A 57,671-nucleotide genomic window follows, 5' to 3' on the forward strand; every position below is an offset into this window, starting at 1 on the left:
GCCGCAGCAAGGTCATCAACGGTGTCCGCAAGGCCTGCCAGGGCCGCCCCGTCACCGAAGACGATCTCGCCATGCTGGCGCAGGAAGTCGAAGAGGCGATCCGGGCTTCGGGCGCCGCCGAAATCGAAGCCCACGAAGTCGGCCTCGCCATCCTGGAGCCGCTGCAGCGCCTGGACCAGGTGGCCTACCTGCGCTTCGCGAGCGTCTACCAGGCCTTCGAATCGCTGGAAGATTTCGAGTCTGCCATCGCGCTGCTCCGGCACGAAGCCGAATCCAAGGGCCTCGAAGGCAAGAGCCCGCAAAAGAGCCCACTCTAGGGCCAGCCAAGTTCCGGTGGTGGCAACGGAGGGGAAGCCGCGGCCACCACCGGCTCCACTGGCTACTTGGCCAGTTTGTGAGTGAGCGCCACCTCGATCGCCGCGCCGACGATGCCGGCGTCGTTCTTCAGTTCCGCCGGAACGATCGGCGTGCGTAGCGACATGTGCGGCAGGAACTCGTCGGCCCGCTTGGAGATGCCGCCGCCCACGATGAACAGCTCGGGGGAGAACAGGAACTCGACGTGGGAGAAGTAGCGCTGCAGCAGCACGCTGTACTCGGACCAGCTCAGGCCATCCCGCTCGCGGGCGACAGCGGAAGCCTTGCTTTCCGCGTCGAAGCCGTCGATTTCCAGGTGGCCGAGTTCGGCGTTGGGCACCAGCTTGCCGTTGAAGATGAAGGCCGAGCCGATGCCGGTGCCGAGCGTGATCACCAGGACCGTGCCGTGGACGCCCTTCCCGGCGCCGTAGCGCGCCTCGGCCAGGCCGGCAGCGTCGGCGTCGTTGATGACCTCCACGGGGCGGCCCAGCCGCGCGGTGAGCAGCGCATCGATGTCCAGGTTCAGCCAGGAGTGGTCGACGTTCGCGGTTGAATGGACGACACCGTGCTGGATGATCCCCGGGAACGTCACCCCCACCGGCGAATCCGCAGCCGGGGCGTCGGGACGCTTGGACAGCTCGGCAACCACCTCGGCCACGACGTCGGCAACCGCCTCGGGTGTGGACGGCTGCGGGGTGGGGACGCGGAGCCGGTCACCGGTCAGTTTGCCCTTCTTCAGGTCAACGATCCCGCCTTTGATGCCGGTGCCTCCAATGTCGACACCGATCAGCGGGGCGTTCTTCTTCGACTTCTCGTCCTTCTTGGCCAAGGGAGTTCCGTTCGTGGCAGGGGCGCCGGGGGGCGCTTCGGGCGGTAAAAGCGGGATCAGGGGAGCGTCAGGACTTCGGCGCCGGTGTCCGTCACCAGCAGGGTGTGCTCAAACTGCGCGGTCCGCTTGCGGTCCCGCGTCACGACCGTCCAGTCGTCGTCCCACATGTCCCAGTCGACGGTGCCCAGGGTCAGCATCGGTTCGATCGTGAAGACCATGCCGGGCTCGATCACAGTGTTATAGGCGGGGGCCGCGTCGTAGTGCGGGATGATCAGGCCGGTATGGAAGGCCTCGCCGACGCCGTGCCCGGTGAAGTCGCGGACCACGCCGTAGCCGAAGCGCTTGGCGTAGGACTCGATGGTCCGGCCGATCACGTTGATTTCGCGGCCCGGCGCCACCGCCCGGACCGCCCGGCGCAGCGACTCCGCGGTGCGTTCCACCAACAGCCGCGATTCCTCGTCGACGTCGCCCACCAGGAAGGTGAAGTTGGTGTCACCGTGCACGCCGCCGATATAGGCCGTGATGTCGATGTTCAGGATGTCGCCGTCCCGGACCACGGTGCTGTCCGGGATGCCGTGGCAGATCACTTCATTGAGCGAGGAGCACAGGGACTTGGGAAAACCGCGGTAGCCCAGAGTGGACGGGTAGGCCTTGTGGTCGAGCAGGAACTCGTGCCCCACCTTGTCCAGCTGGTCCGTGGTCACGCCGGGCACGATGTGTTTGCCCACCTCGACGATCGCCTGGGCGGCGATCCGGGACGCCGTGCGGATCTTCTCGATGGTCTCCGCGGACTTGATCTCCGACCCGGTGAACTTCGCAGGGGCCGGCCGGCCGACGTACTCCGGACGCGGAATGGACGCCGGGACGGCAAGCTGCGGGCTCACCGATCCCTGGATCAAGGTGCCGATGGGTGCAGTCGAGGTGGGAGAAGGCATACATTGATTCTATAAGCCCCCGGGCAGCCACCGGGAAAACAGGGCAGCCGGCCCGGCGGGCGGACGCCGCAGCGGCACGAGCGGAAGGAGCGCCAATGACCGAGTACTGGTACAACGTCAACACCCACGAGATCGAGGAAGACGCGATGTCGGACTGGAGCCAGCTGATCGGCCCCTACAAGACCCGGGAGGAAGCTGAACACGCCCTCGACAAGGTCAGGGCCCGCAACGAGGCCTGGGACAAGGGCGAGGACGACTGAGCAGCGACCGCAACGCCAGGGCCCTGTCCAAGGGGTCTCCCGTCGGCGAGAATGATCCTACAAACATTCCTGACCGGGCCCACCGGCAGCGCTAGGAGGCACAAGATGGCCGAGCTCACCCCGGAGTATGCAGGACTGTGGCGGTTCGACCCGGCCCACACCCGGATCGGCTTCTCCACCCGGCACGCCATGGTCACCAAGGTCCGCGGCGCCTTCAACGACTTCGAGGGCACCATCACCGTGGACCCGGACAACCCGGAACGCACGAAAGTCGAACTTCGGGTCAAGGTGGCCAGCATCGACACCCGCAATGCCGACCGCGACCAGCACCTGCGCACCAACGACTTCTTCGACGCCCCGCAGTTCCCCGAGATCACGTTTGCCAGCACCCGGGTGGACCAGGTCGACCAGGGGCACTTCATCGTCAGCGGCGAGGTGACCATCCGGGGCGTAACCAAGGAAATCTCGATACCGATCGACTTCATCGGCGTCGAACGGGACCCGATGGGCAACCTGCGGGCGGGCTTCGAGGGCTCCCGCCGCATCGACCGCCAGGATTTCGGGCTCAAGTGGAACACAGCCCTAGATTCCGGCGGTGTGCTGGTTTCGGACAAGATAACGCTGGAATTCGAGGTCTCCGCGATCAAGGACGACGGCGCCGCTCCCGCCGCCGGCTGAGCACGCGCGCCCGTGCCCTGTCCTAGTAGGAATGCTCCGGGCCGGGGAACTGGCCGGTGCGCACGTCCTCGCGATAGGCTTTCGCGGCGTCGGTCAGGATGGTCCGCAGGTCCGCGTACTGTTTGACGAACTTCGCCATCTTCCCGCCGCGCAGCCCGGCCATGTCCTGCCAGACCAGCACCTGCCCGGTCGTGCCGTTGCCGGCGCCGATCCCGATCGTGGGGACCTCGACGGCGGCGTCCACGGCGGCAGCCGCTGCCGCCGGAACCATTTCCATCAGCACGCAAAACGCCCCGGCTTCGGTCAGCGCCACGGCGTCGTCGATAAGCCCCTGCGCGTCGTCACCGCGGCCCTGGACGCGGTAGCCGCCGAGGGAGTGCTCGCTCTGCGGGGTGAAGCCGATGTGGGCCATGACCGGGATACCGGCCTGCACCATCGCCCGGACGGTGTCGGCGTAGAACCGGCCGCCTTCCATCTTCACCGCGTGGGCGAGACCCTCCTTGAGGAAGCGCACGCCGGTGGCGACCGCCTGCTCGGCCGAAACCTCGTAGCTGCCGAAGGGCAGGTCGGCCACTACCAGGGCGCGCCGCGCGGAGCGGGCGACGGCCCGGCACAACGGAATCAGCTCATCGACGGTGACGGGCAGGCTGGTTTCGTTGCCGAAGACGTTATTGGACGCCGAGTCACCGATCAGCAGCACCTCGATGCCGGCCTGGTCGAAGATCTCGGCACTGTACTGGTCATAGGCCGTGAGCATGGCGAAGTGTTCGCCGTTGCGCTTCGCCTCGCGCAGGTGGTGCGTGCGGATCCGGGCCGCGGGCTTGGCGGCCGCTGCCGGCACGGCCGGGGACGGGCCGGCACCGTAGGGTGCGGCGAGCTCTGCGGACATGCGGGATTCTGGGCTATCACTGGGGGCCATGCCACGAGCGTACTGGCAGATCCGGCGTCCCAGCCACCACGGCGGCGCATGGCGCTGAAAACCCGTCACAAAGCGGGGCGGCGGGGCTGGCTGGCGGCGCACCGCCCGGCAGCCACGGGATGCCGGGGAGCCGCAGCCGCGGTGCCGGGACGCCCGTCCAGCAATCGCCGGGAATGCTTAGTAGAGTGATTCGTGAGCAGCCGCGTGACGGCCCCGGCGCGGAGCCGGGCCAGGTCCGGGGCACGGATCCCACCCGGAAAGAGGCAGCACCATGGACCGCCAGCAAGAGTTTGTCCTGCGGACGATCGAAGAGCGCGACGTGCGCTTCGTGCGCCTCTGGTTCACCGACGTCGTGGGGTCCCTCAAGTCCGTGGCCCTGGCACCGGCGGAAGTCGAGGGCGCTTTCGAAGAGGGCCTGGGCTTCGACGGCTCCGCCATTGAAGGGCTGGCCCGCGTTTTCGAATCCGACATGCTGGCGCAGCCGGACCCGGCCACCTTCCAGATCCTGCCCTGGCGCGGCGAGACGGAAGCGACGTCCCGGATGTTCTGCGACATCCTGACCCCCGACGGCGAACCTTCCGCCGCGGACCCGCGCAACGTCCTCAAACGCAACCTGGCCCGGGCCGCGGACCTCGGCTTCACCTGCTACACGCACCCGGAGATCGAGTTCTACCTGCTCAAGTCCCAGGAGCCCGGCCCGGACGGTGCGCCCGTTCCGGTGGACGAGGGCGGCTACTTCGACCACGTGCCGGGCGGGGTGGCGCAGGACTTCCGCCGCACGGCCGTGACCATGCTGGAATCCGTGGGCATCTCGGTGGAGTTCAGCCACCACGAGGCCGGCCCGGGCCAGAACGAGATCGACCTGCGCTACGCCGACGCCCTGCAGACCGCGGACAACATCATGACCTTCCGCACCGTGATCAAAGAGGTCGCGCTGCAGCAGGGAACGTACGCGACGTTCATGCCCAAGCCGTTCACGGCGCACCCGGGCTCCGGCATGCACACCCACTTTTCCTTGTTCGAGGGGGACACCAACGCCTTCTATGAGGCCGGCGCGGAGTTCCAGCTCTCCGAAACGGCCCGGCAGTTCATCGCCGGGATCCTCAAGCACGCCCCCGAATTCACCGCCGTGACCAACCAGTTCGTGAACTCGTACAAGCGGCTCTGGGGCGGGGGAGAGGCGCCCAGCTACCTGAGCTGGGGGCACAACAACCGCTCGGCCCTGGTCCGGGTGCCGCTGTACAAGCCCGGCAAGGGCCAGTCGGCGCGGATCGAATACCGCGGCATCGACTCCGCCGCCAACCCCTACCTCGCGTACGCGGTCCTGCTCGGAGCCGGGCTGAAGGGCATCGAGGAGGGCTACCAGCTGCCGGCCGCGGCCGAGGACGACATCTGGTCGCTGAGCTCGGCCGAACGGCGGGCGATGGGCCACGATCCGCTGCCGGCCAGCCTGCACGACGCGATCCGGACCATGGAGGAGTCCGAGCTCATGCCGCAGATCCTTGGCGAGCAGGTCTTCGAGCATTTCCTGCGCAACAAGCGCGCCGAATGGCAGGACTACCGCCTGCAGGTGACGCCCTACGAGCTGCGTCGCAACCTGGCCATCCTCTAAGGCGGCCCCGGTGAGCCTGGCGCGGCGCCTGATCGCCGCCGGTTTCAATGACCTGGACAAGAGCGAGCGGTTCCTGGCCGCCCCCGAACTGGCGGACCTGGACCAGGACGCACTGTTTGCCGGCCTGCAGCTGGCGGCCAGCCCGGACACGGCCCTGCAGTCACTGGTAAGGCTGATCGAGAAGCATCCGGACCTGCGCGCGCTGGCGGCGGACCCGGACCGCAGCGAGCCGCTCTACCGGGTGCTGGGTGCCTCCGAAGCGCTCGGCGAGTTCCTGCTCCGGCACCCCGAACACCTGACGGCCTTCGACGCCCCGGTGAGCCCCGAACCGCTGCCCGCCGACGCCGGCGAGCTGCGCGGCCGGCTGCTCCGGGCCGTCCACGCCGATCCCAAAGCCGCCCGCCCGGTCGCCGGCCTGTCCGGCCAGGACGCGTACGTGGCGCTGCGCACCGCATACCGGCGCGGCCTGGTGGAGCTGGCGATCAAGGATCTCTGCGCCGCCGACCCGCTGGACTTCATGCCCGCCGTCGGGGCCGAGCTGGCGGACCTGGCGGGTGCCGCGATCGAGGCGGGCCTGGCCGTGTCCCGGGCCGAAGCGGCGGCACAATTCGGTGCCGCTGACGTTGCCGGCGTCGGGCTGGCCGTGATCGGCATGGGCAAATGCGGGGCGCGGGAACTGAACTACATCTCCGACGTCGACGTCATCTACGTCATCGACGCAGGCACCATGGAGGACTCCCGGGCCAACAGCATCGGCACCGCGCTGGCGGCCGGGATTTCGCGTGCCGTCATGTCGACGTGCCGGGAGCCGGGTCTCTGGGAGGTCGACGCCAATCTGCGCCCGGAGGGAAAATCCGGGCCGCTGGTCCGCACCCTGGCCTCGCACGAAAGCTACTACGCGCGCTGGGCCGAGAGCTGGGAATTCCAGGCACTGTTGAAGGCCCGCGCCATCGCCGGCGACACGGACCTCGGTGCCCGCTACGAGGCTGCGGTTGCGCCGCTGATCTGGTCCTCCGCGGGCCGGGACGGATTCGTCGAGTCGGTCCGCTCGATGCGCCGCCGGGTCACCGAGCATATCCCGGCAGAGGAGGAGCAGCGGCAGATCAAACTGGGCCGCGGGGGCCTGCGCGACGTGGAATTCACCGTGCAGCTGCTCCAGCTGGTGCACGGCAAGTCGGATGAGACGCTGCGTTGCCGGGACACCACCTCGGCCATCGCGGCGCTCTCCGCCGGCGGCTACATCGGACGCGCCGACGCCCGGGAATTCGACCGCGACTACCGCTACCTCCGCCTGCTCGAGCACCGCATCCAGCTTTTCCAGCTGCGCCGCACCCACCTCATGCCGGTCAAGGAAGCGTCCCTGCGATCCCTCGCGAAGGCCGTGCTCGGTCCGTTCTCGATGGAACGCCCGCACCCGGACGCCCTGCTCGCGGCCTGGCGGAAGACCAAACGGTCCGTCCGGGAGCTGCACGAACGGATCTTCTACCGGCCACTGCTGAACACCGCGGCCGCGCTCAGCAGTGAGGACGCCCGGCTCACGCCCGAAGCCGCAGAGGGCCGGCTCGCCGCCCTCGGATACCTCGACCCGCCCGGCGCCATGCGGCACATCGAAGCCCTGACCGGCGGGGTCAGCCGCCGCGCGGCACTGCAGCGGCAGCTGCTGCCGATCCTGCTCGGCTGGCTCGCCGACGGCGTGGACCCCGACGGCGGCCTGCTCGCCTTCCGCCGGGTCAGCGAAGCCCTGGGCACCACGCACTGGTACCTCGGCCTCCTGCGGGACTCCACCGCGGCGGCCGAACGGCTCTGCCACGTGCTCTCCAATTCGCGGCTCATCGCCGACCTGCTGGAGGTTTCCCCCGAATCGGTGGCCTGGCTCGGCTCGGACAAGGACCTCGTGCCGCTCAGCTACGAGGCACAGTGGCAGGAGATTACGTCCAAGATGTCCCGGCACGCGGATCCGGAGAACGCCATGCGGCTGATCCGGCTGATCCGGCGGCGGGAGATCCTGCGGATCGCGATCGCCGACAGTGCCGGGCTGCTCGACCAGGACCAGGTCGGGACCGCGCTGGCCGACGCCGACCGGGCCGCCATGCTGGGCGCGCTCCGGGTGGCCGAAACGGTGGTCACGGCCCGGGAGCCGCTCAAGACCCACGTGCTGGTGGTGGCGATGGGGCGCCAGGGCGGACGGGAGATCGGCTACGGATCCGACGCCGACGTCATCTATGTCCACCGCGCGCTGCCCGGCGTTCCGCCGGAGGAAGCACAGCAGCAGGCGGGACGGATCGTCGGCAAGCTTTCCAGCCTGCTGACGCAGCCGCTGAGGCCGGCGATCCTCGCCGAGCGGGTGCTGGCGGTCGATGCGGATCTGCGCCCCGAAGGCAAGAACGGGCCGATGGTGCGGTCGCTGGAATCCTACGCCGAGTACTACCGCCGCTGGTCCCTGGTCTGGGAAGCCCAGGCGCTGCTCCGGGCCCGGCCCATGGCCGGAGACGACCAGCTCGCCGCCGACTTCATGGCCTTGATCGACCCGATCCGCTACCCGGACTCACTCTCCGATCACGACCTGCGGGAAGTCAGACGGATCAAGGCCCGGGTGGAAGCCGAGCGGCTGCCCCGCGGCGCGGACCCGGCTCGGCACCTGAAGCTGGGCCGCGGCGGATTGAGCGACGTCGAGTGGCTCGCGCAGCTGCTGCAGTTACGCCACGCGGGCCGGCACCCGGAGCTGCGGACCACCTCCACGGTGCAGGCCCTCGAAGCGGCCGCCGGACTGGAGCTGCTGGAAGCCGGCGAGGTGGTGCTGCTGCTGCGTGCCTGGCGGCTGGCGAGCCGGATCCGCTCGGCCAACGTGATCTGGACCGGGCGGCCCTCCGACCTGCTGCCGTCCTCCCGGCGGGACCTCGAAGCCGTGGCCCGCTGGTGCGGCTACGGGCACGGGAACGCCGCCGCGCTCGAGGAGGATTACCTCCGGCTCAGCCGCCGGGCGCGCGCCGTTTTCGACCGCGTCTTCTACGGTCAGTAGGCGCCAGGGGAGGCCCGCGCAGGTGCCAGGGCTCAAATGCGGGTAATCTCTAGGGGTACTTTGCCGGTCCCAAGGACCGGCTGCCAACTTACCTAGGGGTTGTTTAAACTTGCCCAGACTCCAGCAGACCGGGGCCGCCAGGCCGCGGAGGGCCACGCTCATCGGAGCGTTGCTGGCTTTTGCCGCCATGCTCCTCGGTGCCGTGGGCGCCGCCGCCGCGCCTCCTCCGGCGCCCGCGGCCGTTGCCGCCCCGAACGCCGCCGCTCCGACGGCCCTGGCCGGAAAGACGTTCGTCATCGGCACGGACACCACCTTCGCCCCGTTCGAGTTCCGGGACGCCGGCGGTGAGCTGACCGGCATCGACATGGACCTCATCCGCGAGATCGCGAAGAAGCAGGGGTTCGCCGTCGAGATCAAGTCCCTCGGCTTCAACGCGGCCCTGCAGGCGCTGTCCTCCAACCAGGTGGACGGGGTGATCGCCGGGATGTCCATCACCGAGCCCCGCAAGCAGATCTACGACTTCTCCGACCCCTACTTCGAGTCCGGTGTCCAAATGGCCGTGGCCAAGGGCAACTCGGACATCAAGGGCTACGAGGACCTCAAAGGCAAGACGGTCACCGCCAAGACCGGCAGCGAAGGCGAAACGTTCGCCAAGTCGATCGAGGCCAAGTACGGGTTCACGCTCAAGTCGCTGGACCAGTCCGCCACCATGTATGAGCTCGTGAAGTCCGGCAACGCCGTCGCCGTCTTCGACGACTACCCGGTGCTGGCCTACGGGATCAGCCAGAACAACGGCCTCAAGTCCGTCACCGAGAAGGAAAAGGGCGGCTCCTACGGATTCGCCGTGAACAAGGGCAAGAACCCCGAACTGCTGCAGGCGTTCAACACGGGCCTGGCGGAGCTGAAGTCCAACGGCCAGTACCAGCAGATCCTCGACAAGTACCTCAAGGACCCCACCCAGGCCACGCCGTCGAGCTTCTGGGACCTGCTGGCCAACAGCTTCCCCGCGCTGATGAAGGGCCTGGGCAACACCGTCCTGGTCACCGCGATCTCCTTCGCCGTTGCGATGCTGATCGGCCTGCTGATGGGTTTCATGAAGATCTCCACGAACATCGTCCTGCGCGGCATCGCGACCAGCTTCGTTGCCGTCTTCCGCGGCACCCCGCTGCTGGTCTGGGCCTTTTTCTTCTACTTCGGCATCCCGCAGCTGACCGGCCAGCCGATCAACATCTGGGTGGCGGGCGTGCTGACGCTCAGCCTGAACTCGGGCGCCTACATCACCGAGATTGTCCGCGGTTCCATCCAGTCCGTGGATCCCGGCCAGCTCGAGGCCAGCCGCAGCCTGGGCCTCGGCTACGCGAAGTCCATGCAAAAGGTCGTGGTTCCGCAGGCGTTCAAAATCATGACACCGTCCCTGATCAACCAGCTGATCATCATGCTCAAGGACAGCTCGCTGCTGCTTGCCATCGGCTTCGCCGAACTGCTCTACCAGGGGCAGCAGATCTACGCCGGCAACTTCCGGATCACCGAGACCCTGCTGATCGTCGCGGTCCTGTACTTCGTCGTCATCATGCTGCTGACCAAGCTGGCCAACGTTGCGGATAAGAGGTTCAACAAATGAGCACGGCAGTGACTGCACCGAGCAAGATCTCAGTCCGCGAGCTGCGGAAATCCTTCGGCACCAACAACGTCCTCAAGGGCATCAGCGCCGAGGTCGCCGAGGGGGAGGTGGTGTGTGTGATCGGGCCCTCCGGGTCCGGCAAGTCCACCTTCCTGCGCTGCCTGAACAAGCTGGAGGACATCACCGGCGGCCACGTGGTGGTGGACGGTTTCGACGTGACCGACCCGAAGGTGGACATCAACGAGGTCCGCCGGCACATCGGCATGGTCTTCCAGCACTTCAACCTGTTCCCGCACATGTCCGTGATCGAGAACATCATGCTCGCGCCGGTTGAATCCGGGAAACAGGGCAAGGCCGATGCCCGCGCGAATGCGCTGAAGCTGCTGGACCGCGTCGGACTCGCCGAGAAGGCCGACGCCCGCCCGGCGTCGCTCTCCGGCGGCCAGAAGCAGCGCGTGGCCATTGCCCGTGCGCTGGCGATGAACCCGGACATCATGCTCTTCGACGAGGCCACGTCTGCGCTGGACCCGGAAATGGTGGGCGAAGTGCTGCAGGTGATCAAGGACCTGGCGCGCGAGGGCATGACCATGGTGCTGGTCACCCACGAGATGGGCTTTGCCCGCGAGGTCGCCGACCGGGTGCTTTTCATGGCCGACGGCGTCATCTGCGAGCAGGGTGCTCCGGAGGAGCTGTTCGGCAACCCGCAGCAGGTGCGGACCCGCGAGTTCCTCTCCAAGGTGCTCTAAGCAGGGTGCAGGCATGACACGGCACGTCTGGCTGATCGCGCTCAAGGAGCTCGACGACGATGCCCGTGCCGTCAAGCTCGGCGAGGTCGGTGGACTGGAGCTCGGCCCGGGCCAGCGGATGTTCGTCGGCGACCCGCTGCGGATGATGCTGGTGGGGCTCGAAGAGGACTCCCGCTACCCCTACGTGCTGGACTCCGGCGGGGCCGCGGTCGGCGTTGCGACGCTGCAATCCGGTGCCGCCGGCGCCGCCGGATGGCCCGACGACGACTCCGCCTGGCTGCTGCGCGGCTTCCTGGTGGACCGGCGGCAGCAGGGCCGGGGCTTCGGTACTGCCGGCGCCCTGGCGGCGGTGCGGGAAGCCGCCCGGCTGACCGCCGCAGGCGGCGGCGGCCAGCGCGGCGTTGTCCTGTCCGTCAACGAGGCCAATCCCGCGGGCCAGGCGGCGTACCGGCGGGCCGGCTTCGAGGACCGCGGGCAGTACCTGGGCGGCGACGCTGGCCCGCAGCGGACCATGTACCGGAGCTTCTGAGGCCGAAGCGTCTTGACGCTGCCGCCGGTGGCGGCCATAGTGGCCTGACGCGGTGAGGAGGCTGCCCGATGGAATCCGGGATCCAGATTGAAGCGGTCGTCCAGGAACTGGAGTTGCCGCCCGGGCTGGCGGGGCCGGAAGCGGCGACAACGGACGTGCGTTGCTTCCTCGTTGCCCATCGGGACGGGCTCGTGTTGGTCGATACCGGGTTGCCGGGCAGCGTGGACGGGATCGGTGCGGCCCTTGACCGGGCCGGGGCCGGCTGGGACGACATCACCGACGTCGTCCTGACGCATGCGCACCCCGACCACGTGGGCGGCCTGGCGGACGTCATGGCCCGGAGCCCCGGGGCTGTGGTGCGGGCCGGCGCGGCGGACTGTCCGGCCATCCACTCCGCCGCGGCGGTGCAGCCGCTCATCGAGGGGGACCGGGTCCGGAACCTGGCGGTGCTCGCGACCCCCGGACACACCCCGGGGCACATCAGTCTGCTGCACGAGCGCGGGGCGCTCTTCGTCGGAGACGCGGTGGGAACGTTGGGCGGTTCGCTGCAGCGCGCCCCGGCCCCGTTCACCGCCGACGCCGGCACCGCGGAGGAATCGCTGCGGCGGCTGGCCGGCCTCGCCCCGGAACGAATGCTCTTCTCGCACGGGCCGGAAATCCCCGAGCCGGTTGCGGCCCTGCGGACGCTCACCGCTGGCCGGCCCTGAACCAGGCCGTCAACCACGGTTGACGGCTCGCGCCGGTGTCAACTCCTGGTTGACGCCAGGAGGTGGGGAATGGAGACATTGGTCGGTTCGCTGGACGGCAAGGGGCCCGCGGAGGCGCTCTACGCCGTGGCGGAACTGCACAAGGAACTGGCACGCACGGAAACTGAGGCGGTGCTGCGGGCGCGCCAGGCGGGCCTGTCCTGGGAAGCCATCGCGGTGTGCCTCGGTGTCAGCAAGCAGGCGGTGCACAAGAAGTACGGAAAGCGCTGACTCTCCCGGAAGCCGACGAAGGCCGGCCACGGGTGGTGAAACCCGGGGCCGGCCCTGTTATCCGCTGGCTAGACGCCGTAGTAGAGCTCGAACTCGTACGGGTTCGGACGCAGCGAGAGCGGGCGGATTTCGTACTCGTACTTGTACTCGATCCAGGTATCGATCAGGTCCTGGGTAAAGACGCCGCCGGCCTGCAGGAACTCGTTGTCCTCGGCGAGGGCTTCCAGGGCTTCCTCCAGGGTGCCCGGGGCCTTGGGGATGTCCTTGGCCTCCTCGGCGGGAAGCTCGTACAGGTCCTTGTCGATCGGAGCAGGCGGTTCAATCCGGTTGCGGATGCCGTCGATCCCGGCCATCAGCTGGGCGGCAAAGGCAAGGTACGGGTTGGAGGAGGCGTCCGGAGCGCGGAACTCGATGCGCTTGGCCTTCGGGTTTGAACCCGTGATCGGGATGCGGATGCCGGCGGAGCGGTTGCCCTGCGAGTAGACCATGTTGACCGGAGCCTCGAAGCCCTTGACCAGCCGGCGGTAGGAGTTCACCGTCGGGTTGGTGAAGGCCAAAACAGCGGAGGAGTGCTTCAGCAGCCCGCCGATGTACCAGCGCGCGGTGTCCGAGAGGCCGGCGTAGCCCTTCTCGTCGTAGAACAGCGGCTCGCCGCCGTTCCACAGCGACTGGTGGCAGTGCATGCCCGAGCCGTTGTCACCAAAGACCGGCTTCGGCATGAAGGTGACCGACTTGCCCCAGGCATCGGCGGTGTTCTTGATGACGTACTTGAACTTCTGCAGGTCATCCGCGGCGTGCGTGAGCGTGGTGAACTTGTAGTTGATCTCCGCCTGCCCGGCGGAACCGACCTCGTGGTGGCTGCGCTCAACCTCAAGGCCGACGTCGTCCAGGGCGATGCACATGGCGTCGCGCAGGTCGGCCTGCTTGTCGGTGGGGGAGACGGGGAAGTAGCCGCCCTTGACCGGGGTCTTGTAGCCGAGGTTTCCGCCTTCTTCCTCGCGGCCGCTGTTCCAGTGGGCTTCTTCGGAGTCGATCTTGTAGAAGCTGCCCTCCGGGGAGGACTGGTACTGGACGTTGTCGAAGACGAAGAATTCGGCCTCGGGGGCGAAGAACGCGGTGTCCGCGATGCCGGTGGAGGCCAGGTAGGCCTCCGCCTTCTCGGCCACGCCGCGCGGGTCGCGGTGGTACGGGTCTCCGGTGCGCGGGTTCACGATGGAGAAGTTCAGCGCCAGCGTCTTCTCAATGCGGAAGGCGTCCACGAATGCGGTGGTGACGTCCGGGATGAGCTGCATGTCCGACTCGGCGATGCCCTGGAAGCCGCGGATGGACGAGCCGTCGAAGAGCTGGCCGTGGACGAAGAAGTCCGCATCCACGCTCTTGGCGGGCACGTTGAAGTGCTGCTGGACGCCCGGGAGATCGGTGAAGCGGATATCGACGAATTTGATGTCTTCGTCCTTGATGAACTTGAGGACTTCGTCCGCAGTCTTGAACATCTATGCTCCTAACGCATATGAAAAAATCTGGCCGTCAAGCCTTATGGTCCAGCGCAGTGCAACGGCGGGGACACGCATCGGTTTCCCCGCCCGGCTCGCCGCTGGCAACTGTTACCACCCTAGGGACACGGCATTTCCCCGCGGTGTCCGCTTTGTTTCGGGCACGTTACAGAATGCGCTGGCATGTTAAAGCTAGCCGCTGTCCACACTGTGGCCTATCCGCGTCCGCGGACCGATCGCCAAAGGTCCGCCATGTGGACGGCGGGGCATGCTGGCGGAGGGTGGCGGGGAGGCCGTCGCGGAGGCCGCCCGGGAGGCCGGCGGCCGAGCGGGACACGCTGCGGGAGCGGCTAGGCTTAAGGGGTGGTTGATCGCAAAGACATAGGCTCCTGGCTCAGCGGACCGGACACGTCCGGCATCTCCCGGTACCCCGGGGAACGCTTGGGCCTGCCCGAATCCGGCCCGACGTCGATGGCCCGCGCCGGGCGCCGCATCGTCGCGATCTGCATCGACTGGGGACTCGCACTGCTGATCAGCAATTTCGCCTTTGCCGGGGACTCCTGGGCCACCCTGGCCGTCTTCGCCATCGAACAGGCCCTCCTTGTCGGAACCCTCGGCTACAGCATCGGACACCGGCTGATGGGGATCCATGTGGTGCGGCTCGGCGGCGCGGCTGCGGGACCACTCGCAGGCCTGGTCCGCAGCGTCCTGCTGTGTTTGGTGGTGCCCGCGGTCATCTTCGATCCGGACCACCGCGGCCTGCATGACAAGGCCATGAACACGGTCCTGGTCCGGATGTAGCTGGTCCCGGCCGACGGCGGCCAGCGATGTGCCAGATACAGCCGCTGATCCACCGGGGCAGCGAGTTGCCCGCTTAGACTCCGGCTGATTCCCGGGCCGCCGGTGACGCGTCCGCCGCCACCCGGACCGCCAGGTGCCCGCGCCGGCCGGCCCAGCGTTCGAAACCGACGGTGGCGAACGGGACAACCGCGGAAAGCCCGGCAAACAGTGCCACCAGGAAGGGCCAGCGCTGCTGCCGCCACAGGACCAGGGCCGCAACCGCGTAGCCGATGAAGAACGCGCCGTGGACCGGCCCGGCGATCTCCACGCCGAGTTCGGTGGTCTGAAGGACCCACTTGAAGAACATCCCCACCAGCAGCGCCGCCCAGCTAAAGGCTTCGGCGACGGCGAGGATCCGGAAGATCCTGATGGCGGCGGTCTTCGAGGATAGTTTCATGGGGGTCTTCTCCGGGTTCGGTCGTGGTCGGGCCAGGTGGCGCCGCCGTCGTTCGGTTAAAGTCGCCTGCGTGGTTCGGCGGGAGTCATACGGGGTAATGAGAAAGCGCCCCGGATCCCGGCATGAAGCCGGTCAACGGGGCGCTCCTGGAAAACTGGTCCTGAGCAAGCAGGCCTAGCGGCCGCGGGCGGCTTTGCGGTCCGGACGCGCCTTGTAGGGGTCGATGCCCTTGGGGATGGGGAGCCGGTTTCCGAGCGAAGAGATCCGCTTGGACACCGTGTTGACCTCCAGCTTGGTCAGCTCGTTCTTCATTTTGCCCATCTTCTTGGCAACCTGGCTGAGCGGCACCTGGCCTTCGCCGCGGCCGCTTTCAATCACGTGGATGGTGACGTTGGGCAGGATCCGTGCCAGCCGCTTGCGTTCGCCGTCGAGCAGGGGCTTGACCCGGTGGCTGGGGCCTTCGCTGACCAGCACAACGCCGGGACGGCCGACGGCGCGGAAGACGGCGTCCTGGGTGCGCGGATTGACGGCGACCGGCTGGTCTTCGGTGATCCAGCCGCGGCGCAGGGTGCCGAGCGCCGCGCCAGAGGCGCCTGGCTGGTTTTCGATCTGGGCGAAGGCCGCACGCTCGGCCCGGCGGGACAGGATCAGGGTGGCGGCCAGGATGCCCAGCGGGATGCCGATGATCAGGCCGGTGATCCAGTTCTCCAGCAGGAAGCCCACCAGGAAGCTGACCGCGACGACGCCGAGGAACGCCAGCAGCATCAGCCACGGCACCATCGGATCGTGGCGGCGGGTCATCTGGAAGACTTCGCCGATCTGCTTCAGCCGGCTCGGCTTCTTGACCTTGGCCGCCTTGGGCTTGCGGGAGAAGAGGCCACGCTTCGGCTCAACGGCCGAAGAACCGTGGGCTGAAGACTTGGACGTGCTGGAGTCAGGGGAATTCGCCATAGTGCCTTAATTCTACGTGATGCACGGCTCAGGGCCGGACACCGGATTGCTCCGGCGCCGGCCCTGGCGGCAGGGGTGGGACGGGTGTCTTAGGAGTGTGCGGCGAGCAGCGAGCTGGCTTCCTGCCGGGTGCTTCCGGAGGACTCGATGTGGGCGAGCTGGGCGGGGATCTCCCAGCCCTTCTTGCGCATCGCCGTGGCCCAGAGCCGGCCGGCGCGGTAGGAGGACCGGACCAGCGGGCCGGACATGACGCCGAGGAATCCGATCTCGTCGGCTTCCTGCTGCAGGTCCACGAATTCCTGCGGCTTGACCCAGCGGTCCACCGGGAGGTGGCGTTCGGAGGGGCGCAGGTACTGGGTGATGGTGATCAGGTCGCAGCCGGCGTCGTGCAGGTCGCGGAGGGCCTCGGAGATTTCCTCGCGGGTTTCGCCCATGCCGAGGATCAGGTTGGATTTGGTCACCATGCCGAGCTTGCGGCCCTGGGTGATGACGTCCAGGGACCGTTCGTAGCGGAAGGCGGGGCGGATGCGCTTGAAGATCCGGGGCACCGTCTCGACGTTGTGCGCGAAGACCTCAGGCTTGGAGTCGCAGATGGCCGCGATGTGTTCGGGTTTGCCGGAAAAATCGGGGATCAGCAGTTCGACGCCGGTGCCGGGGTTCAGTTCGTGGATCTTGCGGACCGTTTCGGCGTAGAGCCAGACGCCTTCGTCGGCGAGGTCGTCGCGGGCCACGCCGGTGACCGTGGCGTAGCGCAGGGCCATGGCCTGGACCGAGCGGGCGACCTTGGTGGGTTCGAACATGTCCACCGGGGAGGGCTTGCCGGTATCGATCTGGCAGAAGTCGCAGCGGCGGGTGCACTCGGAGCCGCCGATCAGGAAGGTGGCTTCCTTGTCTTCCCAGCATTCGAAGATGTTGGGGCAGCCGGCCTCTTCACAGACCGTGTGCAGGCCTTCCTTCTTGACCAGGTTCTTGAGCTGAACGAACTCAGGGCCCATCTGGACCTTGGCCTTGATCCAGTCGGGTTTCCGTTCCACCGGGGTGGCCGCGTTTCGCTGCTCGATGCGCAGCATCTTCCGGCCTTCTGGTGCCAGTGTCACAGTAGGGCTCCTTCATAGGTGGCAACTAGGGCATCTTCATTGTTGCGCAGTTCTTCGGTGATCCGGGACACGAGGTCGGCCGGGGAGACGTCCCGCCCGGTCTCCAGGGCGATCGTGGTGGCGCCGGCGTCGGTGATGCCGCAGGCGATGATCTGGCCGTAGGGGGCCAGATCATTGTTGCAGTTGATGGAGAAGCCGTGCATGGTCACGCCGTCGTGGACCCGGATGCCAATGGCTGCGATCTTGCGGGCGGGACCCTTGGCGTCCTGCTCCAGCCAGACGCCCGCGCGGCCCTCGATCCGGACGGCGTCGATGCCGTAGTCGGCGAGGACGGCGATGATGACGGCTTCGAGGCGTTCGACGTAATCCCGGATCCCGGCCGGGTTTTTCAGCTTGATGATGGGATACCCCACCAGCTGTCCCGGGCCGTGCCACGTCAGTTTGCCGCCGCGGTCCACCGGTACCACCGGCGTCCCGTCGAAGGGGCGTTCGTGGTCCTCGGTGCGTTTGCCGGCGGTATAAACCGGCAGGTGTTCGAGCAGTAGAACAGTGCTGGGCGCGGTCCCGGCGACGACCTTCTCGTGAATTTCGCGCTGGATGTCCCAGCCGCGGAGGTAATCGACGAAGTCGGGAGCGAGACCCAGCTGGGAGAACTGGAGAGTCATGGCATTCAGCTTAGTCCCCGGCCGTGCCGCGCACAGATTCTGTGGCGAAGCTCTCACCCTGTGGATAACTTCTGCGGCTGGGACGCAAACCGGGTAAAGATTGGCTATGGACCACGGCGAGAGGGAAGCTGCCCCGGACGTGCTGCCGGTTCCGGAGGTGCCGGGCTACGACGTCGGGCGGCTGCTGGGGCGGGGCGGCAGCGCTGCCGTCTGGCTGGGGACAGACCGGGGGACCGGACGTGAGGTCGCGCTCAAGTGTTTCGCCGTGCCCGGCGCCCCCCGGGACGTCAGCGGTGGCCCGGTCACCGGTGGCCGGTGGCAGCCGGAGGACACGGTGGAGGCCGTGCGTCGGGAACTGCGCCTCCTGGCTGCACTGGAGCATCAACACCTGGTCAAGGCCCACGCGGTCGTGCCGGTCAGCGGCGACGGATACGGCGACGGTGCGGCGCTGGTACTGGACTACGCCGCGGGTGGATCGCTGGCGGAGCTGGTCGCGGCCCGCGGCCGCCTGGCGGCGGGCGAGGCGGTCACAGTCCTGACACCGATCGCGCAGGTACTCGCGTTCCTGCATGGAAACGGTTTCACCCATGGCGACGTGTCGCCGGGCAACGTGCTGTTCAGCGACCGGGGCAAGCCGCTGCTCACAGACCTGGGCCTGGGCCGGATGCTGGCAGACCCCGGTGACACCGCCCCTGCCGGCACTGATGGCTTCAGCGACGACTCCGCTCTGGGCGCTGTCAGGGCCGGGCTGCGGCCCGAAGGTGACGTGTACGCTGTCGCCGCGGTGGGCTGGTTCTGCCTCACGGGCCGGGCGCCGGAACCGGAAACCGAGCGCCCGCCACTGTCGCTGCTGGTCCCGGATGTTCCCGCCGGCCTCGTCGATGCGCTGGAGGCGGGGCTGCGCAGCGACCGGCGGCAGCGGCCGTCCGCCGCGGAATTCGCCGCCGCCGTCTTTCGCAGTGCTCCGGCCGCGCCGGTGGATCTCTCTGCCGCCGTGCACCCTACCGTGCTCCCGCAGTTGGTGACCCGCCGCGCCGCTCCCGCGACACCCCGGGACCGCCGAATGGCGACGGTGCGTCTGCTGCGGAGCCGCCTCGGGCGGAAGTCCCTGCCGGCGGCTGGGCTGCGGGCGCGGCCGTCCGCGACTGCGCAGGGACGTGCGGCGCGGCATGCTTCCGGACCGGTCCGCCGGTCTGGTCAACGGAAGGCCGCTGCGGCGCTGTTGGTGGCGGTACTGGTCACGGCTGCCGGCGCGACCGCCGCGTGGTTGCTGCTGAGCGGCCGGCCGCCGGAGCCCGGCCCGCTCTCGAGCAGCGCGTCCGCCGCGGGTGGGGCGTCCGCCACGGCGGCTGCGCCACCCGTGCCGGACGCCTTGCGGGAACTGCTCGCCTCGGCGCAGCCGGAGGACGCCGTCCGGGGCCTCGCAGGCCTGCGCTCCTACGCGCTGAGCACGGGCAACCTCGCGCTGCTGGACCAGGTCAGCGCGCCGGCGTCCCCGGCTGCGGCTGCCGATGCCGAACTGGGATCCCGGCTGGCGGAGTCCGGGCACGTACTGGACGGATTCGAAACCCGGCTCTCGCTGGTCGAACGCCGGGCGGAAAGCACAGCTGCCCGGGCCGTGGTGGCGCTCCGTGCAGCCTCGCCGGCCTACCGCGAACTGGATGCCGCCGGCGTGGTGGTGGGCGAGGCCGCAGCCACCGACGAGCAGCGCCTGCGGTTGGTGCTGGTGCCGGTGGAGGGCCGGTGGCGGATCCAGGAAATCCTTGCCGACGCCGGAGGCTAGCGGCGGTGAACCACCCAGGGGGCAGCGTCGGACAACGACGGGTGCTGCCACCGGAACCCGGCGCCGGCAAGGGCCGCGGGTTCCATCCGCTGGCTCGCCAGCAGCAGTTCGTTGGCGAGTTGGCCCAGCGCCAGGCGCAGGACCGGGGCGGGCACCCGCAGCACAGCCGGCCGGTGCAGCGCCGAAGCCAGCCGTGCGATCAGCGTGTTGACGTCCGCGGCTTCGGGGGCGCAGACGTTGACCGGGCCGGACAGCGGCGCCGTGAGCAGGAAGTCGAATGCCCCGCACACGTCAGGAAGCGTGACCCAGGGCCAGTACTGGCGGCCGTTCCCGAACGGGCCGCCGATGCCCAGGCGCAGCAGCGTGAGCAGCCGGCCGAGGGCGCCTCCGCTGCGGCTCAGCACGACGCCCGTCCGCGGGGTGACCACCCGGATCCCGGCCGGCGCCTCATGCGCGGCGGCCTCCCAGTCCAGGCAGATCCGGGCCAGGACGCCGGTCCCCGCCGGGGCGTCCTCCCGCAGGACCGCCGGCCCCGCGTTGCCGTAATAACCGGACGCGGACTGGCTCAGGAAGACCGGCGGCGGGGCATCCGCCCGGCCCATTGCCGCGGTCAGGGTCCGGGTGGGACCCAGCCGGGAAGCGCTGAGCTCATCGATCCGGCTCCGGGTCCAGGGCCGGTCCCCGATCCCTGCCCCCGAAAGGTTGACGACGGCGTCGACGCCCTTGAGGGCCGCCCCGTCGATCCGGCCCGCCGCGGGGTCCCACTCGAACTCTGCGGGCGTGGCCGCCGGCCGGCGGACAAGGGTCGCGACGTCGTGGCCCTTGCCGCGCAGAGTCCTGCACAGGGCGGTTCCGATCAGCCCGGAGGCGCCGGCAACAAGGATTCGCATGATCCATCTCACCATGCCCGGCGCGGCAGGGAAACCTCCCGGCGCAGCAACGCCTTTGACTATGATCGAACGATGACCTCTTCGAGTTACCTCCGTTTCCCGCATCTGCACGGCGATCTGATCACCTTCGTGGCCGAGGACGACGTCTGGCTCGCACCCCTGACCGGCGGCCGTGCCTGGCGGGTCTCGGCGCGGCAACTGCCGGCCCGCAACCCCCGGTTCACACCGGACGGGAAGCGCCTGGTCTGGACGGTCATCCAGGGCACCGCACCGGAGGTCGTCACTGCCGACGTCGACGGCGGCGGCTACCGGCAGTTGAGCTACTTTGGTCACGGCTCAACCCGGGTCAAGGGCTTCACCCCGGAAGGGGACGTGGTGGTCACGAGCGCCTTCCGCCAGGCGGACAGCCGCCTCACACACGCCTACCGGTTGCCCGTCAACGGTGGCTGGGCCGCGGAGCTGCCGTTCGGCCCGGTGGAGTCCGTGGCCTACGGCACCGTCGTCGGCGACGAACGCCCCGTGGTCCTGGCCAGCGTGCTCTCCCGCGAACCGGCCTGGTGGAAGCGCTACCGCGGCGGCGCAGCAGGCAAACTGTGGATCGACGCCGACGGCAATGGCGAGTTCGAGCGGCTCGCACCGGAGCTCGACGGGAACCTCACCGACCCGATGTGGGTCGGCGGCAGGATCGCGTTCCTTTCCGACCACGAAGGCTACGGCAACCTCTACTCGGTGCTGCCCAGCGGCGCCGACCTCCGCCGCCACACCGACCACGAGGACTTCTACGTCCGGCACGCAGCCTCGGACGGCCGGCGTGTGGTCTTTGAATCGGCCGGGGAACTCTGGCTGCTGTCCGGCCTCGACGCCGAGCCGGTCAAACTTGGCATCACCCTGGGCTCCGCCTCGGAAGCCCGCCGCCCGTCGGCGCTGAAACCAGCCCGCCACCTCGGCGACGTCATCCCGGACCAGACCGGCGATTCCAGCGCCGTGGAAGCTCACGGCACACTGCACTGGCTGCGGCATAAAGACGGGCCGTCCCGGGTGGTCGAGGCCACCCCGGGCGTCCGCGCCCGGCTGCCCCGGCCCTACGGCGCCGGCCGGATCGCCTACATCGCCGATCACGACGGAGCCGAAGCGCTCTACCTCAAAACCATCGCGGCGCCCGTGCCGGGCGGCGGGGGACAGGCCACCGCGGCCGCCGTCCCGCCTGCCGCCGCACCGGAGGACCTGCCCGCCGCCGACGTTGAGCAAGGCATGTTGCCCCGGCCGGTTTCCGCCGCCTCCCTGGCGCGGCAAGGCGCCGGCGCTGCCGCCACCGTGGCGCCGGCCGACGTCGCCGCTGCCGATCCCGCCCCGGGGACAGCGGCCGACGGCCCGGCACAGCCCGAAGCTCCCGCCAGCGGGCCGCAGTCCCCGGCCACGGACCGGCCGGTCCGGATCGACTTTCCTGCCCCGAACAGGGCCAGCGCCATGGAAGCCAGCCCGGATGGCGCCTGGCTTGCCGTCGGAACCTCCTTCGGCGACGTCTTTCTCGCGGACACCCGCAGCGGGACCCTGACCCTGCTCAGCAGCATCGGGGAGGGCAGTATCGAAGGCTTCACCTGGTCGCCGGACTCGGCCTGGCTGGGCTGGTCGGAGCCCGTCACCTCCTTCGGCTCCCGCACCCGGCTCCGGCTGGCCGCCATCCCGGCCGCCGCAGCAGGGGCGGCAGCAACGCAATCGGACCGGGCGGGGAAAACCGGAATCATCGAGGTCACCGACGGCCGGTTCCGGGATGAATCGCCGGCCTTCACCCCGGACGGAAAATTCCTCGCCTTCCTGTCCAACCGCAGCTTCGACCCGGTCTACGACGGACACTCGTTCGACCTGTCCTTCCCGAGCCCGATCAAGCCCTACCTGGTGGCCCTGGCCGCGGACACGCCATCGCCGTTCGGCCCCGACATCGCGCTCACCGACGCCGACGCCGCCGAAGCCCCCGGGGCTGCCGCAGCGGCAGACGCCCCCGCCGCGGTCCGGGTCGACGCCGAGGGGCTGGGGCACCGCGTCATCAGCGTCCCGGTGCCGCAGGGCAACTACACGGACCTCACCGCGACCACGGGGGCGCTGCTCTGGCTCGACCACGAACTCGCCGGCGTGACCGGAGAGGGCCGCGCCAGCCTGGAAGACAAGAACGCGGCCCCGAGCCTGGTCCGCTTCGACCTCGCCCAACGCCGCAGCACCACGATCGTCGAGGAACTGGAGCGGTACCGGCTCACCGGCAACGGTGAGAAGGTGGTCCTGGTGCAGGACAAGCAGATCCGCGTGGTGCCCGCCGCGGCCAAGGCCGATGCGGACTCCGGTCAGCTGGTCAGTGTGGACCTGAGCCGTATCCGGGTCCGCCTGGATCCGGTCAGCGTCTGGGGCCAGGCCTTCGACGAGGCATGGCGACTGCAACGCGACTTCTTCTGGACCGAGGACATGGCCGGCCAGGACTGGGATTCCGTTCATGCCCGCTACCGGCCGCTGGTGGACCGGCTGGGCTCGCACGACGACCTGGTCGACGTGCTTTGGGAGCTCCACGGCGAGCTGGGAACCTCCCACGCCTATGTCCGTCCGGCGCCGGTGACGGAACAGGGCAGCAACGGCCAGGGCCGGCTGGGAGCCGATCTGGCCTACACCGGCCAGGGCTGGGAAATCACCCGCATCCTCGCCGGGGAGTCCTCCGACCCGCTGGCCACCTCGCCGCTGACCCGGCCGGGGGCCGATGCGCGCGGCGGAGATGTGCTGCTGGCGATCGACGGCGTTGAGCTGTCCGAGACCCTGACGCCGGCCATGCAGCTGGCCGGGGCGGCCGGCCGGGCAGTGGAGCTGACCCTGCGCAACGGGCCAGGGCACGGCGCCCGCGCCGGCGAACAACGGCGCGTGGCGGTCGTTCCGGTCAAGGATGAGGAGCGGCTGCGCTACCAGGAATGGGTCGCGGCCAACCGCCGGACCGTCCGCGACGCCTCGCACGGAACTTTCGGCTACCTGCACATCCCGGACATGATGGCCAACGGCTGGGCGCAGCTGCACCGGGACCTGGACACCGAGACCTCGCTCGACGGGCTGATCGTCGACGTCCGGCGCAACCGTGGCGGCCACACCTCGCAGCTCGTGGCGGAACTGATCGGCCGCAAGGTCACCGGCTGGAGCATGCCGCGGGGTGAGCGCCCGCGCACGTACCCGCACCACGCCCCGCGGGGCCCGGTCATCATCCTCACCGACGAGTTCGCCGGATCCGACGGCGACATCATCACCCAGGTCTCCAAGCTCCGCGGCATCGGACCGGTGATCGGCACCCGGACCTGGGGCGGCGTCGTGGGCATCGACAACCGCTTCGCCCTCGCGGACGGTACCGGGGTTACCCAGCCCCGCTATGCCACCTGGTTCAGCGGCGGGGTGGGCTGGGGCGTGGAGAACTACGGCGTTGCCCCGGACATCGAGGTGGTCTTTCCGCCGCACGCCTACGCGGCCGCGACCGACCCGCAGCTGGAGTACGGCATCGGTGCCCTGAAGGAAATGATCCAGGAACTGCCGACCGACCGGCCGCCGCTGCGGGAAGGTTACCGCAACGTCCGGCCCGCCCCGCTGCCGGCCCGCCCGGGAAACTAACCAGGGAAGCTAGCACACACACGAAGGCCCCCGCCCCGGGAAATCCGGTGCGGGGGCCTTCGGCGTCCCTTGGGGGAGCTGGCTGCTAGGCGGCCAGCGTGGCGTCCAGGCTGATCTTGATCCCGGTCAGCGCCGCGGATACCGGGCAGCCGGACTTGGCTTCCTCGGCCAGGCGCTGGAATTCGTCCTCGGAGATGCCGGGCACCCGCGCGGTCAGGGTCAGGTGGCTGCCGGTGATCCCGGTGCCGGGTTCAAACGTGACATCGGCCTTGGTGTTGACTTCCTCCGGGGCGTGTCCGGCCTGCGCCAGCGCGTGGCTGAACGCCATCGAGAAACACGCGGAGTGCGCGGCCGCGATCAGTTCCTCGGGGCTGGTCTTGCCTTCGGCTGCCTCGGCGCGGGCCTTCCAGGTGACGTCGAAATTGCCGAGCCCGGAGCTGTCCAGGGTGGTGTTCCCCGCTCCTGACATCAGGTCACCGTTCCATACAGTGTGTGCGGTGCGTGTTGTTGCCATGTCCACTCCTCAGCGTCGTTGAATCAGCGATCCGGCCAACCGGCCGATCCTGCCGTGTCCCATCCTAGGGAATCTGCACCGCCGCCGCACCCGGTGTCCGCTGCCAGGCGATTCCCGGCCCTGCGGATTCCCGCTCCCGGTGTGGCCGGAACCGGGTTAACGCCGACGGCGACGCACCCGTGTGGGGGAGCGCCGCCGTCGTTCGTGGGGGCCGGTCCTAGTGCCAGAGGGTGGCCACCGCGACGTTGATCAGGGCCATGCCGCCGACGGCGTGGGCCAGGCCGGTGGGCACCGGCTGCCCGGCCTTGGCTTTGCGGTAACCGATGATGGCCGGGACCAGGACGGCGATGGCGATGACCGACTTAACTGCGATCTTCGTGTAGTTCATGTCCGTATGGCTGGCGCCTGCGATGCCCACGAAGGCCAGGCCCGTCACCAGCTGGGCGATGGCTCCCCAGAGCTGAACGGGCAGGATGGTGGGCTTCTTGAAGGTGGCAAACCAGCCGCCCACGATGGCCGCTGCACCGAGAATGTGCAGGAAGAGCAGTACATAAACTAAGAAGTTGTCCATAACGCCAGTTTAGCGACTACCTGTCTGTAAACCGCAAAGTGCCGCCCTCCCGGCAGGGAAGGCGGCACTCATGGTGCGGTGGTGCTAGAGGCCGAGGTCGGCCTCGAAGGCGCCCTCTTCAAGGCGTGCCTTCAGCGTCTGCAGGAACCGGCCCGCGTCGGCGCCGTCCACCAGGCGGTGGTCGTACGTCAGCGACAGGTACATCATCGAGCGGATGGCAATGGAGTCGTCGCCATTCTCATCCGAGACCACCACGGCGCGCTTGACGATCGCGCCGGTACCCAGGATGGCTACCTGCGGCTGGTTGATGATCGGGGTATCGAACAGCGCGCCCACGGAACCGATGTTGGTGATGCTGAAGGTGCCGCCGGAGAGCTCGTCCGGGCCGATCTTGCCCTTGCGGGTGCGGTCCGCGACGTCGGCGATCTTTCCGGCCAGGCCGGCGAGGTTCAGGCTGCCGGCGTCCGCGATGACCGGAACCAGCAGGCCCTTGTCGGTGTCCACCGCAATCGCCAGGTGCTCGGCGTTGTGGTAGGTGATCTCCTGCTTCTCTTCGTCATAAGCGGCGTTGAGCTTGGGGTGCTGCTTCAGGGCCTCGGCAACGGCCTTCGCGATGAACGGCAGGTAGGTCAGCTTGGAACCGTTCTGGGCCTGGAAGGAGTTCTTGGCCTTGGCGCGCAGCTTGGCAACCTTGGTCATGTCCACCTCGTGCACCTGGGTCAGCTGGGTGGAGATGTCCAGCGACTCGCGCATGCGGCGGGCGATGACCTGGCGGATGCGCGGGGCCTTCTGTACGGTGCCGCGCAGTGAAGACTGATCTGCGGAGGGACGCGCTGCCGGGGCTGCAGAGGATGCGGCGGGCGCGGCGGCGGCCGGGGCTGCCTTCGCTTCGGCAGCGGCCAGTACGTCCTGCTTGCGGATGCGGCCGCCGACGCCGGTGCCGGTCAGCGAGGCGATGTCGACGCCCTGCTGGTTGGCGAGCTTGCGGACCAGGGGAGTGACGTAGCCGGACTCGGCGCCTGCAGCCGGAGCGGCCGGGCCTGCAGCGGCGGGCGCTTCCTGCTGGGGAGCTGCGGCAGGAGCCGGGGCCTCCTGCTTGGGCGCCTCCTGCTTCGGGGCTTCGGGTGCGGGGGCTTCCTGCTTGGGCGCCTCCTGCTTCGGAGCTTCCTGCTTCGGAGCTTCCGGCGCCGGCGCGGCGGCCGGGGCAGCTGCGCCGGAACCGATGACGGCCAGGACGGACCCGACCTCGGCCGTCTCGTCCTCCGCCACGCGGATTTCCTGCAGGGTGCCGGCAACCGGAGAGGGGATCTCGGTGTCGACCTTGTCGGTGGAGACTTCCAGCAGCGGCTCGTCGACCTCGACATTGTCACCGATGCTCTTGAGCCAGCGCGTGACGGTACCCTCGGTAACGCTCTCGCCCAGGGCGGGCAGCGTCACCTCGTGGCCCTCGCCGGAGGGTGCCGGAGCGGCGGCTTCGGCCGCGGGTGCGGCGGCTTCAGCGGCCGGTGCTTCAGCGGACGGTGCCTCAGCGGACGGCGCTTCGGCTTCGGGAGCCGGGGCCTCGGCGGCGGACGGCGACTCGGCCGGAGCTTCCTCTGCGGCCGGAGCGGCAGCCTCGCCGGAGCCGGAGCCGGAGCCGTCGCCGATGCGGACCAGCGGCGCGCCAACCTCGGCGGTCTCGTCTTCCGCGACCAGGATTTCCTCGATCACACCGGCGATCGGAGAGGGGATTTCGGTGTCGACCTTGTCGGTGGAGACCTCGAGCAGGGGCTCGTCCACCTCTACCCGGTCACCTACCTGCTTCAGCCAGCGGGTGACGGTTCCTTCGGTGACGCTCTCACCGAGGGCGGGCAAGTTAACGGATTCAGACATGTCGTCCCCGTTCTCCTTATTGATCTTTAGTGCGGATGAATGCTGCCTTGATCGAGCTTAGTGCACCCGGCTTTTTCGGGCCGGGCGCACTAAGCCCTGGGGTCTTGCGGTGCTGCGGGGCTGCTAGCCGTGCAGCGGCTTGCCGGCGAGGGCGAGGTGGGCCTCGCCGAGGGCCTCGTTCTGCGTCGGGTGGGCGTGGACCAGCTGGGCCACATCCTCCGGGTAGGCCTCCCAGTTCACGATCAGCTGCGCCTCGCCGATCTGCTCGCCCATGCGGGCGCCGATCATGTGGACGCCGACGACCGGGCCGTCCTTCTGGCGGACCAGCTTCACCAGGCCCGAGGTGCCGAGGATGGAGCTCTTGCCGTTGCCGGCGAGGTTGTATTCCTGGGTCTCGACCTGGTCATCACCGAACTTGGCCTTGGCGGCCTTCTCGGAATAGCCCACGGTGGCGATCTCCGGTTCGGAGTAGGTGACCTTGGGGATGTTGACGTCTTCGACCACGACCGGCTTGAGGCCGGCGATTTCCTCGGCCACGAAGATGCCCTGCTGGTAGCCGCGGTGTGCGAGCTGGACGCCGGGGACGATGTCGCCCACGGCGTAGATGTTGCCGACGCCGGTGTGCAGGCGCTCGTTGGTGATCACGAAGCCGCGGTCAATGGTCAGGCCCGCTTCCTCGTAGCCGAGGTTCGCCGTGACCGGGCCGCGGCCGACGGCGACCAGCAGGAGGTCCGCCTCGAACGTCTTGCCGTCGACGAGGGTGACCTTCACGCCGTCGTCGTTCTGCTCAACGCCCTGGAAGAAGACGCCGGTGGAGAACTTGATGCCGCGCTTCTTGAACGCCCGCTCGAAGGCCTTGACGATCGTGGCGTCTTCGTTCGGGACGAGGGAAGGCAGGCCCTCGACGATGGTGACGTCCACGCCGAACGACTTCCAGACCGAGGCAAACTCGACGCCGATCACGCCGCCGCCGAGGATGATGGCGCTCTTGGGGATGAAGTCCATCGTGAGGGCTTCGTCCGAGGTGATCACCTTGCCGCCGATTTCGAGGCCGGGCAGGGTGCGGGAGTAGGAACCGGTGGCGAGGACAATGTTCTTGCCCTTGTAGGCGGTGCCGTTCACGACGACGGTGTCGCTGCCCTGGAGCTTGCCTTCGCCCTCGATGACGGTGATGCCCTTCTTGGACTTGAGCAGTCCCTGCAGGCCCTTGAACTTGCCGGCAATGATGCCGTCCTTGTAGGCGTTGACAGCGTTGATGTCGATGCTGTCCAGGGTGACGTTGACGCCGTACTTGGCGGAGTCACGGGCGTGGTCGGCCAGTTCCGCTGAGTGCAGCAGGGCCTTGGTGGGGATACAGCCGTTGTGCAGGCAGGTGCCGCCCAGCTTTCCCTTTTCGATGAGGCCGACGGTAAGGCCGAGCTGGACGGCGCGGAGCGCAGTAGCGTAGCCGCCGCTGCCGCCGCCGAGTACCAGGATGTCGAATTCTTGCGCAGTTGCCTGATCGGCCACTTAAACGCTCCCTCGCGTGAACGATGACACGAGAGTACGCATCATCTGGTCTTGGAACCTGCCTGCCTAGAGCTGCCGGCGGACCGGTTCCCTTTCGTTTGGAATTACTTGTGTTCGGATTGCTGCTGGTGGAATCACCGCCGGTGGAACCAACGCTGTGAAGCCCACGTATTTGAAACTACGGTTCACCTTAGCGAACCACCAATCCATGCTCCACCTTGCCGTGGCGTTTGGGGACCGCATTGTGGCGAGTCTCACGCGGCCCTGTGCCGGGAAGATCGGCGCCGGCGCAGGGCCGCGCCGGACCGGTCAGCCCGGCCGCGGCGCGGCGCTGCGGTTCAGGCGGCCTGGGCGAGGATGTCCTCGACGTAGGCCACCAGGGTGCGCACCGTGCAGCCGGTGCCCTGCTTGTGGTTGTAGCCGTACGGGCTGCCGCTGTTGAAGGACGGGCCGGCGATGTCAATGTGGGCCCAGGGGATCTGTTCCCCGTCCTTGCCCTTGCCAACGAATTCCTTTAGGAACACGGCCGCCGTCATCATGCCGCCGTGGCGTTCGCCGATGTTGGCGATGTCGGCGACCTGGGAGTCCAGGGTGGGACGCAACTCCTCCGGCAGGGGCATCGGCCAGACCAGCTCGCCGGCACGGTCCGCGGCGGCCTTCAGCGCGCCGGTGACGGACTCGGAACCCATCACGCCGGCGGTGCGGTTGCCGAGGGCGATCAGCTGGGCGCCGGTGAGGGTGGCGACGTCGATGATCACATCCGGGTGCTCCTCGCTGGCGGCCGCGATGCCGTCGGCCATCACGAGGCGGCCCTCGGCGTCGGTGTTGAGGACCTCGACGGTCTTGCCGCCGAAGATCGTCAGCACGTCGGCGGGGCGCTGTGCGGCGCCGGAGGGCATGTTTTCGGCGATGCAGAGCCACGCCGTTGCCTTCACCGGCAGCCGCAGTTCGGTGAGTGCGAGCACGGTGTTCAGCACGACGGCGGCGCCGGCCATGTCGCTCTTCATTTCGCCCATGCCCAGGTGCGGCTTAAGCGAGATTCCGCCGGTATCAAAAGTGATGCCCTTGCCTACCAGGGCGATTTTCGCCGCGGCCCTGGCCGGAGCGTATTCGACCTTGACCAGGCGCGGCTGCCGGGTGGAACCCTTGCCGACGCCCAGGATGCCGCCGAATCCGTCCTTTTCCAGCCGCTTCTCGTCCCAGACCGTGACCTTCACCGGCAGGCCCTTGGCCAGATCCCTTGCGGCGTCGGCGAACGTTTCGGGGTACAGATGGCTGGGCGGCTGGTTCACGAGTGAGCGCGTGGCGTTGACGGACTTGCCAATCAGCGCGGCACGCTCCAGCACCGGGCCGATGCCGTTGGCAGCGGCGAGGTCCGTGTGGATGCGCACGTGCTTGACCGGCTCCTTGACGCCGTCCTTGGCCGAGCGGTACTCGTTGAACGCGTAGGCGCCCATTGCGGCGCCCTCCGCAACCGCGGCGACGGCGCCGAGATCCGGCGTCGGGAGCGCGAGGGTGACGGTGCCGACCCCGGCGAGCTGGCGCACCGCGGAGCCGGCGGCCCGGCGCAGCGCTTCTTCGGAGAGCGGGGTATCCGCGGCGACCTTACCGACCCCGGCGAGGACGAGGATGGCCGCGCCCGCTTCCGGCAGTCCCGGCAGACGGTGTGCCTGGTCGGCGGCTCCGGTGAGGCCAAGACCGGCCAGGGACTCCGCGAGCGCCTCCGCGGCCTTGGCCGTCAGCGGGTTCGCCAGCAGCACGGGACCATCCGCACCCTGTGCCACGCCCACGACGAGGGCATCGGACGGGGACTTCTTCAAGTCTCCGGCGATCGCGCTCACTTTGACTTCGGTATTCTTAACCACGAGGACAGTCCTCAATTCTCTGCGACATTTCGGCAGGGACTGCATGTTCGGCGCCCTGCCATGGCTACCCCAGGCACCGTCGGCATTGCACGCGTACCGGTGTCTGCACGGCCCTTTCCAGGGCCAGTCCCGATCGTAGTCTCTCCCCGGTGCCGGAGTTCAATTTAATGAGAGCTGGCCCACAACGGGGGCAGGAATTACCGCGTCGGCCAGCGCGTTGTAGCTGGTATCGGCACGCCTGGCGCCGCTGCGCCCGGCCGCCGCCATCCGCCCGCGACGATGCGGGCCGTGCTGACCCCAGCCCTACTACCACGAAAGGAACATGCCGTGATGGAACGGATTTCCGGTTCCCTGCTGGACCCTGAAACGCTGTACGTCCGCGACGACGCGCTGTTCCACAGCCCCGAACTGCGCGGCCTGAACCTGGTGATGGGATTCACCGGCTTCGCCGACGCGGGGCACGTGGTCAAGCAGATCACCGCCGAACTGCTCGACACCCTCGACTCCGAACTGGTTGCTGAGTTCGACGCCGACCAGCTGATGGATTACCGGTCCCGCCGGCCGCAGGTGAGCTTCGTCGAGGACCACCTGCAGGACTACCAGCCGCCCCGGCTGTCGCTCTACCGGCTGACCGACGGTCTGGGCAAGCCGTTCCTGCTGCTGGCCGGGTTCGAGCCGGACCTGCAATGGGAACGCTTCGCCCGTGCCGTGGTCGGAATTGTCGAACACCTTGACGTCAACCTGGCGGCCTGGATCCACTCGATCCCGATGCCCGTGCCGCACACCCGGCCGGTCGGCGTCACCGTGCACGGCAACCGTCCGGAGCTGATTGAAGGAATCTCGGTCTGGAAGCCCACCGTGGAGGTACCCGCCGCCGTCGGCCATATCCTCGAACTCCGGCTGGTCGATGCCGGCCGGAACATCGCCGGCTACGTCATCCATGTCCCGCACTACCTGGCCGAGGCCGAATACCCCACGGCCGCCGTCGCCGGACTGGAATACCTCGGCGCGGCGACCTCCCTGATGCTGCCCACCGACCGCCTCCGCGAGGCAGGCCGCGACGTCGGGCGGCAGATCGCCGAGCAGATCGAGGCCTCCGCCGAGGTCCAGCAGGTCGTGGCCCGGCTGGAGACCCGCTACGACGAGAAAGCGGAAGGCACGGTGCGCCGGTCCCTGCTCGCGGACGAGAACGACCAGCTGCCCAACGCCGATGCCCTGGGGGCCGCCGTCGAGGCCTACCTGGCCCGCGAAGAGCCGAGCGAATAAATCACCTTTTAGCCGAACGGGGCATAATGGGGGAGTGACCGCACCCCGCGCCTGGCTTATCTGGATCGTTGGGGTGTTCGCGTACCTCGTGGCGGTCAGCCAGCGCACCTCATTCGGTGTCGTGGGGCTGGAAGCCACCGAGCGTTTCCATGCCACCGCCGCCGGCATCTCCTTCTTCACCGTCCTGCAGCTGCTGGTCTACGCCGCCCTGCAGATCCCCGTTGGCGTGCTGGTGGACCGTTTCGGGTCCCGGGCCATGCTGGCCGGCGGCGCCGTCCTGATGGGTGCCGGGCAACTGCAGCTCGCCTTTGCCGAAACGGTCCCCGGCGGCGTACTGGGCCGCATCCTGGTAGGCGCCGGCGACGCGATGACCTTCGTCTCCGTTATCCGGCTGATCCCGCTCTGGTTCGCCCCCGCCCGGGTTCCGCTCCTCACCCAGCTCACCGGCATGTCCGGCCAGCTCGGCCAGCTCTTCTCCGTGGTGCCGTTCGCGATCATCCTGCACAGCGCCGGCTGGACCCCCGCCTTCCTGACCCTGGCCGGCATGTCCGGACTGTCCGTGGTGCTGGTGGTCCTGCTCCTGCAGGACGTGCCGCCCGGCCACGCCGCCGCGAAACCGTCCGCGGGGCTGCGCGCCACCGGCGTGTCGCTCTCGAGCGCCTGGCGGCAGCCAGGCACCAGGCTCGGAATGTGGAGCCACTTCACTGTCCAGTTCAGCGGCACCGTGTTCGCCATGACCTGGGGCTACCCCTTCCTGATCTCGGCCCAGGGCCTGGGAGGGGGTACCGTCTCAGCGCTGATGGCCCTCTATGTCGCCGCCGGAATCGCCGCCGGGCCGCTGATGGGCAGGTTCGTGGCCCGTCACCCGATGCGCCGCTCCACGATGGTGCTGCTGATCGCCGCTGCCACGGCCGCGGCCTGGGCCACGGTGCTGCTGCAACCGGGGCGTTCCCCGCTCTGGCTGCTGGCCGGCCTGGTGGTGGTCCTGGCCATCGGCGGCCCGGGGTCGATGATCGGGTTCGACTTCGCCAGGACCTTCAACCCGGCACACCGGATTGGAACCGCCACCGGCATCGTCAACGTCGGCGGGTTCATCGCCGCGCTGCTGTCCATCTTCCTGATCGGCCTGGCGCTCGACGCGCTGCACCTGTCCGGGTTTTCGCCGGCAGGGCTCTACAGCCTGGACGCGTTCCGGCTGGCCCTGTGTGTGCAGTTCGTGCTCCTGGCGGCCGGCTCGGCCGCGATCCTCACCACCCGCCGGAAAGTCCGCCGGCAGATGGCCGAGCAGGGCGTGAAGGTGCCCCCGCTGCTGAAGTCCCTGGGCCGGGCGCGCAGGACGGTCGCGGAGCGCCGCCGCACACCCTAGCGCCGAGCGTGCCGGCCGGAGTTGTCCACATAGGGCCGCGGTGCACTGACGCCGCCGGCGGCCGGCCGCGAGGCTTGGGTTATGACAGCTCCTGACCACCTGACCGTCACCGGTCCCGAAGACATCCTCGGCTTCATTCCGCATTCCCTGGGGTACTGGCCGGTCAACAGCCTGGTCGCCATGACCCTGCAGGGCAAGCGGCTGGGGGCCACCCTGCGCGTCGACCTCCCGGAGCCCGCGCGCCGCCGGTCCGCCGGACCGGCGGCCTTCGCCCGGACCGTGCGGGACTATCTGGCCGCCGATGACCGGGCCGACGGCGTCCTGCTCGCCTTCTTTACGGGCGGGAGGGGCGGAAGCCCCACCGCCCGCGGGGCCGGGGCCAGCGCGGGGGCCGGGGCCGATCCGGTGCTGGCAAGGCTCCTGCTCGAACTGGAAGGCGCACTGGACGCGGCCGGCATGCCGGTGCGGGACGCGTGGCTGATCGGTGAGCGGCACTGGCGCAACGCCTACTGCACCAACGCGGCATGTTGTCCGTCGCCGGGCCGGCCGGTCGAGGAGATCAGGAACAGCCGGCTCAGTGCCGAACTCGTCTTTCGCGGCAGCAGCGTCGGAACCGCCCCGGCACTCGCCGCGCCCGGACCGGTCCGCAGCGATGCGGCCGCGCTGGAAGCGGCGCAGGACTGGTCCCGGATCCTTTCCGGCCGGTGGCGGGACCGGTCGCAGTTTGACTCGGTGCTGGACGTCTGGGAGCGGGTGCTGGGGCCGGCCGCAACGCCACCGGAGCAGTTGCCGGCCGGCCTGGCCGGGTACCTCCGGGCCACCCTGTGTGTGGCGTCGTGGCGCGACGCGGTTCTCGTCATGGCTGCCGCCGGCCGGGCTGCTGCCACGGCCGGCGCCGAGGAATTCAACCTGTTCGACGGCGCACCGGGCACGCCCGCGCCGCTGCCGCCTCTCGACGGCTTCCCGGCGGCGCCGCGCCCGGAGCCGGATGCCGCAGCCCCGGCAGCCGCAGGCGCAGCCGCAGCCGCAGCCGCCGCGGGCCCCGCCGTCGCCGTCGCCGCAGCCGCGCCGCTGCCCGGCTACGGTGAGGTGCTGCTGGGTGTCGCCCCGCCAATCCCGGACTGGGACCGGCTGGGCAGCCTGGACCGGATCCTGGCCAGGCTGGCTGACTGCGGAGGCGGCGAGGCCCGGGCCGCGGCGCTGACTGCCCGCGGCTGGATCGAGTGGTGCCGCGGCCGCGGTTCGTTCGCCGATGCCTTCTTTACGGCGGCTGCCGCGGACCAGCCCGGTTACCGGCTGGCGGAGCTGCTGGCCGAGCTCGTGCGGCGCGGTACCCTCTGCGGCTGGGCGCGCCGCCGGGATGCCGCGTGGCAGAAGTTTGATCCGGACGCGGCCTGAGGAGGGCCGGCGGCGGCCGCCGGTGCTGCCCGGGGCGTTTCCGGGGCCTGCGGCGGAAAATCGTGAGACAATAGTTGCCGAGACCCGGTTGGGTCCGTGTATTGAGTGCGCGTAACGAACTCTGGCAACAGGGAACATTACGGTCGCTCCGGCAGTTGTACTAGGTGACTCTGCTGGTCCTGATTGCGCTTGATGTGAAACACGGACTTGACAGGGTCATAGTGGTGTTGCCCGTATGGTGATTCCACAGACCGCCGCTAGAAAGGTTTTCTGTGACCCCGTCTTCCGCGAAGAAGGAACCCGCCGACCAGGCCGTATTGTCTCCCGAGGAGAAGAAGGCGGCGGCAAACGCTAAGCGCGCCGCCACACGTGCAGCCAACAAGGCGGCCAAAGCTGCCGCAGCTGCCGCCGGCGACGCCCCGGCAGTCAAAGCCGAACCCAAGAAGCGTGGACCGAAGCCCGGTGCCAAAGCCGCCGCCGAGGCCGCGAACAAGGCCCGTGACGAAGATGCCGACGACGTCGAGGCCGATGAGGACGCCGACGATGTGAACCCCAACGCCGCCGACCTCGGTGAAGAGGGCGAGGAGTCCGGCAAGGCTGCCACCGCGGCGACCGGATCCGGATTCGTCTACTCCGATGCGGACGACGACGACGCCCCGGTCCAGCAGGTGATGTCCGCCGGCGCCACCGCCGACCCGGTCAAGGATTACCTGAAGCAGATCGGCAAGGTGGCCCTGCTGAACGCCGAGCAGGAAGTCGACCTTGCGCTGCGGATCGAGGCCGGCCTGTTTGCCGAGGAGAAAATCAACGCCGACGACGGCTCGATGGACCCGAAGCTCAAGCGCGAACTCGAATTCGTCATCCACGACGGCAAACGCGCCAAGAACCACCTGCTCGAGGCCAACCTCCGTCTGGTGGTTTCGCTGGCCAAGCGCTACACCGGCCGCGGCATGCTGTTCCTGGACCTGATCCAGGAAGGCAACCTGGGCCTGATCCGTGCGGTCGAGAAGTTCGACTACACCAAGGGCTTCAAGTTCTCCACCTACGCCACCTGGTGGATCCGCCAGGCCATCACCCGTGCCATGGCGGACCAGGCCCGCACCATCCGCATCCCGGTCCACATGGTGGAAGTCATCAACAAGCTGGCCCGCGTCCAGCGCCAGATGCTGCAGGACCTCGGCCGGGAACCCACCCCGGAAGAGCTCGCGCTCGAACTCGACATGACCCCCGAAAAGGTCGTTGAGGTCCAGAAGTACGGCCGCGAACCGATCTCGCTGCACACCCCGCTTGGCGAGGACGGCGACTCGGAGTTCGGTGACCTGATCGAGGACTCGGAGGCCGTGGTTCCGGCCGACGCCGTGAGCTTCACCTTGCTGCAGGAACAGCTGCACTCGGTCCTGGACACCCTGTCCGAGCGTGAGGCCGGCGTCGTCGCCATGCGCTTCGGACTCACCGACGGGCAGCCGAAGACTTTAGACGAAATCGGAAAGGTCTACGGCGTCACGCGCGAACGCATCCGCCAGATCGAATCGAAGACCATGTCGAAGCTGCGGCACCCGTCGCGGTCCCAGGTCCTCCGGGACTACCTGGACTAGGCAGCCCCAGGAATACCGGACCACCACCGGTACAACAAACGCGGGGCCGGAAACGGCCCCGCGTTGCGGTTCCCGCCCATCCCCGGGAACGCGGAAAGGGCCCCTCCCGAACGGGAGGGGCCCTTTCCGGCCGCCGGTGCGGCCGGTCGAAATTAGTCGACCGAAACCGGTGCCTTCTCGTGGAGACGGCTCGTCTCGTCATGCCAGTCGGAACTGAGCGGCCTGAGGTTCGGTTCTACGGCGCGTGCGTGGTGAGCGCAGAAAAGCAATTCACCGCCGGAGGCTCCAAGAACAACCCGTACGTATGCCTGGGCTCCGCAACGGTCGCACCGGTCAACGGTGGTGAGCGTGCGGTCCGCAACTGCTGTGGTCATGGTCGGCCTCCCTGGTAGTTCGTTACACCTATATAACCAGCATTCGCAGACATTCCATGGCACGGATGGGCCAAGTTCGCTGTCCGCGTATCACGGCCCAGTAACGTCTGAACCATGGCCTGCATCCCAGGAGTGGCAACCCGGTGACCGGCGGCTGGCCGACTACCCTAGAAAGAGCGTCTGTTACGTTCCGTCCCCCGAAGGAGTTTCCCACCCGTGGCACCAAGTTCTGATTACACCGCCCGGCATCTCTCCGTGCTGGAAGGCTTGGAGGCCGTCCGGAAACGCCCGGGCATGTACATCGGCTCCACGGACTCCCGCGGTCTCATGCACTGCCTGTGGGAAATCATCGACAACTCCGTCGACGAGGCGCTGGCAGGTTTCGGCCATGACATCAAGGTCATCCTGCACGCCGACAATTCGGTCGAGATCCACGACGACGGCCGCGGCATCCCGATCGACGTCGAACCGAAAACCGGGCTCACCGGCGTCGAGGTGGTCTTTACGAAGCTGCACGCCGGCGGCAAGTTCGGCGGCGGGTCCTACACCGCGTCCGGCGGCCTGCACGGTGTGGGCGCCTCCGTGGTGAACGCCCTGTCCTCCCGACTGGAGGTCGAGGTGGACCGTGGCGGGAAGACCTACAAGATGTCCTTCCGCCGCGGCGAGCCCGGCCGCTTCAAGGACCCGGGCAGCAAGCCCGATCCGGCCGCCGTCTTCGAGCCGTTCGTCGAGGGGTCGGTGCTCGACGTCGTGGGCAAAGCCAAGCGCGGCGTGACCGGAACCCGGATCCGCTACTGGTCCGACCGGCAGATCTTCACCCCCGACGCCAAGTTCTCCTACGCAGAGCTCGCGGACCGGGCACGGCAGACGTCCTTCCTGGTCCCCGGCCTGAAGCTGACCATCCGGGATGAGCGCAGGCTGGCCGGCACGCCCGGCGAGCTCGGCCCGCACGAGGAAGTTTTCCACCACGACGGCGGCCTGTCCGAGTTCGTCGAGTTCCTCGCAGCCGATCCCGCCGTCACCGACACCTGGCGGCTGCACGGCGCCGGCAAGTTCAAAGAGACGGTCCCCGTCCTCGACGAGCGCGGCCACAGCCAGCTCGCCGAGGTGGAACGCGACTGCGAGGTGGACGTCGCCCTGCGCTGGGGCATCGGCTACGACAGCACGGTCCGCAGCTTCGTCAACATCATCGCCACACCCAAGGGCGGCACGCACCAGGCCGGCTTCGAACAGGCGCTGCTCAAGACCTTCCGCAAGGCCGTGGAAGCGAACGCCCGCAAGCTCAAAGCCGGGAACGACAAGATCGAAAAGGACGACATCTTCGCCGGCCTCACGGCAGTCCTGACCGTCCGCCTGGCCGAACCGCAATTCGAGGGGCAGACCAAGGAGATCCTCGGCACCTCCGCGGTCCGGGCCATCGTGGCGAAGGTGGTGGAGCAGGAGATCAACGCCAAGCTCACGTCCGCCAACCGGAACGACAAGGCCCAGTCGGCGCTGCTGCTGGAAAAGATCGTCAGCGAGATGAAATCACGCATCTCGGCCCGCGTGCACAAGGAGACGCAGCGCCGGAAGAACGCGCTGGAAACCTCCTCGATGCCCACCAAGCTGGCAGACTGCCGGACCGACGACGTCGCCCGTTCCGAGCTGTTCATCGTGGAAGGCGACTCGGCCCTCGGCACCGCCAAGCTGGCGCGTTCTTCGGACTTCCAGGCGCTGCTGCCGATCCGCGGCAAAATCCTGAACGTGCAGAAGGCCTCGGTGGGGGACATGCTCTCCAACGCCGAATGCGCCGCCCTGATCCAGGTGGTCGGGGCCGGCTCCGGCCGCAGCTTCGACATCGCCGCCGCCCGCTACGGCAAAGTCATCCTGATGACCGACGCCGACGTCGACGGCGCCCACATCCGGACCCTGCTGCTGACCCTGTTCTTCCGCTACATGCGGCCCATGATCGAGGAGGGCCGGGTGTTCGCCGCGGTCCCGCCGCTGCACCGGGTGGAGGTGGTCAACGCCGGCCAAAAGGCCAACGAGATGATCTACACCTACTCCGAGGCGGAACTGCATGTGCTGCTGGACCGCCTTGCCAAGGAGGGCAAGCGGTACAAGGAGCCGATCCAGCGCTACAAGGGCCTGGGCGAAATGGATGCGGAACAGCTCGCGGAGACCACCATGGACCCGCGGCACCGGACCCTGCGCAAGGTCGGGATCGAGAACGCGAAGCAGGCCGAGGAAACGTTCGACCTGCTGATGGGCTCCGATGTGGCGCCGCGCAAGGACTTCATCATCGCCGGGGCCGCGGGCCTGGACCGGGAACGCATCGACGCCTGACCCGGCCCGGAGCGCCCAGCCGGCCCGGTGGCCGCAGTCAGCCCAGCAGGCCGGGGACGAGCAGCAGCGCGGTGGGCACTGCCAGCAGCAGCAGGCAGGCGCAGAGGACCGCGAAGCGCCAGGGCAGCGGCAGCGGCGGCCGGGGGCTGAGCAGGCGGCTCACCCGCGAGACGGTGGTGACCGCCGCGCCTGCTCCGCCCGTGGCGCCCGGCTGCCCGGCGTCCGCGGCGTCGCCGAAGGCGAGGCGTGTCTCCGGGGCGCCGGTGGAACCGCTCGCAACGATCGCGATCGCCTTGATCAGGGCGGCCTTGCTCTCGGTCTTGAGCGCGACGTCGTCGGCCAGCATCTCGATCAGCGAGCTGACCGCCTCCTGGGCCAGGCGCGTGGTCGGCAGCCACGGCAGCGCCTGCCGCCAGGCCGCGAAGGCCCACAGCAGCAGGTGGTGGTGCTGGCTCAGGTGGGCATTTTCGTGCTGCAGGACGGCGCGCAGCTCGTCCGGCTCCAGCGCCGCCATCAACCCGTCCGAGAGCACCGTCACGGAGCGGGCACCGCCCGGCAGGCAGTAGGCGACGGGGGAGTCGTGGCTGATCACCATGGTGCCGGGACCGTCCGCGGAGGGGGAGGCCAGCAGTGCGAGAAGCTCGCGGTGCCGCCGGCGCTGCCGCCGGATCTTGTAGTAGGTGAGCAGCAGCGTAAAGACCAGGTGGGCGCCCAGCAACGCTGCCGCGGAGAGCGCGAAGATATGCCAGAAGCCCAGCACCGTGGTGGGCTCGTTGCGGAAGACCATGCCCGCCAGGGCTCTCAGGCCGGCCAGCAGGTTATCCCCGGCCGGCTCCAGCCCATAGACCAGCATGGCCCCGATCATGGACAGGCCGCCGGCCAGTGCGATCGCCTGCCAAAGCAGCATCGCCGTCGACGGCGACCGGGCCGGCCACTGGGCGCGGGAAAGCAGGACAGGCACCGGCCACGCCAGCACTATTGCGAGGACCGCCAGAAAATATGAGGTCCAGAACATCCGCTGCTAGCTGTGTTCCAGCAGCTTGCGCAGGGTCTCCGCCTCGGTGGCCGAGACCGAACCGATAAAGCGCGCCAACACGGCCTCGCGGTCCGGAGCCGAACCGAGCACCTCGTGCATCAGCTCCGCGGTATGGTCCGCGCGGCTCGAAACGGCCTGGTAGCGGTGCGGGCGGGTGCCGCGCTCACGTTCCACCAGGCCCTTGCGCTCAAGCCGGGACAGGACGGTCAGCACGGTGGTCACGGCCAGGTCCTTGCCCTCATGCCCGGCGGTCCCGCCCGCGGGCCGTGTGCTCTGCGCCAGCATGTCCCGCAGGGTGTTGGCCGTCGCGGCCTCCTGGCCCGCCCAGAGCAGGTCCATCACTGCCCGTTCCAGTTCGCCGAGAGTAGCCATTCCGTATGTCCTTCTGCACTGCCGCCGCGGCGGGTACCTGCCGGGCGGATGGATAATCCTCTATTCCCAATTTACCGCGTTTTACCAGCAGTTTCTACATGAGGTAGAACGCGGGCGCTCCGGCGTGTCGCGGAGCGGCCGGGGCGGGCCGTTGCCGGGGCCGCTCCGCCGTGCAACGCTGGATGCGGTAAGCCGTGCAGTTGTTCTACAATCTGTAGAAGTAGAATTTCTACGTAACGTAGAAAACTTGGGAACCTAGCCAAAGGGACTGCCTTGGACGCCTTGGAAATCGCACGCTGGCAATTCGGCATCACCACCGTCTACCACTTCATGATGGTGCCGCTGACGATCGGCCTCGGCCTGGTGGTGGCGGTGATCCAGACGCTCTGGTACCGCACCGGCAAACCGGAATACCTGCGGATGACGAAGTTCTGGGGCAAGCTGTTCCTGATCAACTTCATCATGGGCGTCGCCACCGGCATCGTGCAGGAGTTCCAGTTCGGCATGGCCTGGAGCGAATACAGCCGGTTCGTCGGTGACGTGTTCGGGGCGCCCCTGGCGCTGGAGGCGCTGCTAGCCTTTTTCGTCGAGTCGACCTTCCTGGGCCTCTGGATCTTCGGCTGGAAGCAGCTGAAACGCGGCGTCCACCTCGCCTGCCTCTGGATTGCGGTGATCGGTTCGGTCTTTTCCGCGTACTTCATCATCGTGGCGAACTCCTGGATGCAGCACCCCGTCGGCGTCGAAATGATCAACGGGCGTCCGGTCATGACCGATGCGTGGGCCGTCTTCACCAACAACACCGCCCTCGTCGCCGTGCCGCACACCCTCTTCGGGGCCCTCGCCGTCGCCGGCGCCTTCCTGCTCGGCATCGCCTGGTACCACCTCTGGCGCCGCCGGCACGACGGGATCGACACTATCGGGGCGGACGGGAGGGTGGTCCCCGGCGAGTCGGACATCCCCGGCCGGGACCGCGCAGACCACACCGTCTGGATCCGCTCGCTGCGGATCGGGGCCGTCGTCGCCATGATTTCCTTCGCCGGAACCGCCATTACCGGTGACCTGCAGGGCAAGCTGATGTTCGAACAGCAGCCGATGAAAATGGCCGCAGCCGAGGCCGCCTGCCACGACGGCACCGGCTTCTCCGTGCTCAGCATCGGCAACGTCGGCTCCAAGAACTGCGACGACGTCGTGGCCGTAATCGAGGTTCCCGGCATCCTCTCGTTCCTGGCCAAGGGCGACTTCAACACCGAGGTCAAGGGCGTGAACAGCCTGCTGGACCAGTACAAGGCCGACTACGGCACGCACCTGCCGGACAACCCGATCTACGGTGACCGGGCCGGCCAGGAGATCCAGTACGTCCCCGTCATGGAGGTCACCTACTGGGGTTTCCGGATGATGATCGGCTTCGGCGGCGTCGCGGCCCTCGCCGCCCTGGTGGCCCTGTGGGCCACGCGCAAGGGCACTGTCCCGGCCTCCCGCGGCCTGATGCGGCTGGCCGTGTTCGGCATCCTGGCCCCCTTCGGCGCCAACGCGGCCGGCTGGATCTTCACCGAAATGGGCCGGCAGCCCTTCGTCGTGGCACCCAACCCGGACCTTAACGGCATCGACCAGGTGTTCATGTTCACCGCGGCCGCCGTTTCCCCGGGGGTCTCCGCCGGCGAACTGCTGACCTCCCTGGTGGTGCTGACCTCCGTCTACGCCCTGCTGCTGGTGGTCGAGGTAAAACTGCTGGTCAAATACATCCGCGGCGGCGTGGTCTCCGCGATGCCCGAACTCGGCCAGGCCCCAGCGGACGAGAACGAGGACCAGACCCCGCCGGACGGGACCGCCGGCCAGCCCGGCGCCGACGACGTCCTGGCCTTCGCCTACTAGCACCAGCCCACGATACAAAGGATATTCAGCATGGAACTGCTACCCACCATCTGGTTCATTCTCATCGCGGTGCTGTGGACGGGGTACCTCTTTCTGGAGGGCTTCGACCTGGGCGTCGGGATGCTCATGAAGACCTTCGCCCGGAACAACACCGAACGCCGCGTGCTGCTGAACACCATCGGCCCGGTCTGGGACGGCAACGAGGTATGGCTGATCACCGCCGGCGCCGCCACCTTCGCGGCCTTCCCGCTCTGGTACGCCTCCCTGTTCTCCGCGCTCTACCTGCCGCTGCTGCTCGTGCTCGTCGCGTTGATATTCCGGGCCGTGGCCTTCGAATACCGGGGAAAGGTGGACACGCCGCAATGGCGCGCCCGCTGGGACTGGGCCATTGCCCTGGGTTCCCTGCTGGCCGCCTTCGGCGTCGGCGCCGCCCTGGCGCTGACCACTACCGGCCTGCCGCTGAACGCCAACGGCGACCGTGAAGGCGGCCCGTTCGCCTGGTTCACCGGCTACGCAGTGCTGGGCGGGCTCGCCGTCGTCGGCTTCTCCCTGCTGCACGGGCTCGCCTTCCTGGCGCTGAAGACCGACGGCGAGGTCCGGCACCGCGCCCGCCAGTGGTTCGTCCGGCTGCTCGCCGTCCTGCTCCTGCCCATCGCCGCCTGGGCCATCGTGCTGCAGGTGCAGACCGGCAAGCCCTGGACCATGGCCGCCGTCGTCGCGGCCGTCGTGGCCGCGGTCCTGGCCTGGAACTTCGGCCGCCGCGGCGCCGAAGGCAGGGCGTTCGTGGCCCTGGGCGCCTTCCTGCTGCTGGGCAGCGCCTCGATCTTCGGTGCCGTCTTCCCGGTGGTGCTGCCCTCGACCCTGGACCCGGCGTTCAACCTGACGGTAAGCAACGCCTCCTCCTCGGACTACACCCTCGGGCTGATGAGCATCGTCGCCTGCGTCGGGCTGCCGCTGGTCCTGGCCTACCAGGCCTGGACCTACTGGGTGTTCCGTCGCCGGGTCAGCGCCGACCACATCCCGGAGGCGCACAGCTTCCTGCCCGCCATCGCCGCCAAAGCCCTGGCCCCGAAGGACTAGCCGAGCATGAGACCGCAGTTCCCCGCCGGGCCGGCCACCCGCTCGGCACTTTACCTGCTGGGCCTCCTGGCCGCCCTCAAGGCCCTGTCCCTGGTGCTGATCGCGCAGGCAGTCGCCGCGATGCTGGCCGGGCTGATGACCCACAACCCGGCCTGGGCGGAGCAGCTGGGCTGGGGGCTGGCCGGGGTGGTGCTGCGGTCGCTGACGGTGTGGGCGCAGGCCGTTGCGGCCCGCCGCGCCGCGCTGGGGGTCAAGGAGGAGCTGCGCTCCCGGCTGCTGGAACATGCGCTGCGCACCGGCACCCGGACCACGGGACCCGCCGACGGCGGGCTCGCCGTCCTCGCGACCCGCGGGCTGGATGCGCTGGACAACTACTACACCCAGTTCCTGCCTGCCCTGGTCAACTGCGCCGCCATCCCGCTGCTGGTCGGGGCCCGGATCCTGTTCGCGGACTGGATCAGCGCCGTCGTGGTTGTCCTGACCGTCCCGCTGGTGCCGCTGTTCATGATCCTGATCGGCCGCTACACCGAGGACCGGGTCCGGGAAGCGCAGGCCTCCCTGGCCCGGCTCTCCGCCCACATGCTGGAACTCGCCAAGGGCCTGCCGGTACTCGTGGGCCTCGGCCGCGCCACCGCCCAGCGGAAGGCGCTCGAGGACATCTCCGAGGAATACCGCTTCAAGACCATGGGCACCCTGCGGACCGCCTTCCTGTCGGCCCTGGCCCTGGAACTCATCGCCACGATCTCGGTCGCTGTGGTGGCGGTCTTTATCGGGGTCCGGCTGGTGCAGGGGGACATGGCCCTCGAGGCCGGTCTGCTGGCACTGATCCTTGCCCCCGATTGCTACCTGCCGCTGCGCGAACTCGGCACCGCGCACCACGCCAGTGACGAGGGCCGGGCGGCGCTCGCGGACACCACCGGGGTCCTTGACGCCCCGCAGGCGGCGGCACTCGTCCCGTCCGAACCCCGCCGGCCACGGCCTGCCGGTCCGCCGGAGGTCACCGTCACCGGGCTGGGCGTAAGCTACCCGGGCCGGGCCGGCGCCGCCGTCGGGCCGCTGAGCTTCACCCTTCCGGCCGGTAGCATCACTGCCCTCGATGGTCCCAGCGGGTCCGGCAAAAGCACCGTGCTGGGTGTACTCGCCGGCACGGTGGGCACCGGCGAAGGCGTTCACGTCACCGGCCGGACGGATGGATTTTCGACGGCTGACCTGGCCTGGGTGCCGCAGCACCCGGTCCTCGTCGAACCCACAGTGCTGGCGGAAATCCTGCTGTACCTGGGCACCTCGCCGCAGCGCACGCCCGAGCAGGACATCGCCGAGGCCAGCCGCTGCCTGGCCGCCTGCGCCGCCGAACACCTGGCCGCGAAGCACCCGGCCGAACTCAGCCCCGGAGAACTGCGCCGGGTCGCCGTAGCCCGGGGCCTGGCCCGGATCACGGCCGGTGCCACGGTCCTGCTGCTGGACGAACCCACCGCCCACCTGGACCGCGCCGCCGCCGACGCCGTCAACCACACCCTGACGCGGCTCCGCGGCACCGTCACGGTGCTGCTGGTCGCCCATGACAGGCAGACCCGGGAACTGGCCGACCGGCTGGTCAGCGTCAATGCCGCCGCGGCGGAGCACGCTACGCCCGGCCCTACGCCCGCAGCCGCGCCCGGCCGTACGCCCGCGGCCCCGCAGGTCCGTCCGGCACCCGGAACCGAACCGGATCCGGCCGGCAGCGCCGGTGCCCCGGCGTCCGGAGCCGGCGACGCAGCCACCGGCGCCGGGACCGCCGCGGCCCAGCTGCGACGGCTGCTCGCTCCGGTGTCCGGCACGTTCGCGGCGGCCACAACGGTCGGCGTGCTCGCCGCGCTGTTTGCCGTCGCCCTGACCGGCCTGTCCGGCTGGCTCATCATCCGGGCCAGCGAACAGCCGCCCATCCTGTACCTGCTCACGGCCATCGTCGGGGTCCGCTTCTTCGGAATTGGCCGCGCCGTCCTGCGGTACACCGAACGGCTGCTCCTGCACGACGCCGTCTTCACCGCCCTGACCCGGCTCCGCGGCCGGCTCTGGGAGGCACTGAGCAGGCGCGCCCTGTCGCTGCGGCGGCTCCTGCAGGGCGGAAACGTGCTGGCGACGGTGGTGGACGACGTCGATACCGTCCGCGAACTGTTGCCCCGGGTGGTCCTGCCACCCTTGACCGCGCTCGCCGTCGGTGCGGCCGCCATCACCGCCACCGGCCTGCTGCTCCCGGCGGCCCTCCCGGCCGTGGCCGCAGCCGCCGCCGTCAGCCTCCTGGTGGCGCCCGCACTGGCCTTGATCACGGACCGGATGTCCGCCCGCGCCGAACAGCAGCTGCGCTCCGGCGTACTGCGCCGGGTCGCGGCGGTCCTGGACGCCCGCGCGGAACTGCACGCCAATGGAGTGGGCGGCGCCGTGCTGGCCGGCATCTTCCGGGACGACCGGTCCGCCACGGCGGCATCGCAGCGTTCCGCCCTCGCCGAAGGCCTCGGCCAGGGACTCACCGTGCTGGCCTGCGGGACTGCCGCGCTGGCCAGCGCCGGCCTGGCCGGACCGCTGGCCCTCAGCGGCGCCGTTGAGCCGGCAACCATCGCCGTCGTCGTCCTCCTGCAGCTGGCCCTGGTGGAGCCGTACGCGGCGATCACGACGGCGGTCCGCCAGTATCCGGCGCTGCGCTCGGTGTTGCGCCGCATCAGCGGATCCGGTGTCCTCGCCCCGGCGCAGGACGGACCGTCCGAGGGCCAGGTGCCGGTGGCCGCCCGACCGGATGGACAGCAGGGCCTGGAACTGCAGAACCTGGCCGCAGCCTGGCCCGGCGGCAGGCCGGTCTTTGACGGCTTGTCGGCGACGGCCCGGCCCGGACGCTGGCTGGCCGTGACCGGGGCCTCCGGGTCCGGCAAATCAACGCTGCTGGCGGTCATGCTCGGCTTCCTGCCCGCCTCCGGCGGACGGCTCCGTCTGACCGGCCGCGCGGCATGGTGCCCGCAGGAGGCGCATCTCTTCGACTCCACAATCCGCGGCAACTTGATGCTGGGGTTGCCCGAAGGAGCCCGGCCTCAGGACGCAGCCGCGGCCGCGGGGCTTGAGCGGCAACTCCACACGGCGCTGTCCGCGGTGGGCCTGGACCCCTTGCTGGCACGGCTGGACCGCGGCCTGGACACACCCATCGGACCAGGCGGCGCTTTCCTCAGCGGCGGCGAGCGCCAGCGCCTGGCCGTGGCCCGGACGCTGCTGACCGGTGCTGACGTCATCCTGCTCGATGAGCCCACGGCGCACCTGGACGCGGAAGCGGGCCGCACGATGCTGGCCGAATTGCGGCATGGCCTGGCCGGCCGCACGGTGGTCCTGGTGACGCACAACCCGGCAGACATCGGCCCGGAGGACAGCCGCCTGGACCTGGACCTGGCCGGGGTGCCGCAGAAGGGGGTGCCGCAGACCGGGGCGGCGCAGACCGAGGCGGTGCTGGCGAGGGGGTAAGGCGCCGGTTAGCCTGTTCGGATGAATACTCACAGCGCAGACCGGCCGGTCACAGCCCTGGACAACCGCCTGACCTGGCGGCCCGCGGGAACCGCCGACCTGGACGCGTGGGCGGAGCTGATCGCCCGCACCGCGGCCGTCGAACAACCCGTCTGGTTCGAGCGCCGCGACGACCTGGCCCAGATCCTGGCCTCGCGCACCAACCCCGCCGCCACCAACAGCATCCTGGGCTTCGACGCGGATGGCATCGCCCGCGCCTACGCCCGGATCACCAAGAACCGCGACGGCCAGAAAGCGCTCGGCTTCGGCTGCGTCGATCCGTTGTGGCAGGGCAGCGGCGTCGGCAGCGGGCTGCTGGGCTGGCTGGAGGCCCGGGCCCGCGAGCGTTTCGCCGAAGATGCCGGGGCGGGTGCCACCGCCCGGCTCCGGCTGTTTGCCGAGCAGCGCCACACCCACCACGCCGCCTTGTTCGGGAAGCACGGCTACCGGATCGTCCGCTACTACCACGAGATGCACCGGCCGCTCACCGACCCGATTCCGGACCCCGTGCTCGACGTCGGGCTTGAACTGGTGCCCTTCGGCCCCGGCCTGCACGAGCCCGTGCGGCAGGCCCACAACGACGCGTTCCGGGACCACTGGGGAAGCGAACCGCGGGACGAGGAAGCCTGGGGATTCGTGGTCAACGACCCGCGCGCCCGGCCCGACCTGAGCGCCGTGGTGCTGGAGACCGCCGGCGGCACGGTGGCCGGATACCAGCTGGCCAGCCACGACCCGGACAGCGCCACCGCCCGCGGCTTCGCCGAGGGCTACACGGAACTGCTCGGCGTGCGCCGGGAGTTCCGTGGCCGGGGGATCGCGCAGGCGTTGCTGGCCGATGCGATGCACCGCTTCGCCGCCGCCGGGATGGACAAGGCCTCGCTGGATGTGGACTCGGAGAACCCCACCGGAGCCCTGGCACTGTACCGGAAACTGGGTTATGCCGCGGTCAGCAGCAGCACGGCCTGGGACAGGCGGCTTTAGGTTCTGCCAGCGGCCGGTTCACCCGACGCGCTACCCATCCACATCGTGGAGGTGGTGCACCACGTCGTGCAGGAAGTACTGCGCAAACGTGAGCACGGTGAATTCGGATCCGTTGCTGCGGGTGCCCGTGCGGCCCCAGTCCTGCTCCGGGACACGGCCAAAGGACGCCGCGATCTGTTCGCCCTCGACGGTCAGGGCAGCACTCACGGCGGCCGGGTCGGCGCCCGCGTAATCCTGTTCGACGGCGGTCCGGTCCTGGTCCCAGTCCTCGAAGCGGGCATCGTCCACGTTCACCATCAGGTCCAGGCGGTGGTCGAAGAGGGTAAAGACATCCCGCACGTGGCAGGCATACTCCAACGCCGACCAGATGTCCGGGTCGGGGCGAACCGCCGCGTCCGGGCGCCGCAGCACCGCCCGCCAGCGCGGCAGCATGTTCGCAACTGTTCCCGGCGCCGTCGCAGGGGTGGCCACGGAGGTGTCGAAACCGCACTCCGGGCACTGCTGCGACAGCACCCAGGTCCAGTCCTTCTGATCGGGAACGATAGGCATGGGAGCAGTCTAGGCGAAGGAGTAAAGTTCGTTTCGGGGGAAGGGCCTGGAAAGGGATACAGCCATGCTCAAAGATCAACCGGTCGGCGCCATCCTGCCGGCCGCAGACATTGCCCGGGCGCGCGATTACTACCGCGACAAGCTCGGACTCGAACCCGACAACGCGGACGCCGAAGACAACCTCCGCTACACCTGCGGCTCCGGGAGCATGTTCATGCTCTACCAGACGCCGAACGCCGGGTCGGCCAAGAACACCCAGCTGGGCTGGGTGGTGCCGGACGTCCGGGCCACCGTCGCGGAACTCCGCGGCGCCGGCGTCGTCTTCGAGGACTATGACTTCCCCGGGCTTAAAACCGAGGACGGCATCGCCACGCTACCCGACGGCAGCAACGCGGCCTGGTTCCTCGACAGTGAAGGCAACATCCTGGTCATCAATTCGGGAATGTAGCGCGTCCCGGGGCTGATTCGGGGCTCTGGTTGCCGCTGACGCTCCCGCAGGTCGTGCCGCGGTTCCGCTGACGCGCCCGCAGGTCGGACGGGACGTGCGGGAGCGTCTGGCGGTTGAACTACGCCTCCGCCGCGGCTTCCTCCGGCCAGGCCATGCTCGGGCCGATCGCGTCGACAGCCTGCGAGAGCGGGATACCCGAGCCGTCACGGCGGCCGTGTTCCACCGGGAGTGAGCGCGCCACCCCGGCCAGGGAGGATGCCTTGGCCGGGCCGTGGCCGGCCCAGGCGATCAGCAGCGTGTCTTCGCCCTTGAGGAAGCGGTGTGCCCTGACGCCGGCCGTACCGCGTCCCTTGGCCGGGTATTCCGCCAGCGGCGTGACCTTGGCGGCGCCCGGCGCGGTGCCGGGCAGGGCGCCTTCGGTGCCGGCGATGGTGACCACCACGGCGGCCTCATCGGTGGCGCGGGCGGTGCCGAAGTGCAGCACCTGGTCCCCGGCGGCGAGCTTGATCCCGGCCATCCCGCCGGCGGTGCGTCCCTGCGGCCGGACCGCGGAGGCGCTGAAGTGCAGCAACTGGGCCTGGCGGGTCACGAAGACCAGCTCGACGTCGTCGCCGGCGGCCTCGACGCCGACCACGGTGTCCTTGTCCTTGAGTGCGATGACATCCCAGTCCTCACGGTTGAGCGGGTAGTCCGGCTGGACGCGTTTGACCACACCCTGGGCGGTCCCAAGCGCCAGGACCTGGTCCAGCGGGGCGAACCCCACCAGCGATTCGCCCTTGAGCAGGGTGACGAAGTCCTTGGCCGGAACGCCGCCGGCCATGCTCGGCGTCCCGGACGTGGGCGGCAGCACCGGCATGTCCATCACCTGCAGCCGCAGCATCCGGCCCTGGGACGTGACGGCGGCGATCTCGCCGCGCGCGGAGGTCTTGACCACGGAGCGGAACACGTCGTGCCTGGTCCGCGGCCCGGACTCGGCGAGGCTGTCCTGGTTGGCGGTGCGGGCGATCTGGCCGGACGCCGTCAGAATGGCCCAGCAGGGATCGTCGGCAATTTCCAGGGCGAGCGGGACGCCCTTGCCCTTGGCCGGGGCGGCCGCCGCGGAGGCGAGCGTGGGGGAGACCGCCTCGGACTCGAGCAACACCGTCCGCCGCGGCGTGCCGTACTTTTCGGCCAGCTCACCCAGTTCGTCTGAGACCAGGCCGCGCAGCAGTTCGGGGGAGTCGAGGATGGCCTGCAGCTCGGCGATTTCCCGCCGCAGCTCGTCCTGTTCCTTCTCGAGTTCAATCCGGGAGTACTTGGTCAGCTGCCGGAGCCGGAGCTCCAGGATGTAGTTCGCCTGAAGCTCGGTCAGGTCGTAGATGGACATCAGCCGGGTGCGGGCCTCCGCGGATTCGTCCGAGGAACGGATGATCTGGATGACCTCGTCGATGTCCACGATCGCGATCAGCATGCCCTCGACCAGGTGCAGCCTGTCCTTCTTCTTGCCGAGGCGGAAGGCGGTGCGGCGCCGCACCACATTGATCCGGTGGTTCACGTACACGGACAGCAGCTCCAGCAGGCCCAGGGTCTGCGGCTGGCCCTCCACCAGGGTGACGTTGTTGATCCCGAAGGAGTCTTCCATCGGCGTGAAGCGGTACAGCTGCTGGAGCACGGCGGTGGGGTTGAAACCGTTCTTCAGCTCGATCACCAGGCGCAGGCCGTGCTTGCGGTCGGTGAGGTCCACGACGTCGCTGATGCCGGTCAGCTTCTTGCCGTTGACCGCGTCCTTGATCTTCTCGATCACCTTTTCCGGGCCCACCATGTAGGGCAGTTCCGTGACCACCAGGCCGGTGCGGCGGGCCGAGAGCTGTTCGACGTCGACCTTGGCCCGGGTCTTGAACGAGCCGCGCCCGGTGGCGTACGCGTCCCTGATGCCGTCCAGGCCCACGATCCGGCCGCCGGTGGGCAGGTCCGGGCCCGGCACGAACTTCATGATGTCCTCGAGCGTGGCGTCCGGGTGCGCGATCAGGTGCCGGGCGGCCGCCACCACCTCAGCCAGGTTGTGCGGGGCCATGTTCGTGGCCATGCCCACGGCGATGCCGGTGGCACCGTTGACCAGCAGGTTCGGGAACGCGGCCGGCAGCACGTCCGGCTGGGTGAGCTGGTTGTCGTAGTTGGGAACAAAGTCGACCACGTCCTCGTCGAGGTGGTCGGTCAGGGTCAGCGCCGCGGCCGCCAGCCGGGCCTCGGTGTACCGCGGCGCCGCCGGCCCGTCGTCGAGCGAGCCGAAGTTGCCGTGCCCGTCGATGAGCGGCAGGCGCAGGGAGAAGTCCTGCGCCATCCGGACCATGGCGTCATAGATGGCGGTGTCGCCGTGCGGGTGCAGCTTGCCCATCACCTCGCCCACCACCCGGGCGCTCTTGACGTGGCCGCGGTCCGGGCGCAGGCCCATCTCGCTCATCATGTACAGGATGCGCCGCTGCACCGGCTTGAGGCCGTCCCGGGCGTCGGGCAGCGCCCGGGAGTAGATCACCGAATAGGCGTACTCCAGGAACGAGCCTTCCATCTCGGACGTGACGTCAATGTCGACGATGTTTTCGACAAAGGGCTCTGTGGCCGGGCTGGATTTCCCTGCCGGGGACGTGGTTTGGCGGCGTGCCATGAGGCTGGTGGGTCCTTCTACGGGTGCTGGTTGGGGCCATGTGAGCAGGTGGACGGCCGCGGCGACGGCGGCCGGCTTTAGTTTATGGCTAGGCTAAGCCTATGGTGGATCAGCCCGCGGACGGCGTATATCCGGAACATTGGGAAGCCGATGTCGTGCTCCGCGACGGCGGGACGGCGCATCTGCGCCCCATCCATCCCGCCGACGCCGACGCCGTGCAGGCGTTCCACGTCGGCCAGTCGCAGGCCTCGATCTACATGCGCTTCTTCGCGTTTAAGTCCAGGCTGTCCGCCAAGGAACTCAAGCGCTTTACCGAGGTCGACTACAAGGACCGGGTCGCTTTCGTCATCACTATCCGCGGCGAAATCCTCGGCATCGGCCGGTACGACCGGCTCGAAGACCCGGAAGAGGCGGAGGTCGCGTTCAACATCGCGGACGCGCACCAGGGCCGCGGCATCGGTTCGATCCTGCTCGAGCACCTCGCCGCGGCCGCCCGGGAGAACAACATCCGCAAATTCAGTGCCGAGGTGCTGCCGGAGAACCGCAAAATGCTGATGGTCTTCTCCGACGCCGGCTACGACGTCAGACGGCACTTCGACGACGGCGTGGTCAGCCTTGAGTTCAACATCGACCCGACGGACAAGTCGCGCGCCGTCATGGAGTCCCGCGAACACCGTGCCGAGGCGCGCAGCATCCAGGAACTGCTCGCCCCGGATTCGGTGGCAGTGATCGGTGCGAGCCGCAAGTGGGGGACCGTCGGCTACCAGCTGCTGGAACATATCGTCGAGGCCCGCTTTACCGGGCCGGTTTACGCGATCAATCCCGAAGCCCTGGAACTGGCCGGGATGCTGTCGTTTTCCCGGCTCTCCGAGGTCCCCGGGCCGGTCAGGCTGGCCGTCGTTGCCGTCCCCTATGACGAGGTCCCCAAGGTGGTCGAGGAGTGCGCGGCCGCCGGGGTCAAGGGCATCGTGCTGGCCACCGCGGGCTACACCGAAGACGGCGAACGCGGCCTCGCCCGGCAACGGGAGCTGGTCCGCCAGGCCCGCGCCAGCGGCATGCGGGTGATCGGGCCGGCCTCGCTGGGAATCGTCAACACCAACCCGGATGTGTCGCTCAACGCCTCGATGGCGCCGTCGCTGGCGCGCCGCGGTGCGCTCGGCCTGTTCAGCCAGTCCGCCGCGATCGGGGTTTCGCTCTACGCCGCCTCCAGCCGCCGCCGGGTGGGCCTGTCCACCTTCCTCTCGGCCGGCAACCGCGCGGACGTCTCCGGCAACGACATGATGCAGTTCTGGGAGGACGACGCCGACACCACCGCCGTCGGGCTGTATCTGGAATCCATCGGGAACCCGCGTAAATTTTCCCGGCTGGCCCGCCGGCTCGCCCGCACCAAGCCGGTGATCGTGGCCAAGTCCAACGCCATGGGACTGAACCTGCCACCAGGCCATTCCGTGCGCACCACGCAGGCGCCCGCCGAAGCGCTGGACGCCATGATGCGGCAGGCGGGCGTCATCCGCGTGGAAACCATCGAACAGTTGATGGATGTGGCCCAGATTGTCTCCAGCCAGCCGCTGCCACAAGGCCCGGGCGTGGCCGTCTTCAGCAACTCCGGTGCGCTCGGAAAGGTCGTGGCGGACAGCGCGGCCGCCGCCGGCCTGGGCGTGCAGCGGGTCCTCGCCGACCTCGACCTGGACGCCGGAATGTCCCGCGCGCTGCCGGAGCTGCGCCGCAGCCTGCAGGAAGCGCTGACCAGCGACGCGGTGCACGCCGTCGTGGTGGCGCTGCTGCCGGCCCGCGGCCTGACCGTCGAGAAGATCGGCGCTGTCCTGGCCGAGTGCTCGGCCGCCGCCGGAAAGCCTGTGGTGGCGGCTTTCACCGGCATCCTGGACCCCTCCGTCTACGTCGAAGGCATGGTCGGAGCCGTCGATGGCGGCGGCTCCGAGGCGTTGGCCGGCGTGCCGTGCTACTCCAACCCGGGCGCCGCCGTCGCCGCGCTGGCCGCCGTGGTCCGGTACGCGCAATGGGTGGGCCGCGACCACGGGCTGTTCGTGGAACCGGAAGGCTGCGATGCCGAGGCCGCGCACGAGGACCTGGAGGAGCTGCTGCGGCCGGTCGGCGGCGAACAGTTGGTCCGGCTGGACCCGCCGGCGGCCGCGACCCTGCTGGGCCGTTACGGCATCCGGGTCCTGCCTTCCGAGGGCTTCGAGACGGACGACGACGCCGTCGCAGCGGCCGACCGGCTCGGCTGGCCGGTGGTGCTCAAGACCACCGACCCGGCGCTCCGGCACCGGCTGGACCTGGGCGGGGTGCGGTTGGACATCCAGGACGCCGACTCGCTGCGGCGCAACATTGCCCAGATGCGCAAGTCCCTGCAGCGGTACGGGTCGCCGTCGCTCGAAGTGCAAAGCATGGCCCCGGTGGGGCAGGCCTGCACCTTCCGTGCCATCGAGGACCCGTTGCTGGGCCCGGTGGTGTCCTTTGGACTGGCCGGCGACGCCGTGAACCTCCTGGACGACTGGGCGCACCGGGTGCCGCCGCTCTCCGCGGCCGATGTCCACGACTTCATCCGGGCCCCCCGGGCCGCCCGCAAACTCTTCGGCTACCAGGGCCTGCCCGCGGTCGACGTGGCCGCGCTCGAGGACCTGGCCGCCCGGCTCACCCGGCTCAAGGACAACCACCCCGAGGTGGCCCTGGTGGAGTTCAACCCCGTCCTGGCCGGCCCCGACGGCGCCGTGATCCTCGCCGCCGATGTCCGGATCGCCAACGCCGCGCAGCGCACCGACACCGCCCGGCGTGCCATGCGCAGCTAGCGCACTGCACGGTACCGGACGGCGGCGGCGCCGGCGCGGTTTGCAAGTGGCGGGCGCGCTGGTACGCCGCCGGCGCGGCGGCGCGGTTAGCAAGTCGCCTGCCGATCTGTGAAAATGGAAGCCATGACTTCCCAGCCTTCAGCTTCCACGCCTCAGGTGCCCGCAACGGGCCGTCAAGGGCAGCAGCACGGCCCGCACGACCACAGCGTGCAGGGCCAAAGCCTGGACGGCGCCCTGCAGCAGGCGGGGTTCTACCCGCTGCTGGTGGCCGACGTCGTCGCCGATGCCCTGGACGGACGCGACTGCGTGGCCCACCTGGTCCACCTTGAGACCCACTTCGACCGCGCCGAGGTGCGCCGGCACATCACCGTGCTGGTCCTGACCGAGGACATGCTGGTCATTACCCACGTGGACGACCAGCAGTTGGACGAAGCCGGCGAGCAGATCGTTGCCCAGGTCTCCACCGAATCCGTTCCGGTCACCCAGATCCGGTCGGTCGTGCTCAGCTACGTCTACGCCCAGCCACAGGACTACAAGCCCTCGGACCCGGTCCGGGAACTGACTCTTTCGATCGCCTGGTCCGGCGGCCAGCGCCTGGACATGGGCCCCGCCAGCTGCGGCGACCCCCAGTGCGAGGCCGACCATGGCTACAGCGGAACCATCGCGCAGGAAGACATCGTGCTCCGGATCAGCGCCGAAGCGGACGGGCTGCAGGCGGTCCAGGACGCCAAGCTCTTCGCCCGCGCGCTCCGGGCGGTCAACACCGGCTCCAGCGCACCCGCCCCGCATGGTGTCTCCACGCTGCCGCAGCGTACCCGTGCCGGCGTCTTTGGCAACCGCCTCAGCCGCGGCCACCAGCGCTAGATGGCACCGGAGACGCCGGGCTTCCGCGCCGCCCCGGCCCCCGCGGCAGCGTCCGACGGCGGATACCCCTTGCCGGCCCCGCCGGCCTACGGCGAACGGTCCCTAGCCGAGCTCTTCAGCAGCGCCGCCGCCAGCGTAGGCGTCCCCGGCTTCGAGAACCGGCTGGCGCTTCCTCCCGCCACGCGCGTCTGCGTGGTCCTCGCGGATGGCCTCGGCCGGCAGCTGCTCAAGCAGAAATCGGCGCACACGCCGTTCCTGCGCGCAGTGCAGCAGGCCGGGCAGGGCGCCGTGCCGGGCTGGCTGGATGCGGCGTTCCCGTCCACCACGGCTGCCTCCCTCGCCAGCTTCGGCACCGGCCTGCCCGCCGGGCAGCACGGCATGGTCGGCTACGACGTCCTCGACCCGCGCCAGGACCGCGTCGTAAACATGCTGGGCAACTGGGACCCGGGCGTCGACCCGCAGAAATGGCAGCCGATGCCGACGGTGTTTGAACGGGCCGCCGGCTACGTCGATGTTACGTCCGTGGGCCTGCCGAGGTTCAGCGACTCCGCCATGACCCGGGCGGCGCTGCGCGGCGGACGTTCCGTGTCCGGGACGACCTCGCACGCCCGTACCGCGGCCGCGGCGGAGGCGATGGCCGGCACGGACCGCTCGCTGATGTACTTCTACGTCCACGAGCTGGATAAAGCAGGTCACCGGCACGGGTGCCAGTCGCCGCAATGGGAGCACCAGCTGGAGGAATTCGACGCCACGGTCCGGCGGCTCAGCGCGGCCTTGCCTGCCGGCACCACGGTGCTGGTCACCGGCGACCACGGGATGGTGGATGTCCCGGCGTCGCAGCGGATCGACTACTCCGCGGACGCCGAGCTGACGGCCGGAGTACGGCACACCGCGGGGGAGCCGCGGATGGTCCACCTCTACCTCGAAGCCGGGGCCGGCGACGCAGGCCGCCGGCGCCTCCTTGATGCCTGGCGGACACGTTTCGGCGAGCGGATATGGGCGTTCACCCGCGAGGAAGCCATCGCTGCGGGCCTCTTCGGTGAGGTCCGGGACGAGGTGGCTCCCCGGATCGGTGACGTGATGATAGCCGCCCGCGACGCCGTGGCCTTCTACGACACCCGCAGGGTTCCTGCGCGGGCGATGCAGGTGGTCGGCCAGCACGGTTCGCTGACCAAAGCCGAGCGAGAGGTGCCGCTGCTGTATTTCCGGGCGGAGGGCAAGGGCAGCGCCACCGCCCGGACCGCCGCGAAGACCGGCCGGGGCCGCTAGAACCGCAGCCCAAACCCCGCCGGGTGCGCTGGCCGGGGCCGCAACCGCGCTGACGCCGGGCCGCACCGCGGTGACGCCGCGGGATCCGGTTCCGGGGCCGGTCAGTCCGTGCGGGTGCCGAACACAATTTCGTCCCAGCTGGGCACGCTGGAACGCTTGGGTTTGGCAGGCTGGCGTTCCGGCGTCTCCTGCTCCCGCTCGGCCCTGGCTGGCTCCCCGCCACGGCTTTCCGTATGGGGGTCGGCCGAGGCATCGCTCCGCCGGCGGGACGTCCCGCCGCCGAGCAGTTCGTCAAGACCGGGGTTCGCCGTCGGACCGGAGCGGACCGGACGCAGCTGCGAGGCCGCGATGGTGATTTCGCGGGTCTGGGTGCTGACCCCGTCGTGAAGCTTCAGCGCGTCGTCGTCATCGTCGTGGTGCCGCGGCGCCAGGCTCAGCCGCGCCAGCATGGAGGGCCTCGCGTCACGCCGCCGGGACAGGGCTTCGGGACCCGGGATGGAGTGCGGCCCGGCCGTTGCCGCCGGCGGCTCCTCTGCCTCGGCCGGCTGCGCGGCGGGTTCTTCCGCCGGTTCGCCCGGCGCCGCGGCAGTGCCGGCGTCGGCACTTTCGTCGCCGTGGGCGTTGCTGTCTTCGTTGCCGTTGTTGTCTTCGGGGGCCGGAACCTCGGAGGGCCGGGGGTGCGCGGCGGGGACCCCGTTGGTCAGCAGCAACGCGAGAGCGTCATCCGCGTCCTCATCCAGTCCCAGGCGCTGGCCCCGGCGGGAGCGGAGCATGTCCAGGAGACCGTCGGCATCCTTGTCAGGCCGGCCCAGGGGCGGAGCGGAGTCCGACGGGACGACGCTGAGCTGCGCGGTGGCGGTGCGCGCCGCGGCCTCCGCGTCGGTTTCGAAATCGAAGGGGCGGTCCGAGACCGCCGAGAGCCGGCGCGGCGGGACGGGCCCGTCCATCGGCTCCAGCTCGCTGAGCTGCTGCGCCCAGCGGTTGGCGTTCTGCAGTGATTTGCGCGCGGGACTGAACGTCCACATGGCCGGCGGCTCTTCCCCGATAGCGGCATCCGCGGCGGACCGCGTCTCGAACCGGGCCACCACATTCCAGCTGCCGTCCGGCCGGCGCCAGGAATCCCACTCGACCGAGGAGGGCTCGACGCCGTGCGCGCGGAGCCGGTGCGCCACCATGTCGTCCAGGGTGGCAGGCTGGTCGCCGAAGAAGGAGCGGTAGCTGTCGTGCCCGCCGGACGGCGAAGCCACCTCGATTTTCCGGGCCTGCTGGGCAACGTACTCGCGCTCGGCCAGGACCGGGCCCTCGTAGCGCTCCACTTTGGCCAGCGGAATCCCGGAAAGTTCCGCGACCTCCGCG

46 protein-coding genes (2 of these 46 cut by a window edge) are annotated in these 57,671 nt (G+C 69.3%); 26 read left to right on the forward strand and 20 right to left on the reverse strand.

All coding sequences use genetic code 11. From position 1 onward, the window contains the following. A protein-coding gene (nrdR, locus tag AC3ANP_RS12475; RefSeq protein WP_488330484.1) for a transcriptional regulator NrdR crosses the window boundary here: on the forward strand, positions 1–317 show its 3' portion. It extends 175 nt beyond the left edge of the window; only the last 317 of its 492 coding nucleotides appear in the window; the start codon falls outside the window, past its left edge; it ends in the stop codon at positions 315–317. A gap of 62 nt (positions 318–379) precedes the next feature. On the opposite strand, the gene ppgK is transcribed toward nrdR, so the two are convergent. Together ppgK and map are read right to left on the reverse strand one after the other, a co-directional pair. After that, a complete protein-coding gene (ppgK, locus tag AC3ANP_RS12480; RefSeq protein WP_488330485.1) occupies positions 380–1,183 on the reverse strand; it encodes a polyphosphate--glucose phosphotransferase in 804 nt (267 codons plus the stop codon). Between the two features lie 56 nt (positions 1,184–1,239). Next, positions 1,240–2,118, reverse strand: coding sequence for a type I methionyl aminopeptidase (gene map, locus AC3ANP_RS12485; protein ID WP_488330486.1), 879 nt, complete (start codon positions 2,116–2,118; stop codon positions 1,240–1,242). Positions 2,119–2,213: 95 nt separating this feature from the next. Here map and AC3ANP_RS12490 point away from each other — a divergent pair, with 95 nt between their 5' ends. Together AC3ANP_RS12490 and AC3ANP_RS12495 are read left to right on the forward strand one after the other, a co-directional pair. After that, the gene (locus tag AC3ANP_RS12490) at positions 2,214–2,378 is read left to right on the forward strand and encodes an SPOR domain-containing protein (protein ID WP_488330487.1); all 165 of its coding nucleotides are present in this window, start codon (positions 2,214–2,216) and stop codon (positions 2,376–2,378) included. A 105-nt stretch (positions 2,379–2,483) separates the two neighbouring features. After that, the gene (locus tag AC3ANP_RS12495; RefSeq protein ID WP_488330488.1) at positions 2,484–3,056 is read left to right on the forward strand and encodes a YceI family protein; all 573 of its coding nucleotides are present in this window, start codon (positions 2,484–2,486) and stop codon (positions 3,054–3,056) included. A gap of 22 nt (positions 3,057–3,078) precedes the next feature. On the opposite strand, the gene panB is transcribed toward AC3ANP_RS12495, so the two are convergent. After that, positions 3,079–3,975 (reverse strand): 3-methyl-2-oxobutanoate hydroxymethyltransferase, encoded by an 897-nt coding sequence (gene panB / locus AC3ANP_RS12500; RefSeq protein ID WP_488330489.1) that lies wholly within the window; start codon positions 3,973–3,975, stop codon positions 3,079–3,081. Between the two features lie 271 nt (positions 3,976–4,246). Here panB and glnA (AC3ANP_RS12505) point away from each other — a divergent pair, with 271 nt between their 5' ends. The 7 genes from glnA (AC3ANP_RS12505) to AC3ANP_RS12535 all read left to right on the forward strand — a co-directional run bounded on the left by glnA (AC3ANP_RS12505) (position 4,247) and on the right by AC3ANP_RS12535 (position 12,479). Continuing rightward, on the forward strand, positions 4,247–5,587 hold the full coding sequence (glnA, locus tag AC3ANP_RS12505) for a type I glutamate--ammonia ligase (RefSeq protein WP_441403205.1): 1,341 nt from the start codon (positions 4,247–4,249) through the stop codon (positions 5,585–5,587). A 10-nt stretch (positions 5,588–5,597) separates the two neighbouring features. Beyond that, the gene (locus AC3ANP_RS12510) at positions 5,598–8,606 is read left to right on the forward strand and encodes a bifunctional [glutamine synthetase] adenylyltransferase/[glutamine synthetase]-adenylyl-L-tyrosine phosphorylase (RefSeq protein WP_488330490.1); all 3,009 of its coding nucleotides are present in this window, start codon (positions 5,598–5,600) and stop codon (positions 8,604–8,606) included. A 187-nt stretch (positions 8,607–8,793) separates the two neighbouring features. Then, the gene (locus AC3ANP_RS12515) at positions 8,794–10,227 is read left to right on the forward strand and encodes an amino acid ABC transporter substrate-binding protein/permease (protein WP_488333049.1); all 1,434 of its coding nucleotides are present in this window, start codon (positions 8,794–8,796) and stop codon (positions 10,225–10,227) included. Continuing rightward, the gene (locus AC3ANP_RS12520) at positions 10,224–10,973 is read left to right on the forward strand and encodes an amino acid ABC transporter ATP-binding protein (RefSeq protein ID WP_488330491.1); all 750 of its coding nucleotides are present in this window, start codon (positions 10,224–10,226) and stop codon (positions 10,971–10,973) included. The genes AC3ANP_RS12515 and AC3ANP_RS12520 overlap by 4 nt, the downstream gene beginning before the upstream one ends. Before the next feature lie 13 nt (positions 10,974–10,986). Further along, a complete protein-coding gene (locus AC3ANP_RS12525) occupies positions 10,987–11,502 on the forward strand; it encodes a GNAT family N-acetyltransferase (protein WP_488330492.1) in 516 nt (171 codons plus the stop codon). A gap of 68 nt (positions 11,503–11,570) precedes the next feature. Next, the gene (locus AC3ANP_RS12530) at positions 11,571–12,209 is read left to right on the forward strand and encodes an MBL fold metallo-hydrolase (protein ID WP_488330493.1); all 639 of its coding nucleotides are present in this window, start codon (positions 11,571–11,573) and stop codon (positions 12,207–12,209) included. A 69-nt stretch (positions 12,210–12,278) separates the two neighbouring features. After that, complete coding sequence (locus AC3ANP_RS12535; RefSeq protein ID WP_488330494.1) at positions 12,279–12,479, forward strand: AsnC family protein; 201 nt, start codon at positions 12,279–12,281, stop codon at positions 12,477–12,479. 68 nt (positions 12,480–12,547) lie between these two features. Here AC3ANP_RS12535 and glnA (AC3ANP_RS12540) read toward each other — a convergent pair whose 3' ends face one another. Next, the gene (glnA, locus tag AC3ANP_RS12540) at positions 12,548–13,972 is read right to left on the reverse strand and encodes a type I glutamate--ammonia ligase (protein ID WP_488330495.1); all 1,425 of its coding nucleotides are present in this window, start codon (positions 13,970–13,972) and stop codon (positions 12,548–12,550) included. 363 nt (positions 13,973–14,335) lie between these two features. Here glnA (AC3ANP_RS12540) and AC3ANP_RS12545 point away from each other — a divergent pair, with 363 nt between their 5' ends. After that, positions 14,336–14,773 carry an RDD family protein gene (locus tag AC3ANP_RS12545; RefSeq protein WP_488330496.1) on the forward strand — a complete coding sequence of 146 codons (438 nt, stop codon included), beginning with the start codon at positions 14,336–14,338 and terminating at the stop codon, positions 14,771–14,773. A gap of 73 nt (positions 14,774–14,846) precedes the next feature. Here AC3ANP_RS12545 and AC3ANP_RS12550 read toward each other — a convergent pair whose 3' ends face one another. The 4 genes from AC3ANP_RS12550 to lipB all read right to left on the reverse strand — a co-directional run bounded on the left by AC3ANP_RS12550 (position 14,847) and on the right by lipB (position 17,922). Continuing rightward, positions 14,847–15,209, reverse strand: coding sequence for a DUF3817 domain-containing protein (locus tag AC3ANP_RS12550; protein WP_488330497.1), 363 nt, complete (start codon positions 15,207–15,209; stop codon positions 14,847–14,849). A 174-nt stretch (positions 15,210–15,383) separates the two neighbouring features. Beyond that, on the reverse strand, positions 15,384–16,160 hold the full coding sequence (locus AC3ANP_RS12555; protein WP_488330498.1) for a DUF4191 domain-containing protein: 777 nt from the start codon (positions 16,158–16,160) through the stop codon (positions 15,384–15,386). An 89-nt stretch (positions 16,161–16,249) separates the two neighbouring features. Beyond that, on the reverse strand, positions 16,250–17,257 hold the full coding sequence (gene lipA, locus AC3ANP_RS12560; RefSeq protein WP_488330499.1) for a lipoyl synthase: 1,008 nt from the start codon (positions 17,255–17,257) through the stop codon (positions 16,250–16,252). Next, positions 17,254–17,922 carry a lipoyl(octanoyl) transferase LipB gene (gene lipB, locus AC3ANP_RS12565; RefSeq protein ID WP_488330500.1) on the reverse strand — a complete coding sequence of 223 codons (669 nt, stop codon included), beginning with the start codon at positions 17,920–17,922 and terminating at the stop codon, positions 17,254–17,256. The genes lipA and lipB overlap by 4 nt, the downstream gene beginning before the upstream one ends. A gap of 106 nt (positions 17,923–18,028) precedes the next feature. Here lipB and AC3ANP_RS12570 point away from each other — a divergent pair, with 106 nt between their 5' ends. Further along, positions 18,029–19,705: a serine/threonine-protein kinase gene (locus tag AC3ANP_RS12570; RefSeq protein ID WP_488330501.1), complete on the forward strand. Its 1,677-nt coding sequence runs from the start codon at positions 18,029–18,031 to the stop codon at positions 19,703–19,705. Here the strand turns inward: AC3ANP_RS12570 and AC3ANP_RS12575 are convergent. After that, complete coding sequence (locus AC3ANP_RS12575) at positions 19,702–20,595, reverse strand: TIGR01777 family oxidoreductase (protein ID WP_488330502.1); 894 nt, start codon at positions 20,593–20,595, stop codon at positions 19,702–19,704. The two genes, AC3ANP_RS12570 and AC3ANP_RS12575, sit on opposite strands and share 4 nt — an antisense overlap. A gap of 72 nt (positions 20,596–20,667) precedes the next feature. On the opposite strand from AC3ANP_RS12575, the gene AC3ANP_RS12580 reads away from it, so the two are divergent. Beyond that, positions 20,668–24,222, forward strand: coding sequence for a S41 family peptidase (locus AC3ANP_RS12580; RefSeq protein WP_488330503.1), 3,555 nt, complete (start codon positions 20,668–20,670; stop codon positions 24,220–24,222). Between the two features lie 85 nt (positions 24,223–24,307). On the opposite strand, the gene AC3ANP_RS12585 is transcribed toward AC3ANP_RS12580, so the two are convergent. From AC3ANP_RS12585 to AC3ANP_RS12605, 5 genes are all read right to left on the reverse strand, one after another. Next, a complete protein-coding gene (locus AC3ANP_RS12585; protein ID WP_488330504.1) occupies positions 24,308–24,736 on the reverse strand; it encodes an OsmC family protein in 429 nt (142 codons plus the stop codon). Positions 24,737–24,953: 217 nt separating this feature from the next. Then, complete coding sequence (locus tag AC3ANP_RS12590; protein ID WP_488330505.1) at positions 24,954–25,307, reverse strand: hypothetical protein; 354 nt, start codon at positions 25,305–25,307, stop codon at positions 24,954–24,956. 84 nt (positions 25,308–25,391) lie between these two features. Further along, positions 25,392–27,179, reverse strand: a complete 1,788-nt coding sequence (sucB, locus tag AC3ANP_RS12595; protein WP_488330506.1) for a 2-oxoglutarate dehydrogenase, E2 component, dihydrolipoamide succinyltransferase — start codon at positions 27,177–27,179, stop codon at positions 25,392–25,394. 123 nt (positions 27,180–27,302) lie between these two features. Then, entirely contained in the window at positions 27,303–28,688 is a 1,386-nt protein-coding gene (gene lpdA / locus AC3ANP_RS12600; RefSeq protein ID WP_488330507.1) for a dihydrolipoyl dehydrogenase, read from the reverse strand. Between the two features lie 338 nt (positions 28,689–29,026). Further along, on the reverse strand, positions 29,027–30,553 hold the full coding sequence (locus AC3ANP_RS12605) for a leucyl aminopeptidase (protein WP_488330508.1): 1,527 nt from the start codon (positions 30,551–30,553) through the stop codon (positions 29,027–29,029). 327 nt (positions 30,554–30,880) lie between these two features. On the opposite strand from AC3ANP_RS12605, the gene AC3ANP_RS12610 reads away from it, so the two are divergent. The 4 genes from AC3ANP_RS12610 (at position 30,881) to AC3ANP_RS12625 (ending at position 36,178) form a co-directional block, all read left to right on the forward strand. Continuing rightward, entirely contained in the window at positions 30,881–31,819 is a 939-nt protein-coding gene (locus tag AC3ANP_RS12610) for a proteasome assembly chaperone family protein (RefSeq protein WP_488330509.1), read from the forward strand. 34 nt (positions 31,820–31,853) lie between these two features. Beyond that, positions 31,854–33,185 carry an MFS transporter gene (locus AC3ANP_RS12615; protein WP_488330510.1) on the forward strand — a complete coding sequence of 444 codons (1,332 nt, stop codon included), beginning with the start codon at positions 31,854–31,856 and terminating at the stop codon, positions 33,183–33,185. Positions 33,186–33,266: 81 nt separating this feature from the next. Next, positions 33,267–34,583, forward strand: coding sequence for a DUF4192 family protein (locus AC3ANP_RS12620; RefSeq protein ID WP_488330511.1), 1,317 nt, complete (start codon positions 33,267–33,269; stop codon positions 34,581–34,583). A 272-nt stretch (positions 34,584–34,855) separates the two neighbouring features. Further along, positions 34,856–36,178, forward strand: a complete 1,323-nt coding sequence (locus AC3ANP_RS12625; RefSeq protein ID WP_488330512.1) for an RNA polymerase sigma factor — start codon at positions 34,856–34,858, stop codon at positions 36,176–36,178. Positions 36,179–36,330: 152 nt separating this feature from the next. On the opposite strand, the gene AC3ANP_RS12630 is transcribed toward AC3ANP_RS12625, so the two are convergent. Further along, entirely contained in the window at positions 36,331–36,552 is a 222-nt protein-coding gene (locus tag AC3ANP_RS12630) for a DUF7455 domain-containing protein (RefSeq protein ID WP_488330513.1), read from the reverse strand. Between the two features lie 216 nt (positions 36,553–36,768). On the opposite strand from AC3ANP_RS12630, the gene AC3ANP_RS12635 reads away from it, so the two are divergent. Further along, the gene (locus AC3ANP_RS12635) at positions 36,769–38,877 is read left to right on the forward strand and encodes a DNA gyrase/topoisomerase IV subunit B (RefSeq protein ID WP_488330514.1); all 2,109 of its coding nucleotides are present in this window, start codon (positions 36,769–36,771) and stop codon (positions 38,875–38,877) included. Between the two features lie 37 nt (positions 38,878–38,914). Here the strand turns inward: AC3ANP_RS12635 and AC3ANP_RS12640 are convergent, their stop codons facing one another. Both AC3ANP_RS12640 and AC3ANP_RS12645 read right to left on the reverse strand, forming a co-directional pair. Then, entirely contained in the window at positions 38,915–39,892 is a 978-nt protein-coding gene (locus tag AC3ANP_RS12640) for a M56 family metallopeptidase (RefSeq protein ID WP_488330515.1), read from the reverse strand. A gap of 6 nt (positions 39,893–39,898) precedes the next feature. Beyond that, positions 39,899–40,285 (reverse strand): BlaI/MecI/CopY family transcriptional regulator, encoded by a 387-nt coding sequence (locus AC3ANP_RS12645; RefSeq protein ID WP_488330516.1) that lies wholly within the window; start codon positions 40,283–40,285, stop codon positions 39,899–39,901. Between the two features lie 273 nt (positions 40,286–40,558). On the opposite strand from AC3ANP_RS12645, the gene AC3ANP_RS12650 reads away from it, so the two are divergent. Genes AC3ANP_RS12650 through AC3ANP_RS12665 form a run of 4 tightly spaced genes read left to right on the forward strand, consistent with a single transcriptional unit; the run spans position 40,559 to position 47,737 of the window. Next, positions 40,559–42,157, forward strand: a complete 1,599-nt coding sequence (locus tag AC3ANP_RS12650; RefSeq protein ID WP_488330517.1) for a cytochrome ubiquinol oxidase subunit I — start codon at positions 40,559–40,561, stop codon at positions 42,155–42,157. A 30-nt stretch (positions 42,158–42,187) separates the two neighbouring features. Further along, complete coding sequence (gene cydB, locus AC3ANP_RS12655; RefSeq protein ID WP_488330518.1) at positions 42,188–43,237, forward strand: cytochrome d ubiquinol oxidase subunit II; 1,050 nt, start codon at positions 42,188–42,190, stop codon at positions 43,235–43,237. A 6-nt stretch (positions 43,238–43,243) separates the two neighbouring features. After that, on the forward strand, positions 43,244–46,717 hold the full coding sequence (gene cydD / locus AC3ANP_RS12660; RefSeq protein ID WP_488330519.1) for a thiol reductant ABC exporter subunit CydD: 3,474 nt from the start codon (positions 43,244–43,246) through the stop codon (positions 46,715–46,717). Between the two features lie 21 nt (positions 46,718–46,738). Next, the gene (locus AC3ANP_RS12665) at positions 46,739–47,737 is read left to right on the forward strand and encodes a GNAT family N-acetyltransferase (RefSeq protein WP_488330520.1); all 999 of its coding nucleotides are present in this window, start codon (positions 46,739–46,741) and stop codon (positions 47,735–47,737) included. Positions 47,738–47,767: 30 nt separating this feature from the next. Here AC3ANP_RS12665 and AC3ANP_RS12670 read toward each other — a convergent pair whose 3' ends face one another. Continuing rightward, positions 47,768–48,286, reverse strand: coding sequence for a DinB family protein (locus AC3ANP_RS12670; protein WP_488330521.1), 519 nt, complete (start codon positions 48,284–48,286; stop codon positions 47,768–47,770). A gap of 64 nt (positions 48,287–48,350) precedes the next feature. Between AC3ANP_RS12670 and AC3ANP_RS12675 the strand changes: the two genes are divergently transcribed. Next, positions 48,351–48,734, forward strand: coding sequence for a VOC family protein (locus AC3ANP_RS12675; protein WP_488330522.1), 384 nt, complete (start codon positions 48,351–48,353; stop codon positions 48,732–48,734). Between the two features lie 118 nt (positions 48,735–48,852). Here the strand turns inward: AC3ANP_RS12675 and AC3ANP_RS12680 are convergent, their stop codons facing one another. Next, positions 48,853–51,375, reverse strand: a complete 2,523-nt coding sequence (locus AC3ANP_RS12680; protein WP_488330523.1) for a DNA gyrase/topoisomerase IV subunit A — start codon at positions 51,373–51,375, stop codon at positions 48,853–48,855. A 101-nt stretch (positions 51,376–51,476) separates the two neighbouring features. Here AC3ANP_RS12680 and AC3ANP_RS12685 point away from each other — a divergent pair, with 101 nt between their 5' ends. The 3 genes from AC3ANP_RS12685 (at position 51,477) to AC3ANP_RS12695 (ending at position 56,315) form a co-directional block, all read left to right on the forward strand. Continuing rightward, positions 51,477–54,182: a bifunctional acetate--CoA ligase family protein/GNAT family N-acetyltransferase gene (locus AC3ANP_RS12685; RefSeq protein WP_488330524.1), complete on the forward strand. Its 2,706-nt coding sequence runs from the start codon at positions 51,477–51,479 to the stop codon at positions 54,180–54,182. Positions 54,183–54,305: 123 nt separating this feature from the next. Further along, entirely contained in the window at positions 54,306–55,046 is a 741-nt protein-coding gene (locus AC3ANP_RS12690; protein ID WP_488330525.1) for a DUF5998 family protein, read from the forward strand. Beyond that, positions 55,047–56,315: an alkaline phosphatase family protein gene (locus AC3ANP_RS12695; RefSeq protein ID WP_488330526.1), complete on the forward strand. Its 1,269-nt coding sequence runs from the start codon at positions 55,047–55,049 to the stop codon at positions 56,313–56,315. Between the two features lie 101 nt (positions 56,316–56,416). Here AC3ANP_RS12695 and sepH read toward each other — a convergent pair whose 3' ends face one another. Then, positions 56,417–57,671: the 3' portion of a septation protein SepH gene (gene sepH, locus AC3ANP_RS12700; protein ID WP_488330527.1), read on the reverse strand. The gene runs 212 nt beyond the window's last position; 1,255 of the gene's 1,467 nt are visible here — the last part of the coding sequence; its start codon lies beyond the right edge, outside the window — the gene reads right to left on this strand; the stop codon is at positions 56,417–56,419.

The organism is Arthrobacter sp. JB02-1C (assembly GCF_057748045.1).

Coding starts and splice junctions, on each gene's coding strand:
- map (WP_488330486.1), bottom strand. CDS start 2,118: ATGCCTTCTCCCACCTCGACTGCACCCATCGGCACCTTGATCCAGGGA.
- AC3ANP_RS12490 (WP_488330487.1), top strand. CDS start 2,214: ATGACCGAGTACTGGTACAACGTCAACACCCACGAGATCGAGGAAGAC.
- AC3ANP_RS12495 (WP_488330488.1), top strand. CDS start 2,484: ATGGCCGAGCTCACCCCGGAGTATGCAGGACTGTGGCGGTTCGACCCG.
- panB (WP_488330489.1), bottom strand. CDS start 3,975: ATGGCCCCCAGTGATAGCCCAGAATCCCGCATGTCCGCAGAGCTCGCC.
- glnA (WP_441403205.1), top strand. CDS start 4,247: ATGGACCGCCAGCAAGAGTTTGTCCTGCGGACGATCGAAGAGCGCGAC.
- AC3ANP_RS12515 (WP_488333049.1), top strand. CDS start 8,794: ATGCTCCTCGGTGCCGTGGGCGCCGCCGCCGCGCCTCCTCCGGCGCCC.
- AC3ANP_RS12520 (WP_488330491.1), top strand. CDS start 10,224: ATGAGCACGGCAGTGACTGCACCGAGCAAGATCTCAGTCCGCGAGCTG.
- AC3ANP_RS12525 (WP_488330492.1), top strand. CDS start 10,987: ATGACACGGCACGTCTGGCTGATCGCGCTCAAGGAGCTCGACGACGAT.
- AC3ANP_RS12530 (WP_488330493.1), top strand. CDS start 11,571: ATGGAATCCGGGATCCAGATTGAAGCGGTCGTCCAGGAACTGGAGTTG.
- AC3ANP_RS12535 (WP_488330494.1), top strand. CDS start 12,279: ATGGAGACATTGGTCGGTTCGCTGGACGGCAAGGGGCCCGCGGAGGCG.
- glnA (WP_488330495.1), bottom strand. CDS start 13,972: ATGTTCAAGACTGCGGACGAAGTCCTCAAGTTCATCAAGGACGAAGAC.
- AC3ANP_RS12550 (WP_488330497.1), bottom strand. CDS start 15,209: ATGAAACTATCCTCGAAGACCGCCGCCATCAGGATCTTCCGGATCCTC.
- AC3ANP_RS12555 (WP_488330498.1), bottom strand. CDS start 16,160: ATGGCGAATTCCCCTGACTCCAGCACGTCCAAGTCTTCAGCCCACGGT.
- lipB (WP_488330500.1), bottom strand. CDS start 17,922: ATGACTCTCCAGTTCTCCCAGCTGGGTCTCGCTCCCGACTTCGTCGAT.
- AC3ANP_RS12570 (WP_488330501.1), top strand. CDS start 18,029: ATGGACCACGGCGAGAGGGAAGCTGCCCCGGACGTGCTGCCGGTTCCG.
- AC3ANP_RS12575 (WP_488330502.1), bottom strand. CDS start 20,595: ATGCGAATCCTTGTTGCCGGCGCCTCCGGGCTGATCGGAACCGCCCTG.
- AC3ANP_RS12580 (WP_488330503.1), top strand. CDS start 20,668: ATGACCTCTTCGAGTTACCTCCGTTTCCCGCATCTGCACGGCGATCTG.
- AC3ANP_RS12585 (WP_488330504.1), bottom strand. CDS start 24,736: ATGGCAACAACACGCACCGCACACACTGTATGGAACGGTGACCTGATG.
- AC3ANP_RS12590 (WP_488330505.1), bottom strand. CDS start 25,307: ATGGACAACTTCTTAGTTTATGTACTGCTCTTCCTGCACATTCTCGGT.
- sucB (WP_488330506.1), bottom strand. CDS start 27,179: ATGTCTGAATCCGTTAACTTGCCCGCCCTCGGTGAGAGCGTCACCGAA.
- AC3ANP_RS12620 (WP_488330511.1), top strand. CDS start 33,267: ATGACAGCTCCTGACCACCTGACCGTCACCGGTCCCGAAGACATCCTC.
- AC3ANP_RS12630 (WP_488330513.1), bottom strand. CDS start 36,552: ATGACCACAGCAGTTGCGGACCGCACGCTCACCACCGTTGACCGGTGC.
- AC3ANP_RS12640 (WP_488330515.1), bottom strand. CDS start 39,892: ATGTTCTGGACCTCATATTTTCTGGCGGTCCTCGCAATAGTGCTGGCG.
- AC3ANP_RS12645 (WP_488330516.1), bottom strand. CDS start 40,285: ATGGCTACTCTCGGCGAACTGGAACGGGCAGTGATGGACCTGCTCTGG.
- cydB (WP_488330518.1), top strand. CDS start 42,188: ATGGAACTGCTACCCACCATCTGGTTCATTCTCATCGCGGTGCTGTGG.
- cydD (WP_488330519.1), top strand. CDS start 43,244: ATGAGACCGCAGTTCCCCGCCGGGCCGGCCACCCGCTCGGCACTTTAC.
- AC3ANP_RS12665 (WP_488330520.1), top strand. CDS start 46,739: ATGAATACTCACAGCGCAGACCGGCCGGTCACAGCCCTGGACAACCGC.
- AC3ANP_RS12670 (WP_488330521.1), bottom strand. CDS start 48,286: ATGCCTATCGTTCCCGATCAGAAGGACTGGACCTGGGTGCTGTCGCAG.
- AC3ANP_RS12675 (WP_488330522.1), top strand. CDS start 48,351: ATGCTCAAAGATCAACCGGTCGGCGCCATCCTGCCGGCCGCAGACATT.
- AC3ANP_RS12680 (WP_488330523.1), bottom strand. CDS start 51,375: ATGGCACGCCGCCAAACCACGTCCCCGGCAGGGAAATCCAGCCCGGCC.
- AC3ANP_RS12685 (WP_488330524.1), top strand. CDS start 51,477: ATGGTGGATCAGCCCGCGGACGGCGTATATCCGGAACATTGGGAAGCC.
- AC3ANP_RS12690 (WP_488330525.1), top strand. CDS start 54,306: ATGACTTCCCAGCCTTCAGCTTCCACGCCTCAGGTGCCCGCAACGGGC.
- AC3ANP_RS12695 (WP_488330526.1), top strand. CDS start 55,047: ATGGCACCGGAGACGCCGGGCTTCCGCGCCGCCCCGGCCCCCGCGGCA.